The 42,199-nt window shown below is 71.6% G+C and carries 40 protein-coding genes and 1 pseudogene; 30 read left to right on the top strand and 11 right to left on the bottom strand.

The annotated features are described in order from the left end of the window. Nucleotides 1-51: 51 nt before the first annotated feature. Together JKV81_RS15170 and JKV81_RS15165 are read left to right on the top strand one after the other, a co-directional pair. Nucleotides 52-840: a M23 family metallopeptidase gene (locus tag JKV81_RS15170; protein ID WP_202076369.1), complete on the top strand. Its 789-nt coding sequence runs from the start codon at nucleotides 52-54 to the stop codon at nucleotides 838-840. A 222-nt stretch (nucleotides 841-1,062) separates the two neighbouring features. Continuing rightward, nucleotides 1,063-1,761 carry a GntR family transcriptional regulator gene (locus tag JKV81_RS15165; protein WP_129265921.1) on the top strand — a complete coding sequence of 233 codons (699 nt, stop codon included), beginning with the start codon at nucleotides 1,063-1,065 and terminating at the stop codon, nucleotides 1,759-1,761. A 171-nt stretch (nucleotides 1,762-1,932) separates the two neighbouring features. Here JKV81_RS15165 and JKV81_RS15160 read toward each other — a convergent pair whose 3' ends face one another. Beyond that, nucleotides 1,933-2,214 carry an HPr family phosphocarrier protein gene (locus JKV81_RS15160; protein WP_018520603.1) on the bottom strand — a complete coding sequence of 94 codons (282 nt, stop codon included), beginning with the start codon at nucleotides 2,212-2,214 and terminating at the stop codon, nucleotides 1,933-1,935. Nucleotides 2,215-2,450: 236 nt separating this feature from the next. Between JKV81_RS15160 and JKV81_RS15155 the strand changes: the two genes are divergently transcribed. The 4 genes from JKV81_RS15155 to JKV81_RS15140 are packed head-to-tail and all read left to right on the top strand — an operon-like array spanning nucleotide 2,451 to nucleotide 8,052. After that, entirely contained in the window at nucleotides 2,451-5,507 is a 3,057-nt protein-coding gene (locus JKV81_RS15155) for a bifunctional acetate--CoA ligase family protein/GNAT family N-acetyltransferase (RefSeq protein ID WP_202076368.1), read from the top strand. Nucleotides 5,508-5,567: 60 nt separating this feature from the next. After that, the gene (locus JKV81_RS15150) at nucleotides 5,568-6,164 is read left to right on the top strand and encodes a DUF5998 family protein (RefSeq protein ID WP_099176511.1); all 597 of its coding nucleotides are present in this window, start codon (nucleotides 5,568-5,570) and stop codon (nucleotides 6,162-6,164) included. Then, entirely contained in the window at nucleotides 6,164-7,351 is a 1,188-nt protein-coding gene (locus JKV81_RS15145) for an alkaline phosphatase family protein (RefSeq protein WP_129265926.1), read from the top strand. Before JKV81_RS15150 ends, JKV81_RS15145 begins: the two co-directional genes overlap by 1 nt. 50 nt (nucleotides 7,352-7,401) lie before the next feature. After that, nucleotides 7,402-8,052, top strand: a complete 651-nt coding sequence (locus JKV81_RS15140) for a thymidine kinase (protein ID WP_129265928.1) — start codon at nucleotides 7,402-7,404, stop codon at nucleotides 8,050-8,052. A 733-nt stretch (nucleotides 8,053-8,785) separates the two neighbouring features. On the opposite strand, the gene JKV81_RS15135 is transcribed toward JKV81_RS15140, so the two are convergent. Both JKV81_RS15135 and JKV81_RS15130 read right to left on the bottom strand, forming a co-directional pair. After that, on the bottom strand, nucleotides 8,786-9,025 hold the full coding sequence (locus tag JKV81_RS15135; RefSeq protein WP_202076367.1) for a hypothetical protein: 240 nt from the start codon (nucleotides 9,023-9,025) through the stop codon (nucleotides 8,786-8,788). 303 nt (nucleotides 9,026-9,328) lie between these two features. Continuing rightward, nucleotides 9,329-10,108 (bottom strand): VOC family protein, encoded by a 780-nt coding sequence (locus tag JKV81_RS15130; RefSeq protein ID WP_202076366.1) that lies wholly within the window; start codon nucleotides 10,106-10,108, stop codon nucleotides 9,329-9,331. Nucleotides 10,109-10,350: 242 nt separating this feature from the next. On the opposite strand from JKV81_RS15130, the gene JKV81_RS15125 reads away from it, so the two are divergent. After that, nucleotides 10,351-11,178, top strand: a complete 828-nt coding sequence (locus JKV81_RS15125; protein ID WP_129265932.1) for a sulfurtransferase — start codon at nucleotides 10,351-10,353, stop codon at nucleotides 11,176-11,178. Between the two features lie 83 nt (nucleotides 11,179-11,261). Here the strand turns inward: JKV81_RS15125 and sepH are convergent, their stop codons facing one another. Then, the gene (gene sepH / locus JKV81_RS15120) at nucleotides 11,262-12,326 is read right to left on the bottom strand and encodes a septation protein SepH (protein ID WP_099176531.1); all 1,065 of its coding nucleotides are present in this window, start codon (nucleotides 12,324-12,326) and stop codon (nucleotides 11,262-11,264) included. 498 nt (nucleotides 12,327-12,824) lie between these two features. On the opposite strand from sepH, the gene JKV81_RS15115 reads away from it, so the two are divergent. Then, nucleotides 12,825-13,886, top strand: coding sequence for a hypothetical protein (locus JKV81_RS15115; protein ID WP_129265935.1), 1,062 nt, complete (start codon nucleotides 12,825-12,827; stop codon nucleotides 13,884-13,886). A gap of 12 nt (nucleotides 13,887-13,898) precedes the next feature. On the opposite strand, the gene JKV81_RS15110 is transcribed toward JKV81_RS15115, so the two are convergent. Together JKV81_RS15110 and JKV81_RS15105 are read right to left on the bottom strand one after the other, a co-directional pair. Next, nucleotides 13,899-15,218 (bottom strand): D-arabinono-1,4-lactone oxidase, encoded by a 1,320-nt coding sequence (locus tag JKV81_RS15110; protein ID WP_129265937.1) that lies wholly within the window; start codon nucleotides 15,216-15,218, stop codon nucleotides 13,899-13,901. Further along, nucleotides 15,178-16,434, bottom strand: a complete 1,257-nt coding sequence (locus JKV81_RS15105) for an MFS transporter (protein ID WP_129265939.1) — start codon at nucleotides 16,432-16,434, stop codon at nucleotides 15,178-15,180. The genes JKV81_RS15110 and JKV81_RS15105 overlap by 41 nt, the downstream gene beginning before the upstream one ends. A 114-nt stretch (nucleotides 16,435-16,548) precedes the next feature. Between JKV81_RS15105 and JKV81_RS15100 the strand changes: the two genes are divergently transcribed. Next, nucleotides 16,549-17,673, top strand: coding sequence for a ferrochelatase (locus JKV81_RS15100; RefSeq protein ID WP_202076365.1), 1,125 nt, complete (start codon nucleotides 16,549-16,551; stop codon nucleotides 17,671-17,673). Nucleotides 17,674-17,752: 79 nt separating this feature from the next. Beyond that, a complete protein-coding gene (locus JKV81_RS15095; RefSeq protein ID WP_129265941.1) occupies nucleotides 17,753-18,553 on the top strand; it encodes an inositol monophosphatase family protein in 801 nt (266 codons plus the stop codon). Between the two features lie 101 nt (nucleotides 18,554-18,654). Here JKV81_RS15095 and JKV81_RS15090 read toward each other — a convergent pair whose 3' ends face one another. After that, nucleotides 18,655-18,828 carry a hypothetical protein gene (locus tag JKV81_RS15090; protein ID WP_164992724.1) on the bottom strand — a complete coding sequence of 58 codons (174 nt, stop codon included), beginning with the start codon at nucleotides 18,826-18,828 and terminating at the stop codon, nucleotides 18,655-18,657. A gap of 364 nt (nucleotides 18,829-19,192) precedes the next feature. On the opposite strand from JKV81_RS15090, the gene JKV81_RS15085 reads away from it, so the two are divergent. The 4 genes from JKV81_RS15085 (at nucleotide 19,193) to JKV81_RS15070 (ending at nucleotide 22,764) form a co-directional block, all read left to right on the top strand. Continuing rightward, on the top strand, nucleotides 19,193-19,846 hold the full coding sequence (locus JKV81_RS15085; RefSeq protein WP_202076364.1) for a response regulator transcription factor: 654 nt from the start codon (nucleotides 19,193-19,195) through the stop codon (nucleotides 19,844-19,846). Nucleotides 19,847-19,853: 7 nt separating this feature from the next. After that, nucleotides 19,854-21,095 carry a sensor histidine kinase gene (locus JKV81_RS15080; RefSeq protein WP_129265943.1) on the top strand — a complete coding sequence of 414 codons (1,242 nt, stop codon included), beginning with the start codon at nucleotides 19,854-19,856 and terminating at the stop codon, nucleotides 21,093-21,095. Nucleotides 21,096-21,499: 404 nt separating this feature from the next. After that, nucleotides 21,500-21,796, top strand: coding sequence for a DUF4193 domain-containing protein (locus JKV81_RS15075; protein ID WP_003965732.1), 297 nt, complete (start codon nucleotides 21,500-21,502; stop codon nucleotides 21,794-21,796). A gap of 11 nt (nucleotides 21,797-21,807) precedes the next feature. After that, nucleotides 21,808-22,764, top strand: a complete 957-nt coding sequence (locus JKV81_RS15070) for a hypothetical protein (protein ID WP_129265945.1) — start codon at nucleotides 21,808-21,810, stop codon at nucleotides 22,762-22,764. Nucleotides 22,765-22,781: 17 nt separating this feature from the next. Here JKV81_RS15070 and JKV81_RS15065 read toward each other — a convergent pair whose 3' ends face one another. Further along, entirely contained in the window at nucleotides 22,782-23,240 is a 459-nt protein-coding gene (locus JKV81_RS15065) for a DUF3093 domain-containing protein (protein WP_129265947.1), read from the bottom strand. A 58-nt stretch (nucleotides 23,241-23,298) separates the two neighbouring features. Between JKV81_RS15065 and JKV81_RS15060 the strand changes: the two genes are divergently transcribed. From JKV81_RS15060 to JKV81_RS15005, 12 genes are all read left to right on the top strand, one after another. Beyond that, nucleotides 23,299-23,883, top strand: a complete 585-nt coding sequence (locus JKV81_RS15060) for a PaaI family thioesterase (protein WP_099176540.1) — start codon at nucleotides 23,299-23,301, stop codon at nucleotides 23,881-23,883. Beyond that, a complete protein-coding gene (gene dut / locus JKV81_RS15055; protein ID WP_124275085.1) occupies nucleotides 23,883-24,410 on the top strand; it encodes a dUTP diphosphatase in 528 nt (175 codons plus the stop codon). Before JKV81_RS15060 ends, dut begins: the two co-directional genes overlap by 1 nt. A gap of 1 nt (nucleotide 24,411) precedes the next feature. Beyond that, nucleotides 24,412-25,182 carry a DUF3710 domain-containing protein gene (locus JKV81_RS15050; RefSeq protein ID WP_124275086.1) on the top strand — a complete coding sequence of 257 codons (771 nt, stop codon included), beginning with the start codon at nucleotides 24,412-24,414 and terminating at the stop codon, nucleotides 25,180-25,182. A 291-nt stretch (nucleotides 25,183-25,473) separates the two neighbouring features. Then, on the top strand, nucleotides 25,474-25,563 hold the full coding sequence (kdpF, locus tag JKV81_RS15045) for a K(+)-transporting ATPase subunit F (RefSeq protein ID WP_099176543.1): 90 nt from the start codon (nucleotides 25,474-25,476) through the stop codon (nucleotides 25,561-25,563). An 8-nt stretch (nucleotides 25,564-25,571) separates the two neighbouring features. After that, a complete protein-coding gene (kdpA, locus tag JKV81_RS15040; protein ID WP_124275087.1) occupies nucleotides 25,572-27,236 on the top strand; it encodes a potassium-transporting ATPase subunit KdpA in 1,665 nt (554 codons plus the stop codon). 44 nt (nucleotides 27,237-27,280) lie between these two features. After that, nucleotides 27,281-29,362, top strand: a complete 2,082-nt coding sequence (gene kdpB / locus JKV81_RS15035; RefSeq protein ID WP_164992725.1) for a potassium-transporting ATPase subunit KdpB — start codon at nucleotides 27,281-27,283, stop codon at nucleotides 29,360-29,362. 21 nt (nucleotides 29,363-29,383) lie between these two features. Further along, the gene (locus JKV81_RS15030; protein ID WP_129265950.1) at nucleotides 29,384-30,061 is read left to right on the top strand and encodes a potassium-transporting ATPase subunit C; all 678 of its coding nucleotides are present in this window, start codon (nucleotides 29,384-29,386) and stop codon (nucleotides 30,059-30,061) included. Between the two features lie 197 nt (nucleotides 30,062-30,258). Continuing rightward, nucleotides 30,259-30,993 (top strand): ABC transporter ATP-binding protein, encoded by a 735-nt coding sequence (locus JKV81_RS15025; protein WP_202076363.1) that lies wholly within the window; start codon nucleotides 30,259-30,261, stop codon nucleotides 30,991-30,993. A 176-nt stretch (nucleotides 30,994-31,169) separates the two neighbouring features. Further along, nucleotides 31,170-33,713 (top strand): ATP-binding protein, encoded by a 2,544-nt coding sequence (locus JKV81_RS15020; RefSeq protein WP_099176548.1) that lies wholly within the window; start codon nucleotides 31,170-31,172, stop codon nucleotides 33,711-33,713. Between the two features lie 55 nt (nucleotides 33,714-33,768). Further along, entirely contained in the window at nucleotides 33,769-34,476 is a 708-nt protein-coding gene (locus JKV81_RS15015; protein WP_202076362.1) for a response regulator, read from the top strand. Between the two features lie 81 nt (nucleotides 34,477-34,557). Beyond that, nucleotides 34,558-34,968 carry an OB-fold nucleic acid binding domain-containing protein gene (locus JKV81_RS15010; RefSeq protein WP_099176550.1) on the top strand — a complete coding sequence of 137 codons (411 nt, stop codon included), beginning with the start codon at nucleotides 34,558-34,560 and terminating at the stop codon, nucleotides 34,966-34,968. A gap of 3 nt (nucleotides 34,969-34,971) precedes the next feature. Then, a complete protein-coding gene (locus tag JKV81_RS15005; RefSeq protein ID WP_129265955.1) occupies nucleotides 34,972-35,748 on the top strand; it encodes a DUF3159 domain-containing protein in 777 nt (258 codons plus the stop codon). 77 nt (nucleotides 35,749-35,825) lie between these two features. On the opposite strand, the gene JKV81_RS15000 is transcribed toward JKV81_RS15005, so the two are convergent. Both JKV81_RS15000 and JKV81_RS14995 read right to left on the bottom strand, forming a co-directional pair. Next, the gene (locus JKV81_RS15000; protein WP_202076361.1) at nucleotides 35,826-36,509 is read right to left on the bottom strand and encodes a potassium channel family protein; all 684 of its coding nucleotides are present in this window, start codon (nucleotides 36,507-36,509) and stop codon (nucleotides 35,826-35,828) included. Next, nucleotides 36,509-37,177: a potassium channel family protein gene (locus JKV81_RS14995; RefSeq protein ID WP_014153600.1), complete on the bottom strand. Its 669-nt coding sequence runs from the start codon at nucleotides 37,175-37,177 to the stop codon at nucleotides 36,509-36,511. The genes JKV81_RS15000 and JKV81_RS14995 overlap by 1 nt, the downstream gene beginning before the upstream one ends. Nucleotides 37,178-37,522: 345 nt before the next feature. On the opposite strand from JKV81_RS14995, the gene JKV81_RS14990 reads away from it, so the two are divergent. The 4 genes from JKV81_RS14990 (at nucleotide 37,523) to JKV81_RS14975 (ending at nucleotide 41,911) form a co-directional block, all read left to right on the top strand. Then, nucleotides 37,523-39,571, top strand: a complete 2,049-nt coding sequence (locus JKV81_RS14990; RefSeq protein ID WP_129265957.1) for an APC family permease — start codon at nucleotides 37,523-37,525, stop codon at nucleotides 39,569-39,571. A 121-nt stretch (nucleotides 39,572-39,692) separates the two neighbouring features. After that, nucleotides 39,693-41,036: a class I SAM-dependent RNA methyltransferase gene (locus tag JKV81_RS14985; protein WP_202076360.1), complete on the top strand. Its 1,344-nt coding sequence runs from the start codon at nucleotides 39,693-39,695 to the stop codon at nucleotides 41,034-41,036. A 291-nt stretch (nucleotides 41,037-41,327) separates the two neighbouring features. After that, nucleotides 41,328-41,522 carry a ribbon-helix-helix protein, CopG family gene (locus JKV81_RS14980; RefSeq protein ID WP_124275146.1) on the top strand — a complete coding sequence of 65 codons (195 nt, stop codon included), beginning with the start codon at nucleotides 41,328-41,330 and terminating at the stop codon, nucleotides 41,520-41,522. Continuing rightward, nucleotides 41,519-41,911 (top strand): type II toxin-antitoxin system death-on-curing family toxin, encoded by a 393-nt coding sequence (locus JKV81_RS14975; protein WP_129265959.1) that lies wholly within the window; start codon nucleotides 41,519-41,521, stop codon nucleotides 41,909-41,911. Before JKV81_RS14980 ends, JKV81_RS14975 begins: the two co-directional genes overlap by 4 nt. 110 nt (nucleotides 41,912-42,021) lie before the next feature. On the opposite strand, the pseudogene JKV81_RS14970 reads toward JKV81_RS14975, so the two are convergent. Then, nucleotides 42,022-42,199, bottom strand: a pseudogene (locus JKV81_RS14970) (transposase); the annotation flags it as partial.

Below are 42,199 nucleotides of genomic sequence, written 5' to 3'. Positions count from 1 at the left end.
ACCCGTCAGCTAACCCGGTAGGCGAGAAGGAAGGAAAGGATCAGCCCCTCCATGGCGTTCATCCGTGCCACCGGGAAGCACCGTGCCCCGAGCCGCCTGACGCGCAAGAGCGCCAAGGTCGCCGGCGTCGCCGCCCTGGCCACCACCGGCGTACTGGGTGCCACCGCCTCCCCGGCCCTCGCCGCGGACTCCGAGGCCGTCACCGCCACCGGTCTGACCCAGACCGTCGCCCTCGACACCACCCTCGCCGCCCAGATCGAGGCCCAGGCGAAGGCCCAGAAGCACCAGGCCGACGTCGCCGCGAAGGCCGCGGCCGAAGCGAAGGCCAAGGCCAAGGCGAAGGCCGAGGCCAAGCGCAAGGCGGAGGCCCGCGCCAAGGAGGTCCGCGAGGAGAAGGCGCGCGCCGCCCGCGCCGCCGAGCGCGCCCGGCTGAACGCCTTCCACCTCCCGGTCGCCGGCTCGCACGTGACCACCGGCTACAAGTCCGGCGGCGCGCTCTGGTCCTCCGGCAGCCACTCCGGCGTGGACTTCCAGGCCGCGTCCGGCACCTCCGTCGTCGCGGTCGGCGCCGGCACGGTCGTCGAGGCCGGCTGGGGCGGCGCGTACGGCAACAACATCGTGCTCCGGATGAAGGACGGCACGTACACCCAGTACGGCCACCTCTCCTCGATCGGTGTCTCCGTCGGCCAGAGCGTCGGCTCCGGCGAGCAGATAGGCCTGTCCGGCTCGACCGGCAACTCCACCGGTCCGCACCTCCACTTCGAGGCCCGGACCACCCCCGAGTACGGCTCGGACATGGACCCCGTCGCCTACCTCCGCGCCCACGGCGTCCAGGTCTGACCCCACGCCGCACCGCGCTCTCCGACGAAGGCCCCGGCATCCGCCGGGGCCTTCGCCATGTCCCGGGAAGGGCGCCCGCCGAAGCCCCCGCGGAAGTGCTCCCTGGCCAAAAGATATCCATGGATTCCACCCCGCCATCGGAAATTCCGGCCGGTTGCAATAGAGTCACAGAACAGGCGTCGATCGGCCGCGTTTCGCGGGGATTAAGGCGGAGGTTCGGACATGCGCATTCCCGCGCATTCGGTATGCACGGCAATCCGTGACGACATCGTCTCCGGTGTCTTCGAGCGCGGCAGCCGCCTCACCGAAGAGGTGCTCGCGCGTCGCTACGGCGTCTCACGCGTCCCCGTGCGGGAGGCGCTGCGCACCCTGGAGTCCGAGGGGTTCGTCGTCACCCGCCGGCACGCCGGTGCCTGTGTCGCCGAGCCCACGGAGCAGGAGGCCGCCGACCTCCTGGAGATCCGCATGCTCCTGGAGCCCCTCGGGGCCGCCCGCGCGGCCCAGCGGCGTACCGAGGCGCACCTCAAGGTGCTCCGCGGCCTGGTCAGACTGGGCCAGGAGCGCGTGCGCAGGGGCGAGGGGGAGGATCTGCGCTCCCTGGGCGGCTGGTTCCACGAGACGCTGGCACAGGCCTCGGGCAGCCCCGCGCTGATCGCGCTGCTCACCCAGCTCCGGCACAAGATCGCCTGGATGTACGCCGTCGAGCAGCCGGTCCGCCCCGCGGACTCCTGGGCCGAGCACGGCGCCCTCGTCGACGCCGTGGCGCGCCGCGATCCGGAGCGGGCCAGGGCGCTCGCCACCCAGCACGCCGAGCGGGCCACCGCCGCCCACCGGCTGCGGCGCCCGCCGGGCCAGCCGGCCGGAGCGCCCCGGGTGAGGACTTCGCAACACCCCGTAAACATCGCGGGAGTCCGTCATTAACAATTGCGCCGTATACAAAGAGGGCCGTTATCGGACGGCTTTCTTTATGCTGCCCTGAAACGGCTTTTACGGGCTCCTGTCACTCCGTAAGGGAACAGAAAAAGCCGCGGCTCCCGGTCGGGGGTGCCGCGGCTTTTCCGCAGAAAAAATTCCGGTTCGAAGTGGCCGGAATCAGACGGTCTCCGGAAGCTCCTCGAGCCCCTCGGCGACCAGCTTCGCCAGACGGTCCAGGGCGGCCTCGGCGTTGTCCGCCTCGGACGCGAGCACGATCTCCTCGCCGCCCTGGGCGCCCAGGCCGAGCACCGCGAGCATGGACGCGGCGTTGACGGGGTTGCCGTCCGCCTTGGCGATCGTCACGGGGACGCCGGAGGCCGTGGCGGCACGGACGAAGATGGAAGCGGGGCGGGCGTGCAGGCCCTCGGCCCAACCGACGTTGACGCGGCGCTCAGCCATGGTTCTGCCCTTCACGTATCAATGGGTTGTCTAGACCAGTCTCTCATGCAGTGCGGTATCGCTGTGCCCGGCATCGCCGCCGGCCGTCCACCGCCCGCCGGCACCCTCAGCGTGCCCTTGCCGCGACCCGTCCGCGACCGGTGCCGAGGCCTCCGCGCAGGCCTCCCGTACCGGCCCCCGCCCGGGTTCGGCCCGGGTTCGGGCCGAACGAAAAGCCCGAGCCGTAGGCTTTGCCCATGGAGCCCACTCCGGAGCAGAGTCCGCATCACGCGTACCCCGACCACTGGGAGGCCGACGTGGTGCTCCGTGACGGTGGCACCGCGCGGATCAGGCCCATCACCACGGATGACGCCGAGCGGCTGGTCAGCTTCTACGAGCAGGTGTCCGACGAATCGAAGTACTACCGCTTCTTCGCCCCGTATCCGCGTCTCTCCGCCCGTGACGTCCACCGCTTCACCCATCACGACTACGTCGACCGGGTGGGACTGGCGGTGACGATCGGCGGCGAGTTCATCGCCACCGTCCGCTACGACCGGATCGACGGGCAGGGCCGGCCCGCCTCCGCCCCCGCGGACGAGGCCGAGGTCGCCTTCCTCGTGCAGGACGCCCACCAGGGCCGCGGAGTGGCCTCGGCCCTCCTCGAACACATCGCGGCGGTGGCCAGGGAGCGGGGGATCCGGCGCTTCGCCGCCGAGGTGCTGCCCGCCAACAACAAGATGATCAAGGTGTTCCGGGACGCCGGATTCACCCAGCAGCGCAGCTTCGAGGACGGCTCCGTCCACCTCACCCTCGACCTGGAGCCCACGGCCGAGTCCCTGGCCGTCCAGCGCGCCCGGGAACAGCGGGCCGAAGCGCGCTCCGTCCAGCGGCTGCTGGCCCCCGGGTCCGTCGCGGTCATCGGCGTCGGCCGGGCGCCGGGCGGCGTCGGCCGGTCGGTGCTGCGCAACCTCCTGGGCTCGGGTTTCACGGGGCGCGCGTACGCCGTGAACACGTCCTTCGACGCCGGTACGGGCACGGTCGAAGGGGTGCCCGCGCACCGCTCCGTGAGCGAGATCGGTGAGCAGGTCGACCTCGCGGTCGTCGCCGTCCCGGCCGACCGGGTGCCGGCGGTCGTCGCCGACTGCGGCGAGAGCGGGGTCCAGGGCCTCGTCGTCCTCTCCGCCGGTTACGCCGAGCGAGGCGCCGAAGGCCGGGAACGGCAGCGGGAGCTGGTCCGCCAGGCACGCTCGTACGGGATGCGGATCATCGGCCCGAACGCCTTCGGCATCATCAACACCGCCCCCGAGGTCCGCCTCAACGCCTCCCTCGCCCCCGAGTCGCCCAAGGCCGGGCGCATCGGGCTCTTCACCCAGTCCGGGGCCATCGGGATCGCCGTTCTGGCGGGCCTCCACCGCAGGAGCGCGGGGCTCTCCGCCTTCATCTCCGCCGGCAACCGGGCCGACGTCTCCGGCAACGACTTCCTGCAGTACTGGTACGAGGACCCGGGCACCGACGTCGCCCTGCTGTACCTCGAATCACTGGGCAATCCGCGCAAGTTCACCCGGCTCGCCCGCCGGACGGCCGCCGTGAAGCCGGTGGTCGTGGTGAAGGGCGCCCGGCACAGCGGGACCAACCCGCCGGGCCACGCCGTGCCCGTCAGCCGCATCCCCGACGCGACGGTCTCCGCGCTGATGCGCCAGGCGGGCGTGATCCGCGTCGACACGGTGACCGAGATGGTCGACGTCGGCGTGCTCCTCGCGGGACAGCCCCTGCCGGACGGTCCCCGGGTGGCGATCCTGGGCAACTCGGAGTCGCTCGGCCTCCTCACCTACGACGCCTGCCTGGCGGAAGGGCTGCGCCCGCGCCCGCCCCGCGACCTCACCACCGTGGCCAGCCCCCAGGACTTCCGGAACGCGCTGGCGGAGGCGCTCGCGGACCGGACGTGCGACGCCGTGATCGTGACCGCGATCCCCTGGGTGGGGGAGGACGGCGAGGCGGAGACCGGCGACGGCGAGGTCCTGGCCGCCGCGCTGCGGGAGGCGGCGGCCACCGGTCCCGCCAAGCCGGTGGCGGTGGTGCACGTGGAGATGGGCGGCCTGGCGCAGGCGCTCGCCGCCGCGACGAGCACGGCCGCCCCGCCCGCACACCGGCCGTCCGGCCCGGGGGCGCAGGCTCCCTCCGCCGCGCCCGGCACCCGGGGCGGATCCGCGCCCGGCACCCCCACGCCGTCCGCGTCCGACGGGCGGGCAGGCGCCCCGGGCGACCTCGCCCCCTCCACCACGCGAGCCCCCGGCCACCCCGCCCCCTCCACCCCGCGAGCCCCCGGCCACCCCGCGGCCTCTCCCGGCCGGGCCCCCGCCGCCGAAGGCGCGCCGAGCCCCGGCCGGGCCCCCGTCTCCGAAGCCGCGCCGAGCCCCGGCCGGCCCGCTCCCGACGCCGGGCGGATCCCCGCCTACCCCGCGGCCGAGCGCGCCGTCCGCGCGCTCGCCGAGGCGGTGAAGTACGCCCAGTGGCGGCGCCAGGCCGCCACCCCGGGCAAGGTGCCCGAATTCCTGGACGACACCATCGACGAGCACGGCACCGCCGCGCTGATCGGCAGGCTGCTCGGCCCGGACCCCGACCCGCGCGGCCGGCCGCTCACCCACGACGAGGCCTGCGAACTGCTGGCCGGCTACGGCATCGCCGTACGTCCGGCGCTCCCGGCCCCCGATCCGGAGGGCGCCGTCGCCGCCGCCGGGCAGCTCGGCTACCCGGTGGCCCTCAAGACCACCGCGCCCCACCTCCGGCACCGCGCCGACCTCGGCGGGGTCCGGCTCGACCTCGCGGGCGAGAACGCCCTGCGCCGCGCGTACGACGAACTGACCGACCTGCTCGGCACCCCCGCCGAACTCCGCCCCGTCGTCCAGGCCATGGCGCCCAGGGGCGTCGACACCGTCGTCAGGGCGTCCATCGACGCGGCCGCCGGAGCCGTCCTCTCCTTCGGCCTGGCCGGCGCGCCGTCCGAGCTGCTCGGCGACACGGCCCACCGTCTCGTGCCCGCCACCGACCGGGACGCCGCCGAGCTGATCCGCTCCATCAAGGCGGCCCCGGTGCTGTTCGGCTGGCGCGGCTCGGCGCCGGCGGACACCGCGGCGCTCGAAGAGCTCCTCCTGCGGGTGTCCCGGCTGGTCGACGACCACCCCGAGGTGGTCTCGGCCGCCCTGGAACCCGTCGTCGTCGCCACGCACGGCCTGACGGTGCTCGGAGCGAGCGTCCGGCTCGCCCCGCCGCCCGCCCGCAGCGATCTGGGTCCCCGCCGGCTCCCCAGCTACTGACCCCGGCGGACCCGCGCACAGCGTCCCCGGCAGTCACCGGCCCCCCGTAGGATGGTTCCCATGGCAAAGACCGGTACGACGACCCAGGGGCTGCGCGCGGCGATCGAGCGCAGCGGCTACTACCCGGCCCTCGTGGCCGAGGCGGTGGAGGCCGCCGTCGGCGGGGAGCCGGTCGCTTCGTACCTGGTGCACCAGGAGACCACCTTCGACTCCAACGAGGTCCGGCGCCATGTCACGGTCCTCGTCCTGACGGACACCCGCTTCATCGTCAGCCACACCGACGAGCAGGCGGCCGACACCAGCTCCCCGACCCCGTACGCCACGACGTCCACCGAGTCGGTCAAGCTCGACCGGATCTCGTCCGTCGTGGTCAGCCGGGTCGTCGCCAACCCCGAGAAGTACGTGCCGGGCACCCTGCCCCGCGAGGTCGTCCTGACGATCGGCTGGGGCGCGGTCTCCCGCATCGACCTGGAGCCCGCGGCCTGCGGCGACCCCAACTGCGAGGCCGACCACGGCTACACCGGCAGCTCCACCGCCGACGACCTGAGCCTCCGCGTCAGCGAGGCCGGGGACGGCCCGGACACCGTGCGCCAGACCCTCGCCTTCGCCCAGTCGCTCTCCGAGGCCACGGCCGTGACCGGGACGACCACCCGCTGATGGTCCAGCCCGCCTGGCAGGACCCCGTTCTGCTCGCTCCCGAAGCCGCGCCCGTGCCCGAGTACGGCACCGGTTCGCTCGCCGATCTGCTGCCGACGCTCGTCGCGGGGCAGGGCGTCCCCGGCTTCGAGGCGGCGATCCCCGAGCTCACCCCCGCCGACCGGAACTGCGTCTTCCTGATCGACGGACTCGGCTGGGAGCAGATCAAGGCCCACCCGGACGAGGCGCCCTTCCTGCACTCGCTGCTCCCCACCTCGCGCGGCGGCACCGGCCGGCCGATCACCTCGGGCTTCCCGGCGACCACGGCGACCTCGCTCGCCTCCGTCGGCACGGGCCTGCCGCCCGGCGAGCACGGGCTTCCCGGCTACACGGTGCGCAACCCGGGCACGGGCGCGCTCATGAACCAGCTCCGCTGGAAGCCGTGGACCGACCTCAAGGCCTGGCAGCCGTACCCGACGGTGTTCGCGCTCGCCGACGCCGCCGGAGTCCGCACGGCCCAGGTCTCCGCCCCCGGCTTCGAGCAGACCCCCCTCACCAAGGTCGCGCTCAGCGGCGGTTCCTTCCTCGGCCGGCTCACCGGCGAGGACCGGATGGACCTCGCGGCCGAGCGGCTCGCCGCGGGGGACAGGTCGCTCGTCTACACGTACTACAGCGAGGTCGACGGCCAGGGACACCGCTTCGGCGTCGACTCCGACGCCTGGCGGGGCCAGCTGATGTACGTCGACGGGCTCGCCCGGCGCCTCGCCGAGCAGCTGCCGCCCCGCACCGCGCTCTACATCACCGCCGACCACGGCATGATCGACATCCCCTTCGACGAACAGTCCCGCATCGACTTCGACGAGGACTGGGAGCTGGGCGCCGGCGTCGCCCTGCTGGGCGGCGAGGGCCGGGCCCGCCATGTGTACGCGGTCCCCGGCGCCCAGGCGGACGTCCTGACCGTCTGGCGCGAGGTGCTCGGCGAGCAGTTCTGGGTGGCGAGCCGTGACGAGGCGATCGCGGCGGGCTGGTTCGGCCCCCGGATCGACGAGCGGGTGTACGGCAGGATCGGGGACGTGGTGGCGGCCGCCCACGACGACGTGGTGATCACCGCCTCGGCCAAGGAGCCGCACGAGTCCGCGATGGTGGGGATGCACGGATCGCTGACCCCCGTCGAACAGCTGGTCCCGCTCCTCGAAGTACGCTCGTAGCCGACGTTCTCCCGCTCCCTCCGCACCCTTCCGAAAGGCCGCACTCTCTCATGCCCGAGCTCGTGTTCTTCTCCGGGACGATGGATTGCGGAAAGAGCACCCTGGCTCTCCAGATCGGCCACAACAGGTCGGCGCGCGGTCTGCAGGGTGTGATCTTCACCCGGGACGACCGGGCGGGGGAAGGCAAGCTGTCCTCGCGGCTGGGGCTGGTGACGGAGGCCGTCGAGGCGGACGAGGGGATGGACCTGTACGCCTACCTGGTCGCTCAGCTGACCAAGGGCGGCAGGGTGGACTACGTCATCGTGGACGAAGCACAGTTCCTGGCCCCGGACCAGATCGATCAACTGGCCCGCGTCGTGGACGACTTGGACATGGATGTCTTCGCCTTCGGCATCACGACGGACTTCCGTACGCGACTGTTCCCCGGTTCGCAGCGACTGATCGAGCTGGCCGACCGGATCGAGCAGCTCCAGGTCGAGGCCCTCTGCTGGTGCGGAGCCCGTGCCACGCACAACGCGCGGACCATAGACGGTGAGATGGTCGTCGAGGGGGCACAGGTCGTGGTCGGTGACGTGAACCGGCCGATGGGCGAGATCGGCTACGAGGTGCTCTGCCGCCGTCACCACCGGCGCCGGATGACCGCCGCGTCCGCTCGTACGGGCGCCCTGTCCCCGGACGTCCTGCCCGTGTCCTCCGCCTGACGCCCGGCGCATCTCGGCCGTGTCGTCCACCTGACGCCCGGCGCATCCCGGCCGCACGCCGGACCCGCCCCGCGCTGAGGCAGTATGGGCGCAGGAGGGCGTCGCCCTCATCGTGAAGTCCTCCCCGCCCGACGGCACTTGTGCCATGGGCCCGCGGTTGCGCTTCTGCCGGATGAGAAAGGTGCGACGGTTGGCTGAGGAGACGGCGGTCCCGGTCGCGTCGCCCTGGACGGTGCTGTCCGGCCGGTACGGACGCGCCGTCGCCCGGGCCTGCGACCTGGGTATCCCGCTGGTGGTCCTGGTGGCGGCGGGGTGCTACGACGCCGAGTACGACCTGCTCCTGGGCGGGCTGATGGCGCTGTGCCTGCTGGCCCGCCGGACGGTTCCCCAGCACGGTGATGGCGGTCGTCCTGGCGCTGGGCGTCGTCCAGTTCGTCCTGTACGAACTGCCCGACCTCCCACTGGTGTCGGCGCCGGCCTCGTACGACGTGGCCGTGCTCTTCGCCATGATGTCGGTCAGCCGCGGAACGGAAGCCGAGTTCGTCCCGGGCCAAGGTGTCCGGGGTGCGGGGCGCGACCGGGCTCTCCGGGGCGGCCGGAGAGCCGCTTCAGGATGTCGTCCTGGGTGACTTCGTGACTTCGCCGCCTTCGAAGAAGCGACACGTCTGAGGGTGAAGGCTATGCGCCGCTGCTGGACCGTGGGAACACGCCCGGGCAGATCGACGACCGGCGCCTACTCCTGACTTGCTATCAGATAAGCGGGCTGGGCGCGCAGTTCGAGCTTGCTCCTCTTCGACTGGTGGTGGGCGTCGTGGTTGCCCTGGTCCATGAGGGCGGCCCGCAGTCGTGCTTCTCGGTGGCCACCTTGATCTCGTCGTCCCCGCTCCACCAGGAAGCCGCGCAGCTTGACCCTGGCTGTCGGTGCGGCCGAGGTACTGGACGGTGCCGTCGGCGTTCCACCGGGCCAGGCCACCGGTGCGGTAGAGGCGGGAGTGGAGCGGCTCGGTGGGGGACGGATCCCTCCCGCTGGTGCGAGGGGCGAATTCCGGGCGCGTCATCCCTGGGGGAACCCGCTGCCACACGTGGCGGAGCAGCGCATGCGTGCGGGTCGCCGACAGGTCCGCCGACGGGGCAACTCCCGTTCGTGCGAACAGTTGTAGCCATCTTCTGTCGTGAACATCCCGTCAGGGCGCCGTCCGTCGACGGACGGCCGACGCGGTCACGGCGCCCGGAAATCGTTCACAGAGCTGCAACGGGCGTGACAAGAGCCGGACGGTCAGACGCCGGCCGGGCGCACGATCGTGAACACCGCACCCTCCGGGTCCGCGACCATGGCCAGCCTGCCGCTGGAGGCGGCGTCCTGCGGCGGCTGCAGCACATGCCCGCCGAGCTCCACGACGCGTGCCGCCGCCTCGTCGGTGTCGGCAACCTGGAAGTACGTCATCCAGTGCGGACCCCGGTCGCGCGGCAGGGCGTGTCCCACCCCGTGCAGGGCGGCCACCGGGCGGCCCTCGATGTGCAGCGTCTGATAGTCGAAGTCGGCCGAGACGACCGCCTCGGTCCTGAATCCGAACACCGCCTGGTAGAACTTGGCGACCGACGCGGTCTCCCGGGTCACCAGCTCGTTCCACACGGGGGTGCCGGGGGTGCCCACGAGGGCGGTGCCGAGGTGCTCGGCCGCCTGCCAGACCCCGAAGACCGCGCCGCTCGGGTCGGACGCGAGCAGCAGGCGTCCCGCGTTCCCCGCGTCGAGGGGCCCGACGGCCACGGTCCCGCCGCAGGAGCGGATCGCCTCGGCCGTGGCGTCCGCATCCTCCGTCGCGAGATAGGTCGTCCAGGCGATCGGCAGGTGCCGGCCGGGCGGCACCTGCCCGATGCCCGCGACCTCCTTGCCGTGCAGCAGCGCGCGGACGTACGGCCCCAGTTGTTCGGGCCCGGGCTGGAACTCCCAGCCGAAGAGCCGGCTGTAGAACTCCTGGGTCGCGGTCAGGCCGTGCACGATCAGACTCACCCAGCACGGCGCTCCAGGCGTGCGCCGGGTGGCAGCCTCGGTCATCTTCTTCTCTCTCCTCGCACCATCGGGGTGGCTGTACGGGGAAACGGAGTCCGCACGGTGTCCAGCGGTACGGATACGGGTGCGTACGCTCCGTGCAGATGCTCGCACCACTGAGCCTCCGAGGCACCCCGGCCGCGCCGCGTTTTCCGGCTTCCGATCGGGCCGAAGACCGTTTTGGTGTGGTACATCCAATTCGGTGCTACGTCACCGGGGGCGGCCGCCCCTGCGCGAAGATGGCACGCATGAAGCCCATCATCACCGCATCCGAATACATGAGCGAGTCGGCGGGGCCCCGTCCGCCGGTGCTCCTGGACATCCGCTGGCAGCTCGGCGGGCCGAACGGCCGCGCCGCCTACGAGACCGGGCACCTCCCCGGGGCGGTCTACGTCGACCTCGACTCCGAGCTCGCGGGCCCGGCGGGCAGCGGCGGCCGTCACCCCCTGCCGGACCCGGAGGCCTTCGGTGCCGTCATGAGGCGGGCCGGGGTCGGCCAGGACACCCCTGTGGTGGTCCACGACGGCGGTCAGGGCTGGGCGGCCGCCCGCGCGTGGTGGCTGCTGCGCTGGGCGGGGCACTCCGACGTCCGCGTACTGGACGGCGGTCTCGCCGCCTGGGACGGGCCGCTGACCACCGACATCCCGGAGCCGGCCGAGGGCGACTTCCGGCCGCGGCCGGGGGCGCTCGGCCTCCTCGACGCGGACGGCGCCGCGAAGCTGGCCCGCTCCGGCCTGCTGCTCGACGCGCGGGCCGGTGAGCGCTACCGGGGAGAGGTCGAGCCCGTCGACCGGGTCGGCGGCCACATCCCCGGAGCGGTGTCCGCCCCGACCACGGAGAACGTCGGCGAGGACGGACGCTTCCTGCCCGCCGACGTGCTCGCCTCCCGCTTCTCCGCGCTGGGCGCCGACCGCGACACCCAGGTCGGCGTCTACTGCGGGTCCGGCGTCTCGGGGGCTCACGAGGTACTGGCGCTGGAGCTCGCCGGGTACCCGGCCGCCCTGTACGCCGGGTCCTGGTCGGAGTGGTCCTCGGACGAGGCCCGCCCCGTCGCCACGGGACCGGATCCCCTCTGACGCGCACGGCCTCCGGACGGAGCGAGGGCCCGTACGCGGCTGCGTACGGGCCCTCCTCATGCCGCGGACATCCCGTCCGGACCTCAGTCCTGCTTCTTCCGGCGTGTGCCGAAGACGATCTCGTCCCAGCTCGGCACCGCCGCCCGGCGGCCCGGCCGTACGCCGTCCGCCTCGGCCTGGCGGTCGGTCGTCCCGGTCAGCCGGTCACGGTGGCCGGCCACCGCACGGGGCATCAGCACATCGGCGTAGGCGGAACCCGCCCCCGCGGACGCCGCCGCTGCCGGGGGCTCGTCGGCCTCGGGCTCCTGCTGCGCCGCCGGTTCGAGCGCGGGCGGTTCGGGCTGCGAGGGCCGCTCCGGGACCACCATGTCGCCACGGAAGCTCGGCACCGCCTCCAGGAGGCTCGTCAGCGAATCACGCTCGCTCGCGGACACGCCGCCGACGCGCTCCTCCGGCTCCGGCGCGGGCGGAGCGGGACGCTCGATCTGCCGGTCCAGCGCGCGGTCCAGCGGCCGGTCGCGCGGCAGCCGTGCGATCCGGGGCACGAACGGGAAGCTCGGCTCCGGCGCCGCGACGTCGTCGGTCTCGCCGATCAGCGAGCGCGCCTCCTCGTCCACGGCCTGGACGAGCCGCCGGGGCGGGTCGTACGTCCAGCTCGCGGAGTGCGGCTCGCCCGCGACGCGGTAGACCAGGAGGACCTCCCAGGTGCCGTCGTCCCGGCGCCAGGAGTCCCACTGGACGGTCTCCCGGTCGGCTCCGCGCAGCAGCAGCCGCTCCTGCACCGCCTCGCCGAGCTGGGGTCCGGTGTTCTCGCCGGGACGGCGCACAGGAGTCTTCCGGGCGCGCTCGGCCATGAACGCGCGCTCCGCGAGCACGGGGCCCTCGAAGCGGCGTACCCGGTCCACCGGGATGCCGGCGAACTGGGCGACCTCCTCCGCGGAGGCGCCGGCCCTTATGCGCGCCTGGATGTCGCGCGGGCGGAGATGACTCTCCACCTCGATCTCGATCTGGCCGAGCCGGGCGCGGTCATTGCGCACGGCGGCACGCAGCCGCTCATCGATCGGAAGCGTGTACTCCGTGCTGTCCGCAGCTTTGAGCACCAGTCGTGTGCCGTCGTTTGAGACGGCCACGACACGCAGTTCGGGCATGGGAACCTCCCGGGTGGTGCCTGCCGACGTCACGTGCGTCGCTGCTTCCGCTAGTCGAGTGTGACCTGCCCGGGTTCAGCCTGCCACAACCTTGCCAAGTTACCCGGCGTGTCGGGCCTTGGCCCTGGAACGCCACGATGGCACGGTTACCTGTTTGCGACGCGGAGCGACCGGATGGTCACTCCATGCAGCAGGCGCCCGTGCGATGCCGCGGCGCCGCCGGTTCGGGAGCCGCCCTTCGGCCCCCTCCCGTAGGTTCCGGATACCCGTGTGGGAGTCCGGCCCCAGGGCTCGCCACAGTACTCCATTCGGGCCACCTGGGTGGACCGGCACGCCGCCGAAGTTCTCACCGGGTACGGGAGTTGGGTTACCCCGTTGTCTGCGGTATGCCCTCAATGGGTGTGCTGCTTCACAAAATCTCCAGAATCGGAACTATCTGATTCGCTCATATGTCCTTTCCTGGTGCAAGGTGGGGTAGTTGTCGAGCAGGGGCTGATCATGGTTCAGAAGCCGCAGAGTGATGCGGAACGGAAGGAAAGGCGCATAGATCTGAGCCTCCCGCAGGTCGCCGGCAGTGCCGTCGCGGCGGTCGCGGCGGCGGTGATGGCCTCACAGCTCGGTGTGTACGGGACCATCGCCGGCGCGGGCGTGATGAGCGTGGTGGCCACCTGCGGTGGCTCGGTCTTCCAGCACTTCTTCCGTCGCACCGGGGAGCAGATCCGGGAAGTCACGGTCCAGGTGAAGCATCCTGCGGGCCGTCAGGTGACGGTGCGCACCAGGGAGCCGGCCACCCCTCCGGCGCACCCGGAGGACGACGCGACCCGGGTGCTGCGCACCGTGGACGCGGACGCCACCCGGGTCCTTCGTACGGATGACCCCGACGCGACGCGTGCGGTGCGCGCGGTGGACCCCGAGGCGACACGTGCCCTGCGCGCGGCGGACCCCGGCGCCGACCGTACGACGGTGCTGCGGCAGGTCCGGCCGGGCGGGACGGGCGCCGTCGGGGCGGTCACGGACGACTCGTACTCCGACGCCCGTACGCACGGCACCCGCGTCCGGGGCTGGAAGCGTTCGGCCCTCGCGGCCACCGGGGTCTTCGTCCTGTCGATGGCCGGTATCACCGTGTACGAGATGGCCTCCGGCCATGACCTGGGGGGCAACGGCGGGACGACCATCGGTTCCGTCGTGAGCGGGGAACGCCACGGCGGGACGACCTCACCCTCGCCCTCGTCCTCGGACGGAACGGACCAGGAGGACGACGGCGGCCAGGGCGACCGGGGCGACGACGGGAACGTGCCCGGCAGCGGGAGCAGCACCTCACCCGGAACCGGCACGGAGGACGGCGGGAGCACGCGGCCCGACCCCTCGGGCGGGGACGGCACGGGCACCGGTCCCACGCCCATGCCGTCGGCGTCCGGCGGGACCACGAATCCTGAGGCCACCGACCCGGCCGCGCCGGATGACGGCGCCACCACCCCGGCCGCACCGGACCCGACCGGCGCCGACGAGGCCCCGGCCCCGCAGGGCGGAGCCGCGGCCGGCACGGACACGGACCGCTGAACCGCCCCGGGCTCAGTCCCCGAGCACGCGGCGCAGGTAGTCGTTGGCGAACAGCCGGTCCGGGTCGAGCCGGTCGCGCACGGCGGTGAACTCGCCGAAGCGGGGGTAGCTCCCGGACAGGTAGCCGGCGTCACGGGTGTGGATCTTGCCCCAGTGCGGTCGGCCGTCGTAGCCCGTCATGATCCGCTCGACGGCCGTGAAGTACGCCTGGTACGGCGTGCCCCGGTACAGATGCACCGCGATGTAGGCGCTTTCCCGGCCCGAGGCCGTGGAGAGCGCTATGTCGTCCGCGGGCGCCGTGCGGACCTCCACCGGGAAGCTGATCCGCAGCGGCGAACGCTCCACCATCGCCTTGAGCTCACGCAGGGCGTCGACCGCCGCCTCGCGCGGTACGGCGTACTCCATCTCGACGAAGCGCACCCGCCGCGGGCTGGTGAACACCTTGTACGGGATGTCGGTGTACGTACGGGCCGACAGGGCGCGGCTGGAGATCCTGGCGAGCGAGGGGATGGCGGCGGGGACCGCGCGGCCCACCGAACAGGCGACCTGGAAGATCCCGTTGGAGAGGAGCTCGTCCTCGATCCAGCCGCTCACCCGCCCGGGAGGGGCGGCCGGGCCGGCGCTCCTGTTGTTGCGCTTGGTGTTGCAGTTGCCGGTGTGCGGGAACCAGTAGAACTCGAAGTGCTCGTTCTCGGTGACCAGCTGATCGAAGTCGGCGGTGACCCGGTCGAAGGTCATCGGCTCCTCGCGGGCCGTCAGCAGGAAGACGGGCTCGATCGCGAACGTGACCGCGGTGACCACACCGAGCGCCCCCAGTCCGATCCGCGCCGCCGCGAAGACGTCGGGGTGCTCGTCGGCCGAGCAGCTCAGGACCGTGCCGTCCGCCGTGACCAGCTCCAGCGCGCGGATCTGCGCGGAGACCGACGCCGAGTCGCGGCCGGTGCCGTGGGTGCCCGTGGAGGTGGCCCCGGCGACCGTCTGCTCCATGATGTCGCCCATGTTGGTCAGGGAGAGCCCCTCGCGGGCGAGCGCGGCGTTCAGGCGCTTCAGCGGGGTGCCGGCCTCGACCGTCACGGTCATCGCCTCGCGGTCGATGGCGCGGATGCCGGTGAGCAGGTCCGGGCGTATGAGGACCCCGTCGGTGGCCGCAGCCGCGGTGAACGAGTGCCCGGTGCCGACCGGCTTGACCTTCAGACCGTCCTCGGAGGCCATGCGGAGCACCTCGGCGAGCTCGTCGACGGAGGCGGGGAACTCCACGCGGGCGGGCCGGGCGGTGACGTTGCCCGCCCAGTTACGCCACGTGTTCGTCGTCCGTGCGTAGGTGTCGGTCATCTTCCCCGCGCCCTCCCGTAGCAACTTCCGCGGTCACCGGCTCCGCGAGCCGGCGGTACCCCAGGAACGCCACCGCGGCCGCGAGCGCTCCCGCCACGACGGGCACCGCGTACCCCGCCCCCGCCCCGGAGGCGTCGACCACCCAGCCTGCGGCGGAGGAGCCGAGCGCCACTCCGACCGCGAGCCCGGTGCTGGTCCAGGTCATGCCCTCGGTCAGCTGTGTGCGCGGTACGTGCTGTTCGACGAGGGCCATGGTGGTGACCATCGTCGGTGCGATGGCGAGGCCCGCGACAAAGAGCGCCACGGCCAGGAACGGCAGGCTCCCGGCCAGTTGGAGGGGGATCATACTCACGGCCATGGCGCACACCCCCACCAGCCACCGGGTGGACGGCTTCCCCCGCAGGTGCACCAGGCCGAAGACGGCTCCGGCGAGGCAGGACCCCAGGGCGTAGACCGCGAGCACGAGGCTGGCTGCCGCCTTGTGCCCGCGCTCCTCGGCGAAGGCCACGGTCACCACGTCGACCGCGCCGAAGATCGCCCCGGTGGCGACGAAGGCCGTCACCAGCACCTGGAGTCCCGGGGAGCGCAGGGCGGAGCCGCCCGTGTGGTGCTCCTTCGGGTGCGGTGCCGGCTCGGTGGCCCGCTGGGACGTCAGCCAGAAGACACCGGTCACCAGGAACACCCCGGCGACCAGGGGCCCGGCCTCCGGGAACCAGGCGGTGGACAGACCGATGGAGACGATGGGCCCGAAGATGAAGCACACCTCGTCGACGATCGACTCCCAGGAGTACGCGGTGTGCAACTGGCGCCCGGAGCCCCGGTAGATCGCCGCCCACCGGGCCCGGACCATCGACCCCATGCTGGGCACGCAGCCCGCGCCGGCCGCGAAGACGAACAGGGTCCAGTCCGGCAGCCGCTGCTGGGCGCAGACCAGGAGCCCCGCGACCGCCGCCGCGGCGACCAGGGTGACCGGGCGCAGCACGCGCCGCTGTCCGTACCGGTCGACCATCCGGGAGACCTGCGGACCCATCACGGCCGCCGCCATGGCGAGCGTCGCGGAGAGCGCACCCGCGAGCCCGTAGCGGCCGGTCATCTGGGAGACCATCGTCACCACGCCGATGCCCATCATGGCCAGCGGCATCCGGCCGAAGAATCCCGCCGCAGAGAACCCCAGGGTTCCGGGGGCGGCGAAGATGGCGCGGTAGGGGCTGGGCAAGGAGGGCTCCGGGACGCGTGACAGGTGTATGGATGGCCGATACAGCTTACGGGCGCCGCTGACCCGCCGGTGGCGGTTGCCGCACTGTCGGAGGCGGGTGGCAGGATCGGGGGCATGTCCGATCTGCGTGGTCCCGCTCCCTACGACGCCCTGCTGCTGCTCTCCTTCGGTGGTCCCGAAGGCCCTGACGACGTGGTCCCGTTCCTGGCGAACGTGACGCGCGGCCGGGGCATCCCCGAGGAGCGGCTCAAGGAAGTCGGCAAGCACTACTTCCTCTTCGGCGGCGTGAGCCCGATCAACGCCCAGAACAGGGCGCTGCTGGACGCACTGCGCAAGGACTTCGCGGACCACGGCCTCGAACTCCCGGTGTACTGGGGCAACCGCAACTGGGCCCCGTACCTCACCGACACCCTCCGCGAGATGATCACGGACGGCCACCGGCGGATCGCCGTGCTGGCCACCAGCGCCTACGCCTCGTACTCCGGCTGCCGTCAGTACCGCGAGAATCTCGCCGAGTCGCTGTCCGCGCTGGAGGCGGAGGGGCTCCCGGTGCCCCGGGTGGACAAGCTCCGGCACTACTTCAACCACCCCGGTTTCGTACGGCCCATGGTGGACGGCGTGCTGGCGTCGCTGGCCGACCTCCCCGAGGACGTCAGGGCGGGGGCGCACCTGGCGTTCACCACGCACTCCATCCCGACCGCGGCGGCGGACACCTCCGGGCCGGTGGAGACCCACGGCGACGGCGGCTCCTACGTGGCCGAGCACCTGGACGTCGCCCGGCTGATCACCGAGGCCGTCCGCGAGGAGACCGGCGTCGACCACCCGTGGCAGCTCGTCTACCAGTCCCGCAGCGGCGCCCCGCACATCCCGTGGCTGGAGCCCGACATCTGCGACCACCTGGAGTCGCTCCACGCCGACGGCGTCCCCGCGGTCGTGATGGCCCCCATCGGCTTCGTCTCGGACCACATGGAGGTCCTGTACGACCTCGACACGGAGGCCACCGCGAAGGCCGCCGAGCTCGGACTGCCCGTGCGCCGCTCGGCGACGGTCGGCGCGGACCCGCGGTTCGCCGCCGCCGTGCGCGACCTCCTCCTGGAGCGCGCCGCAGTCGAGCAGGAACGCCCGGTCACGCCCTGCGCCCTGGGATCGCTGGGTCCCTCCCACGACCTCTGTCCGGTCGGCTGCTGCCCGGCCAGGGCGCTCAAGCCGGCCGCCGCGGGCGCCGACAGCCCGTTCTAGCCGCCGCCCGCCCGCTTCTCAGCCCCGCGCCGGGGGCCACGCCAGGTGCCCCGGCCCCGCGAACCACCCCTGGAGCGTTGTGACCGACCCCCTCCTGTCCGAACTGCTCGACCTCGCCCTGGAGGCCGCCCGCAGGGCCGGCGCGCTCCTGCGGGACGGCCGCCCCGCCGACCTCGGGGTGGCCGCGACGAAGTCCAGCCCGATCGACGTCGTCACGGAGATGGACATCCGGGCGGAGAAGCTGATCACCGGCTACCTCTCCGAGCACCGCCCCGCCGACGGCTTCCTCGGCGAGGAGGGCGCCAGCGCCGAGGGCAGCAGCGGCATCCGCTGGGTCATCGACCCGCTCGACGGCACGGTGAACTACCTCTACGGCCTCCCGACCTGGTCCGTCTCCATCGCCGCCGAGCGCGACGGCGAACGGGTCGTCGGCGTGGTCGAGGCCCCGATGCGGCGCGAGACGTTCCACGCGGTGCTCGGCCGCGGGGCGTACGGGAACGGCGAGGCGCTGCACTGCCGCCCCACCGCCCCCCTCGACCAGTCCCTGGTGGCGACCGGCTTCAACTACGTCACCGAGGTCCGCACGCACCAGGCCGCCGTGGCCCAGCAGCTGATCCCACGGCTGCGGGACATCAGGCGCGGCGGATCGGCCGCCATCGAGCTCTGCGACGTGGCGGCGGGCCGGCTCGACGGCTACTACGAGCGCGGACTGCACCCCTGGGACGTCGCGGCCGGCGATCTGATCGCCCGGGAGGCGGGAGCCCTCACCGGGGGGCGCCCCGGCCGGCCCGCGGACGGCGACCTCACGGTCGCGGCGACCCCCGGCGTCTTCGAGCCGCTCCAGGCGCTCCTCGAGGAACTGGGAGCCTGGCACGACTGACGTCTGACCTCCTGAGGCCGTCCAGCCGCCCGGGAGGGCCACCGGAACGCGGAGAGGGCCCCAGGAGACCGTGATGGCTCCCGGGGCCCTCTCGTGGCGGCTCAGACGCTTGTGGCGCCGATTTCCACGCCGTGCTCGGCGGCGAGGCGGTGCAGGTCGTCCAGCTCTCCCTGCTCGACATCCGCGAGGAAGTCGTCGCCCGTCTCGCGAGCCCTCGTGAGGTCGGACTCGGTGGTCTTGATTCGTTGCAGCAGACCTGCGGTGAAAGCGTCCATGAAGCGCCCCCTCGTCGTGGGTCGGTGGCACGGGGGTGTGCCCGGTGGTCCTCCGGTCCGTGGGCCGGAGTGCGGGTGATCACGCAGTCCCTCTGGATGCAGGACGGGCTGTGGTACGCCACATGCAGGGCGTGATCGCGGGTGTGAGAGCGTCCTCCCCGCCGCCGCCCGGCGAGAAACCTCAACTGGCCCGGAAATCCGATCAATTCCCTGAAGCAGCGGACCGGGCCGCGTCGTCTTACCGCCGGTTTATGCGCGTTACGGGCAGGATGGACGCGCACAGTCGGTGCCGCTGACGTGCGGCGAGCGGCCGGAACGAGGGCCGCTCGCGGGTTTTTCGGAAGATCTAGGGAAGGACTGCGCCGTGCGCGTACTCGTCGTCGAGGACGAGCAACTGCTCGCCGATGCGGTGGCCACCGGGCTGCGCCGGGAGGCCATGGCCGTCGACGTCGTCTACGACGGGGCGGCCGCCCTGGAACGCGTCGGGGTGAACGACTACGACGTCGTCGTGCTGGACCGGGACCTCCCGGTGGTGCACGGCGACGACGTCTGCCGCAAGATCGTCGAGCTCGGCATGCCCACCCGGGTCCTCATGCTCACCGCCTCCGGTGACGTCAGCGACCGGGTGGAGGGCCTGGAGCTCGGCGCGGACGACTACCTGCCCAAGCCCTTCGCCTTCAGCGAGCTGACGGCGCGGGTGCGCGCCCTGGGGCGCCGCACCACGGTCGCGCTGCCGCCCGTGCTGGAGCGGGCCGGCATCAAGCTGGACCCCAACCGCCGCGAGGTGTTCCGGGACGATGACGAGATCCAGCTCGCCCCGAAGGAGTTCGCGGTCCTGGAGGTCCTGATGCGCAGCGAGGGCGCCGTCGTCTCGGCCGAGCAGCTGCTGGAGAAGGCGTGGGACGAGAACACCGACCCGTTCACCAACGTGGTGCGGGTGACGGTCATGACCCTCCGGCGCAAGCTCGGCGAGCCACCCGTCATCGTCACCGTCCCCGGCTCCGGATACCGGATCTGAGGGCGTGGTGGCAGCTTCCCCGGCGCCCATGAAGGCGCCCCCCAAGCCGACCTGGGAACCCAAGGCCCAGGAGTCCCCGTACCCCTGGCTGCGGCCGACCATCCGGATACGGCTCACGCTGCTGTACGGCGGCATGTTCCTGATCGCGGGCATCCTCCTGCTCTCGATCATCTACATGCTCGCGGCACAGGCGCTGCACGATGCGGGCGGGCCGGCCTTCCAGGTCTCCGGTACGAACGTCCAGATCTCCAGCGACACCTGTCCGCAGCTCGGCTCGGCGCAGAACAACGGCCAGCTCAACGAGGCGATCAAGAACTGCACCGCGGCCCAGCGCCAGCACGCCCTCGACTCCCTGCTGAACAGGGCCCTGCTGGCCCTCGTCGGCCTCAGCATCATCGCCTTCGCCTTCGGTTACGCCATGGCGGGCCGCGTCCTGTCGCCCCTGGGCCGGATCACCCGTACCGCCCGCCGGGTGGCCGGGACGGACCTGTCCCGGCGGATCGAGCTGGACGGCCCGGACGACGAGCTGAAGGAGCTCGCGGACACCTTCGACGAGATGCTGGACCGCCTGGAGCGCGCCTTCACCGCCCAGCAGCGCTTCGTGGGGAACGCCTCGCACGAGCTGCGTACGCCCCTCGCGATCAACCGCACGCTCCTGGAGGTCCATCTCTCCGATCCGGAGGCATCGCCGGAGCTCCATCAGCTGGGCAAGACGCTCCTGGCCACGAACGAGCGCAGCGAGCAGCTGGTCGAGGGACTGCTGCTGCTCGCCCGCAGCGACAACCAGATCATCGAGCGCAAGCCCGTGGACCTGGGCGAGGTCGCCGACCGCGCCATCGACCAGACCCGGGGCGAAGCGGCGGCGAAGGGGGTCGAGATCCGCGGGGAGCGGGCCCAGGCCGTCGTGCAGGGCAACGGCGTGCTCCTGGAGAGGATCGCGCTGAACCTCGTGCAGAACGGCGTGCGCTACAACGTGCCGGAGGACGGCTGGGTGGAGGTCACCACCGAGCTCCAGCACGGACAGGCACTCCTGACCGTCTCGAACACCGGTCCCGTGGTGCCCGCCTACGAGATCGACAACCTCTTCGAGCCGTTCCGACGGCTGCGCACCGAGCGGACGGGCAGCGACAAGGGCGTCGGGCTCGGCCTGTCGATCGCGCGGTCCGTCGCGAGGGCGCACGGAGGCCGTATCATCGCGGAGCCCCGCGAAGGCGGTGGTCTCGTGATGCGCGTCACCCTTCCGGTCTGAGAAGCTTCACGGTGTGAAGCCGCATTGGATCGCTCTGTTCGCTTTGGGCGGAATTTTCGAACCCTGTTTCCGTTCTGTCCCTGTGTGATCGATCACAGGAGCGATTTCCGGTCCCTCTACTCTCCGTGATCACAACTCTGCCCGAAAGCCTGGAAACGTCCGGGTTTCCGGGGGGCGATATCACGGGAAGTACACGGGGTGGCGCCCGTGAACTGCAGCAATCGGACCGTGTACGGTCCCCATCGCCACCCAAGCTGATCGCTCGCGAGAGATCCGGTTGGGTGTCGATTGAGTAACAGACCTTGATGTGAGGCAAAATCTCCGCCTCAGGTCGGGCACAAGTCCGGCCTCTCACGCGTTACGTGCGCTGAGACACCGCAGACACCCATGAGGGGGAGAGCGACATGGCAACGGATTACGACACCCCACGCAAGACCGACGACGACGTGGACCAGGACAGCCTCGAAGAGCTCAAGGCTCGTCGGAGCGACAAGACGGCATCCGCCGTCGACGTGGACGAGTTCGACGCGGCAGAGGGACTTGAGCTGCCCGGCGCAGACCTGTCCAACGAAGAGCTGGCCGTGCGGGTTCTGCCCAAGCAGGCCGATGAGTTCACCTGCATGAGCTGCTTCCTCGTGCACCACCGGAGCCAGCTGGCGCGGGAGAAGAACGGCCAGCCGATCTGCCGCGACTGCGACTGAGGCCGACGGCCGTGGCAGGCGACACACCGTTCCGGAAGCGGCGCTTGCGGCGCACGAAGTCGTCGGAGGCACATCAGGGCGGCGCAGGCCCGGCAGAGGGCGAGAGCCCCACTGCCGAGCACCAGGCCGCCCTGCCTGCCTCTCCCGGCACACCTGACGACGAGCGGGGCCGTCCGGCCTCGCTCGAAGCGGTAAGGGCGGCTGATCCGTCAGCCGGGGCCGGGCAGGACGGCCCGGCCGAGTCCGCGAAGGGCTCCGGCCGCCTGTACACACTGAAACGAGGCGTACGCAGAAGCCGGGAGAGCGCAACGGCGGCGGTCGGCATGGTCGCCGACCGCATCATCGACATCGCTCCCCGTGTCCCGGTACGGGATCTCGCCACCCTGCGCAGGCAGTTCCCGGGGATCGGCCCGGAGGAGCTTGCCGACAAGCTCGTCGCGGGCGCCTGCAACGCCACCGCGACCGTGGGGGCCGGCATCGGGGCGGCGGCGATGATGCCCGTACCCCCCGCCATGCTCGCCGAGCTGGCGGCGGAGATCACCGGAGTGGCCACCGTCGAGATGAAGCTCGTCGCCGAACTCCACGAGGTCTACGGCCTGCGCCCGCCGGGCAATCTCGCCCAGCGCAGCACCGCGTATCTGACGTCCTGGACCGAGGAGCGCGGCATCGACGTCTCACGCCCCACCACGCTCAACGCGGCGCTGGGCGGGCAGATGAAGCGCGAGCTGCGTCAGCAGATCATGAAGCGCACCGTGCGCGACCTGCCGAATCTCATCCCGTTCATGATCGGCGCCGCCGTCGGCGCGCTCATGAACAGGCGCGACACCAGGAAGCTCGCCGACCGGGTCAGGAACGACCTGCGGCGCCAGCAGGTCCCCTGGGACCGCCTTCCGGAGCTTCCCCCGCTCGAACAGCCCGCGCAGCCCGCCGAGGAGCTGCCGAAGGGCCTGGACGACCGCGGCCGCTGACCCCCGAGGCCGCCGTCCTACGGAGTCGGTACGGGCGCGAGAGCCGCCACCAGAGCCTGCGGCTCCCGGGTCGACAGATAGACGTACGGCGTCGGATCGGCCGGATCCGTGACCTTCACCCGCACCGCCGTCGGGATGTAGCTGCGCAGCAGCATGAACGCGCGGGGATCCGCCTTGTACGAGCGCCAGGCGCGCGCCTCCTCCGCGTCCAGCACCTCGGCGTCACCGAGCGCCTCCAGAGGGATCCGGGCATCGCCCGCGACCAGGGCGCCCGCCACGACCCGGATGCGCGCGGAGCCGTACGAGCTCACGCCCACGCACGCCGCGGCCGTACCGGCGACCAGGCCGCCGAGCATCGGCAGTGCGCCGAGCGGCAGGAACATCAGCGCGCAGGCGACGCCGATCCCGAAGGCGATGAGCCACCACGTACGGGGTGCGGTGAGACGTTCCTCGAAGGGAGGTGCGGAAGGCTGCATGAAAGCAAGCTTGGCACGGCGCGACCCGTGACAGGCAGCGCGGGTAAGGTCTGCGGCTGTGAGTGGAACATCTGCACGTCTGACACCCCCCGCCGACGCGGTGAAGCCCGTCCGCCATCCCGACGCTCCCGCGCCCGGTGAGCTTCTCGGTTCCCACTACGAACACTGTTTCGGCTGTGGTGGCGGACAGCCGCACGGACTGCATCTCCAGGCGACGGCCGGCGAGGGCGTCAGCGTCACCGCCGAATTCACAGTGAAGCCCGCCCACCAGGGCGCTCCGGGGCTGGCGCACGGCGGCGTCCTGGCCACGGCGATGGACGAGACGCTCGGCGCGCTGAGCTGGATGCTGCGGGTCATCGCGGTGACCGGACGGCTGGAGACCGACTACGTCCTCCCGGTGCCGGTGGACACGGTCCTCTTCCTGGAGGCCGAGGTCACCGCCGTGCACGGCCGGAAGATCTACTGCCGCGCGACGGGCCGGACCGGTGGCCCCGAGGGGCCCGTCGCGGTCCGTGCGGAAGCCCTCTTCATCGAGGTCAAGGTGGAGCACTTCATCGACAACGGACGGCCGGAGGAGATCCAGGCCGCGATGTCCGACCCGAACCAGATCAGGCGTGCCCGCGCCTTCGAGGTGAACCCCTGATGCGCCACCCCGTCGACGTACTCATCCGCAGGATCGACCCGGACGTGCCGATTCCCGGCTACGGACATCCGGGCGACGCCGGCGCGGATCTGGTCACCACCGAGGCCGCCGAACTCGCCCCGGGTGAGCGTGCGGTCCTCCCCACCGGGGTGTCGATCGCGCTCCCCGACGGCTACGCGGCCTTCGTGCACCCCCGTTCCGGCCTCGCGGCCCGCTGCGGACTGGCCCTCGTGAACGCCCCGGGGACGGTCGATGCCGGGTACCGTGGAGAGATCAAGGTCATCGTGGTCAATCTCGACCCACGCGAGACCGTGAAGTTCGAACGGTTCGACCGGATTGCCCAACTGGTCGTCCAGCAGGTCGAGAAGGTGCGCTTCCACGAGGTGACGGAACTCCCCGGCTCGGCGCGGGCCGAGGGGGGCTTCGGATCCACCGGCGGTCACGCCGCAGTGGACGGTGTCACGGGCGGTAACAGCCAGGGTGGGAACAGCTACGCTTCGGTCGTATCCGACCGGGAAGGACATTGACGTGTTCGGACGTCGCAAGAACAGTGGTTCCGCCAAAGACACGGCGGACGAAGCGCGCGAGGCCGAGCAGGTCGCCGACGAGCTCGACGACAACGGGGCCGAGAGCGGTTCGCGCCGCACGAATCTTCCGCCGGCGCCCCGCCCGGACGGGCCGTGGGACATCTCCGAGGTCTCCCAGCCCGGCGAGGGCCGTGTCGACCTGGGCGGCATCTTCGTCCCCGGGGTCGAGGGCATGGAGCTCCGGGTGGAGGTCGCCGGTGACGCGATCGTCGCCGCCACCGTCGTGCTGCGTGACAGCGCGGTCCAGCTGCAGGCCTTCGCCGCTCCCAAGAGGGAGGGCATCTGGGGCGAGGTCCGCGAGGAGATCGCCTCCGGCATCACCCAGCAGGGCGGGATCATCGACGAGGTCGAGGGCCCGCTGGGATGGGAGCTGCGCGCGCAGGTCCCCGTACAGCTTCCGGACGGGAAGAACGGCGTACAACTGGTGCGCTTCGTCGGTGTCGACGGCCCGCGCTGGTTCCTGCGCGGCGTGATCTCCGGCCAGGGCGCGGTCCAGCCGGACGCCGCCGGGCTGCTGGAGACGATCTTCCGGGACACCGTCGTCGTGCGCGGCGAGGGCCCGATGGCCCCGCGTGACCCGATCGTCCTCAAGCTCCCCAACGACGCCCAGATGGTGCCCGAGGGCGTGCAGCAGGAGGACCAGGAGAGCTCGAAGTTCTCCGGCGGCATGGGACAGCTCCAGCGCGGCCCGGAGATCACCGAGGTGCGCTGACCCCACTCGTACGAGGCCGGTGGGCCGCCCCCTGCGCGGGGTGCGGCCCACCGGCTTCTGCGTGGGCCCGTCAGGGGCGCGTATCGGGGGCGTACGGGCGGCGTCAAAGGGCGGCCCCGGGGCGTAGGGAAGCCGTCAACGCGGGCGGCGGGGGCCGGGAGCGGGGGTTTGCTCAGGGGGTCCCCGAAACCGACTCACCCAGGAGCACACGATGGCCGACCTGGCCTTCGTCCTCACCACGATCGCGGTGTTCGCGCTGGTGGCCCTCGTCGCCCGGGGGGTGACCAAGCTGTGACCGCCGAGAACATCGCCGGCCTCGTCGTGGCCGTCGCCCTGCTGGGCTACCTCGTCCTCGCCCTCCTCCGCCCGGAGAGGTTCTGAGCGCCGACATGAGCCCCGTCCTCGCCGGTGCCCTCCAGATGCTCGCGCTCGTCGCGGCACTGGCACTGGCCCACCGTCCGCTCGGCGACCACATGGCCCGGGTCTACTCATCGACGCGGCACCTGCGGATCGAGAAGTGGATCTACCGGGCCATCGGCGCCGACCCCGCCACCGAGATGCGGTGGCCCGCCTATCTGCGCGGCGTCCTCGCGTTCTCCGCGGTCGGCGTCCTCTTCCTCTACCTCCTCCAGCGGCTCCAGGGCTCGCTGCCCGGTTCGCTCGGCTTCGCCTCGATCGACCCCGACCAGGCGTTCAACACGGCGGCCTCCTTCGTCGCCAACACCAACTGGCAGTCCTACTACGGCGAGCAGGCCATGGGCCACGTCGTGCAGACCGGCGGCCTCGCGGTGCAGAACTTCGTCTCCGCGGCAGTCGGCATGGCCGTCGCCGTGGCGCTCGTACGGGGCTTCGCCCGGTCCCGCACGGGCGAGCTGGGCAACTTCTGGTCCGACCTGGTGCGCGGCACCGTGCGCGTCCTGCTGCCCATATCCGTCGTGGGCGCGCTCGTCCTGGTCGCCACCGGTGTCATCCAGAACTTCTCCGGCATCCACGAGGTCGGACAGTTCGGCGGCGGCACCCAGCAGTGGAACGGCGGCGCGGTCGCCTCCCAGGAGGCCGTCAAGGTGCTGGGCACCAACGGCGGCGGCTACTTCAACGCCAACTCCGCCCACCCGTTCGAGAATCCCGACGGGCTGTCGAACCTCTTCGAGGTCTTCCTGATCCTGCTCATCCCCTCCGCGATGACCAGGACGTTCGGTCGGATGGTGGGCTCCCTGAAGCAGGGGTACGCGATCCTCGCGACGATGGCCACGATCTGGCTGGGCTTCACCGCCCTGATGATGTGGACCGAATTCAGTCACCACGGGCCCGCCTTCGACCTGGCGGGCGGGGCGACGGAGGGCAAGGAGACCCGCTTCGGCATCGCCGGCTCGTCGATCTTCGCGGTGGCCACCACCCTGACGTCCACGGGCGCGGTGAACTCCTTCCACTCCTCGTACACGGGCCTCGGCGGCGGCATCACCCTGCTCGGCATGCAGCTCGGCGAGATCGCCCCCGGCGGGGTCGGCTCCGGCCTCTACGGCATGCTGATCATGGCGGTCGTCGCCGTGTTCCTCGCGGGGCTGATGGTGGGCCGTACGCCCGAGTACCTGGGCAAGAAGATCGGCACCCGGGAGATCAAGCTCGCGGCCTGCTACATCCTGATCACCCCGGCCCTGGTGCTCGGCTTCACCGCCGCGGCGATGGCCCTGCCCACCCCGGGCGACTCCATGACCAACACCGGGGCGCACGGCTTCTCCGAGATCCTCTACGCCTACACCTCGGGCGCGAACAACAACGGCTCCGCCTTCGCCGGCCTGAACGCGGACACCCAGTGGTTCAACACCACCCTCGGCATCGTGATGCTGCTGGGCCGGTTCCTGCCGATGGTGTTCGTCCTCGCACTGGCGGGATCGCTGGCCCGGCAGAGCCCCGTCCCCGCGACCGCCGGGACCCTCGGCACGCAGAAGCCGCTCTTCAGCGGGCTGCTGCTCGCCACCGTCATGATCGTCACCGGTCTGACCTACTTCCCGGCCCTCGCCCTGGGGCCGCTGGCCGAAGGGCTGGCGTCATGAACGCCCCGCCGAGGTCCGTGCAGTCCCCGAAGCGAGAGGACCCGATGTCCGCCGTCACCCACACACCCCGCCGCTCCCAGGACGCGCCCACCGGCCGCCCCGCCGGCGGTCTGTTCGATCCCGCACAGCTGGTCAGGTCCCTCCCCGACGCGCTGCGCAAGCTCGATCCCCGGATCATGGTCAAGTCCCCGGTGATGTTCGTGGTGCTGGTCGGGTCCGTGCTCACCACGGTCCTGGCCGCTCTGGACCCGACGGACGGGTTCGGCTGGGCGATCACCGCCTGGCTGTGGCTGACCACCCTCTTCGCCAACCTCGCCGAGGCGGTGGCCGAGGGGCGCGGCAAGGCCCAGGCGGACACCCTGCGCAAGGCGCGGACCGGCACCGTCGCCCGCCGCGTCGTCGGCCCGGACGAGGAACGCGTGCCCGGCACCGAACTGCGCGTCGGTGACCTGGTGGTCTGCGAGGCCGGTGACCTCGTCCCGGGCGACGGTGACGTCGTCGAGGGCGTGGCGAGCGTCGACGAATCGGCGATCACCGGGGAATCCGCGCCGGTGATCCGGGAATCGGGCGGCGACCGCAGCGCCGTCACCGGTGGCACGAAGGTGCTCTCGGACCGGATCGTCGTCAGGATCACCACGAGGCCGGGCGAGACGTTCATCGACCGGATGATCGGCCTGGTGGAGGGGGCCGCCCGGCAGAAGACGCCCAACGAGATCGCGCTCAACATCCTGCTGGCGTCCCTCACCGTCGTCTTCCTGCTCGCGGTCGTGACCCTCCAGCCGTTCGCGGCCTACGCGGGCCGGCAGCAGTCGATGACCGTACTGACCGCCCTGCTGGTCTGCCTCATTCCGACGACGATCGGCGCCCTGCTCTCCGCGATCGGCATCGCCGGCATGGACCGGCTGGTGCAGCGCAACGTGCTCGCCATGTCGGGCCGGGCCGTCGAGGCGGCGGGGGACGTCTCCACGCTGCTGCTCGACAAGACGGGCACCATCACCGTGGGCAGCCGGCAGGCCGCCGAGTTCCTGCCCGTCAAGGGCGTCACCGAGGCCGAGCTGGCCGCCGCCGCCCGGCTCTCGTCGCTGGCCGACGAGACGCCCGAGGGCCGCTCGGTCGTGGCGCTGGCCGAGGAGCTCCACGGTCCGCGCGTACGCGACGAGGGAGAGCTCTCCGGCGCCACATGGGTGGAGTTCACCGCGCAGACCCGGATGTCCGGTGTGGACCTCCCCGGCCGACGGGTGCGCAAGGGCGCCGCGGGGTCCGTCCTCGCCTGGGTCACCGGGCAGGGCGGCGCCGTTCCCGCCGACGCAGGCGTGCTGACCGGTCTGATCGCCGAGGCGGGCGGCACACCCCTGCTGGTGGCCGTCCAGGACGGCACGGGCGCCCGGGTCCTCGGGGTGATCCACCTCAAGGACGTCGTCAAGCCCGGGATGCGCGAGCGGTTCGCGGAGCTGCGGCGCATGGGCATCCGTACGGTCATGATCACCGGGGACAACCCGCTGACCGCGAAGGCCATCGCCGACGAGGCGGGGGTCGACGACTTCCTCGCCGAGGCGACGCCCGAGGACAAGATGGCACTCATCAGGCGGGAGCAGGCCGGCGGCAGGCTCGTCGCCATGACCGGGGACGGCACCAACGACGCCCCCGCCCTCGCCCAGGCGGACGTCGGGGTCGCCATGAACACCGGCACCTCGGCCGCCAAGGAGGCCGGGAACATGGTGGACCTGGACTCCGACCCCACCAAGCTCATCGAGATCGTCGCCATCGGCAAACAGCTGCTGATCACCCGGGGCGCCCTCACCACGTTCTCGATCGCCAACGACGTCGCGAAGTACTTCGCGATCATCCCCGCGATGTTCGCCGTCGTGTATCCGGGCCTGGACAAGCTCAACATCATGGACCTGTCCTCGCCCCGGACCGCGATCCTCTCGGCGGTGATCTTCAACGCGCTGATCATCGTCGCGCTGGTCCCGCTCGCGCTGCGAGGGGTGCGCTACCGGCCGGCCGGCGCCGACCGGATGCTCCGGCGCAACCTCACCGTCTACGGGGTCGGCGGACTCGTCGCCCCGTTCATCGGGATCAAGCTCATCGACCTGGTCCTCTCCCTCGTCCCCGGACTGCGCTGAAACCGGAGCGTGCACACACCCATGAACACTTCCGCGGGCACCACCGCCCGCCTCCTCGGAGCGGGGCTCCGCGCCCTGCTCGTCCTCACCGCCCTGTGCGGCGTGCTCTACCCGCTCGCCGTCACCGGCGTCGCCCAGGCGGTCCTCCCCGGCAAGGCCAACGGTTCCGAGGTCACCGTCGACGGCGAGGTCGTCGGCTCACGCCTCATCGGCCAGCGCTACGACCTCCCGGCTAAGGAGGGCCAGGAGACCCCGGAGCCGGACCTCACCCGGTTCCAGCCGCGGCCCTCGAACGGCCTCGGCACCAACAGCGTCAACACCCGATACGCCCTGATCCTCTCCGGAGCGACCAACCGGGCCGGGGACGACGAGGAGCTGATCCGCCGGGTCACCGACGCCAAGGCGGCCGTCGTCGCGGACAACTCCGTACCCGGTCACCCGGTGGACCCCGCCGACGTGCCGCCCGACGCCGTCACCTCCTCCGGCTCCGGCCTCGACCCCGACATCTCACCGGCGTACGCCGCACTCCAGGTCCGCCGCGTCGCCGAGCGCAACGGACTGCCGGTCCAGGAGGTCGCGGAGCTGGTCCGGGACCACACCGAAGGCCGGATCCTCGGCTTCGTGGGGGAGCCCCGGGTCAACGTCCTGGCCCTCAACACCGCGCTGAGGGAGCTGGTGGAGGAGGACGCGGCACCCTGATCCCTCCCGGGCCGGCACCCTGGTCCCTCCCGGGCCGGTGCCCGCCGCGACCGGCGGGTACCGGCCCGGATCCTCCGCCCCTGGGGGCATTGCCCCACCGGCCCCGGCATGCACATACTGGCCGCGGCCGAGGAGCGGTACGCGCGGCAGCGCACGTACGGAGCGGTACGCGCGGCGCGTACGCACGGGGGAGAGCGATGACACAGCACACCGGTGGGCAGAGCGGCACGGCCCTGGCCGACAGCCCCCTCGACGGGCCCATGATCCGGGTCGAGGACCTGCACCGCTCGTACGGCACCGGGGCGGCGGCCGTGCACGCCCTGCGCGGGGTGTCCTTCGAGGTCCCGCGCGGCGAGCTCGTCGCGCTCAAGGGCCGCTCCGGCTCCGGCAAGACCACCCTGCTCAACCTCGTCGGCGGGCTCGACGCACCGGACAGCGGCCGGATCACCGTCGGCGGCACCGAGCTCTCCGGACTCGGTGAGGACGGGCTGCTGGAGCTGCGCAGGGACCGGATCGGCTTCATCTTCCAGTCCTTCGGCCTCATCCCGATCCTGACCGCGGCGGAGAACGTCGGCGTACCCATGCGCCTGCGCAGGACCGACCCGCACGAGCGCGAGGAGCGGGTGGCGCTGCTGCTCGCCCTGGTCGGCCTCGGTGACCACGCCCAGCAGCGCCCTGGGGAGCTCTCCGGCGGCCAGCAGCAGCGCGTCGCCATCGCCCGCGCCCTCGCCAACCGGCCCGCCCTCCTGATCGCCGACGAGCCCACCGGGCAGCTCGACGCGGAGACGGGGCTCGCGGTCATGCAGCTGCTGCGCGCCGTCGTACGCAGCGAGGGCGTCACCGTGCTGGTCGCCACCCACGACCCCCAGCTGCTCGGTTTCGCCGACCGGGTGCTGGAACTCAGCGACGGGCACATCGTCGAACACGGCTGAGCGGAACACGGCTGAGCGGGCGCGGGCCACCTGAACCGCCCTGGCCACCCGCGTCAGAATCCCGTCAATACGGACCCCGCGGACACCACCCAGGGCCGTTCCCCGCACCTCGCCGGGGTAGCTTCGACCAGGACCGCCGCATCGGCGACGGCCGCCCGGAAGAAGACAATGGGGCCATGGCACGCGGCAAGCTACGGATCTACCTGGGTGCGGCACCCGGCGTCGGCAAGACCTACGCGATGCTGTCCGAGGCCCACCGACGGGTGGAGCGGGGCACGGACTGCGTCGTCGCGTTCGTCGAGCACCACGACCGGCCGCGCACCGAGGCGTTCCTGCACGGCCTGGAGCAGATACGCCGTCGCGACATCGAGTACCGCTCGCGCGTCTTCGCCGAGATGGACGTCGACGCCGTCCTGGAGAGGGCGCCGGCCGTCGCACTCGTCGACGAGCTCGCCCACACCAATGTGCCCGGCTCCCGCAACGCCAAGCGCTGGCAGGACGTCGAGGAACTCCTCAAGGCCGGCATCGACGTGGTCTCCACGGTCAACATCCAGCACCTGGAGTCCCTCGGCGACGTCGTGGAGTCGATCACCGGGGTGCGCCAGCAGGAGACCATCCCCGACGAGGTCGCCCGGCGCGCCGACCAGATCGAGCTTGTCGACATGTCGCCCCAGGCGCTGCGCAGGCGCATGGCCCACGGCAACATCTACCAGTCCGACAAGGTCGACGCGGCCCTCTCCAACTACTTCCGCCCCGGCAACCTGACCGCCCTGCGCGAGCTGGCCCTCCTCTGGGTCGCCGACCGGGTCGACGAGTACCTCCAGCAGTACCGCGGCGAGCACGACATCAGCGCCCCCTGGCAGGCCCGCGAACGCATCGTCGTCGGACTGACCGGCGGACCCGAGGGCCGTACGCTCATCCGCCGGGCGTCCCGGATGGCCGCCAAGGGGTCCGGCAGCGAGATCCTCGCGGTGTACATCGCCCGCAGCGACGGGCTGACCTCCGCCTCGCCCAAGGAGCTCGCCGTCCAGCGCACCCTCGTGGAGGACCTCGGGGGCACCTTCCACCACGTCATCGGCGACGACATACCCTCCGCGCTCCTGGCGTTCGCCCGGGGCGTCAACGCCACCCAGATCGTCCTCGGCTCCAGCCGCCGCAAGACCTGGCAGTACATCTACGGCCCCGGGGTGGGCGCCACCGTCGCCCGGGAGTCCGGCCCCGACCTGGACGTGCACATCGTCACGCACGAAGAGGTCGCCAAGGGGCGCGGGCTGCCCATCGCGCGCGGGGCCCGGCTCAGCCGCACCCGGATCATCTCGGGGTGGCTGGCCGGCGTCGGCGGACCGGCGCTCCTCACCCTGCTCCTGCACGGCATGGAGAACGGGCCGGGGCTCGCCAACGACGTCCTGCTCTTCCTCTTCCTGACCGTCACCGCCGCACTCCTCGGAGGGCTGGCCCCCGCGCTGGCCTCCGCGGCGGCGGGCTCCTTCTTCCTGAACTACTGGTTCACGCCGCCCACCCACACCCTGACCGTCCAGGACCCCGAGAACTTCGTCGCCATCGTGATCTTCTTCGCGGTCGCGGTGGCGGTCGCCTCCGTGGTCGACCTGGCGGCCCGGCGCACCCATCAGGCGGCCCGGCTGCGCGCCGAGTCGGAGATCCTCTCCACCCTCGCCGGCAGCGTCCTGCGGGGCGAGACCGCCCTGGACGCCCTGCTGGGCCGGGTCCGCGAGACCTTCGGCATGGAGTCCGTCGCCCTCCTGGAGCGCCAGAGCGACGTCGAGCCCTGGACCTGCGCCGGATCCGTCGGCCCGGCCCCGGTGGCCCGGCCCGACGACGCGGACGTGGACATGCCCGTCGGCGACCACATGGCGCTGGCCCTCTCCGGCCGGGTGCTCCCCGCCGAGGACCGCCGGGTCCTCGGCGCCTTCGCCGCGCAGGCCGCCGTGGTGCTCGACCGGCAGCGCCTGGTGGGGGAGGCGGAGGCGGCCCGGCGGCTGGCCGAGGGCAACCGGATCAGGACCGCGCTGCTCGCCGCCGTCAGCCATGACCTGCGTACCCCTCTGGCCGCCATCAAGGCCGCGGTGAGCTCCCTGCGCTCCGACGACGTGTCCTGGTCCGACGCCGACGAGGCGGAGCTCCTCGCGGCCATCGAGGACGGCGCCGACCGCCTGGACCACCTGGTCGGCAATCTGCTCGACATGTCACGCCTGCAGACCGGGACCGTCACCCCGCTGATCCGCGAGATCGACCTCGACGAGGTCGTCCCGATGGCCCTCGGCGGCGTACCGGAGGGCAGTGTCGACCTGGACATCCCCGAGACGCTGCCCATGGTCGCCGTGGACCCGGGGCTGCTGGAGCGCGCCGTCGCCAACATCGTCGAGAACGCCGTCAAGTACAGCCCCGGCCGGGAGCGCGTCACCGTCGCCGCCAGCGCCCTGGGCGAACGCGTCGAGCTACGCGTGGCCGACCGCGGCCGGGGAGTCCCCGACGAGGGCAAGGAACGCATATTCGAGCCGTTCCAGCGGTACGGTGACGCGCCGCGCGGCGCCGGGGTCGGGCTCGGACTCGCCGTCGCCCGCGGCTTCGTGGAGTCCATGGGCGGCACGCTGGACGCCGAGGACACCCCCGGCGGCGGCCTCACCATGGTCCTCCGGCTCACCGCCGCCCCGGGACAGGTACGGGCCGGCCCCGTGCCGCCCGCACAGGTGACCCCATGAGATCCCCGAGGCGCACAGCCGCCCCGTACACGTACTCCGGAAAGGCAGGCCCGCGATGACCCGGGTGCTCGTGGTCGACGACGAGCCGCAGATCGTGCGCGCCCTCGTGATCAACCTGAAGGCGCGCAGATACGAGGTGGACGCGGCACCCGACGGGGCGACCGCCCTGCAGCTCGCGGCGGCACGCCATCCCGACGTCGTCGTCCTCGACCTCGGACTGCCGGACATGGACGGCGTCGAGGTGATCCGAGGACTGCGGGGCTGGACCCGGGTGCCGATCCTGGTGCTCTCCGCCCGCCACACCTCCGACGAGAAGGTCGAGGCCCTGGACGCCGGAGCCGACGACTACGTCACCAAGCCGTTCGGCATGGACGAACTCCTGGCCCGGCTGCGCGCCGCCGTACGCCGGGCGGAACCGGTCGGCCAGGACGCCGGCGACGACCTGGTGACCGTCGAGACCGAGGGGTTCACCGTCGACCTGGCGGCGAAGAAGGTGCACCGCGAGGGCCGTGACGTACGGCTCACGCCCACCGAGTGGCACCTCCTGGAGGTCCTCGTGCGCAACGCGGGGCGGCTCGTCAGCCAGAAGCAGCTGCTCCAGGAGGTCTGGGGCCCCTCGTACGGCACCGAGACCAACTATCTGCGGGTCTACATGGCCCAGCTGCGCCGCAAGCTGGAGGCGGATCCCTCGCACCCCAGGCACTTCGTGACCGAGCCCGGCATGGGCTACCGCTTCGAGCGGGGGCATCCCCTTCCCGAGTGATCGCGGACCTCCGTTGGTCACTCGTTCGGGTGGCGTCCGTCCGGGCCCGCCCCTACCACAGGAGACCGGTACCCTTCGGGTATGAGCGCTGTTTCCCGATCCGAGAAGTCAGGCAGGACGCCGTCCGGCCGCTTCCGCCGCATGCTCGACCGGCTGTCCAGCTCCCAGGAGGACCTCGAGTCCGAGGAGCTGCAGGAGGACACGCAGGCGTCGGGCTGCACGCGCATCTCGGAGTGCTCGGACCGCCAGATCGTCAAGGTCACTGGTACCTTGCGGACCGTCACCCTGCGGCCGCGCGCCGGAGTGCCCGCCCTGGAGGCGGAGCTCTTCGACGGCACCGCGCCGCTCGACGTGGTCTGGCTGGGCCGGCGTTCCATCGTCGGCATCGAGCCGGGCCGCAAGCTCATCGCGTCGGGCCGCGTAGCCATGAGTCACGGGCGCCGGGTGCTGTTCAACCCCAAATACGAACTCCGACCGCTCGGCAAGGAGTAGCCGGTGACGTCTCTCGACAAGCCGACGTCCGAAACGGACCAGCCCCACCGCACCGACCAGCAGGACGCCGACGCGAAGGCGGTCACGGAAGCCGCGCTCTTCGAGGCCTTCGGCGGCGTGCGCGGCATGGTGGAGACAGTCCTGCCCGGGCTGCTCTTCGTCACGATCTTCACCATCAACAAGGACCTGACGGCCTCGGCGTTCGCCGCGCTGGCCGTCTCCGTGGTCCTCGTCGTCGTACGGCTCCTCCGCAAGGACACCGTCAAGCACGCCTTCAGCGGCGTCTTCGGCGTGGCCTTCGGTGTGCTCTTCGCGAAGATGACGGGCAACGCCAAGGACTTCTACCTGCCGGGCATGATCTACACGCTCGGACTGGCCCTCGCGTACCTCGTCACGACCCTCGCAGGTCTGCCGCTGATCGGCCTCATCCTGGGCCCGGTCTTCAAGGAGAACCTCTCCTGGCGCACCAGGAACCCCGGCCGGAAGAAGGCGTACGCCAAGGCCAGCTACGCCTGGGGACTGATCCTGCTCGCCAAGTGCGCGATCCTCTTCCCGCTGTACTGGTGGGCCGACACCGCCCAGCTCGGCTGGGTGCTGGTCGCGCTCAAGATCCCGCCTTTCCTGCTCGCGGTGTATCTGACCTGGGTCTTCCTCGCCAAGGCGCCGCCGCCCATCGACGTGTTCGCCGAGATGGAGGCGGAGGAGGAGGCCGAGAAGGCCCGCAAGGCGGAGGCCGAGCAGAGCGCGCGGGCCGCGGAGGCCCGCCCCTACGACCTCTGAGCCGCACACTGCGGCAGCATGCGTGAGGGGCCCCGGACCGTGCCACGGTCCGGGGCCCCTCACGTGCGTACGGCTGCTCAGTCCTCGGCCGCGGCCGGCTCCCGGCGGACCGACAGCAGGTCCTCCAGCTGCTCCTCGCGCGCCTGGGCGGCCACGAACAGCAGCTCGTCACCGGCTTCCAGGGTCTCCTCGGGGCTGGGCGTCAGCACCCGCGTGCCCCGGATGATCGTGACGAGCGAGGTGTCCTCGGGCCAGTCCACGTCGCTGACCCGGATACCGGCCAGGGCGGACTCCGGGGGCAGCGTCAGCTCGACCAGGTTGGCGTCGCCGTGGCTGAAGCGCAGCAGCCGGACCAGATCACCGACGCTCACCGCCTCCTCGACCAGCGCCGACATCAGACGCGGGGTGGAGACCGCGACGTCGACACCCCAGGACTCGTTGAACAGCCACTCGTTCTTCGGGTTGTTCACCCGGGCCACGACCCTCGGCACGCCGTACTCGGTCTTCGCGAGCAGCGAGACGACCAGGTTGACCTTGTCGTCACCCGTCGAGGCGATCACGACGTTGCACCGCTGGAGCGCCGCCTCGTCGAGCGACGTGATCTCACAGGCGTCCGCGAGGAGCCACTCGGCCATCGGGACGCGCTCCACCGAGATGGCGGTCGGCGCCTTGTCGATCAACAGCACCTCGTGCCCGTTCTCCAGGAGCTCGGCCGCGATGGAACGGCCCACCGCACCGGCCCCGGCAATCGCGACGCGCATCAGTGACCGCCCTCCTCGGGACCTTCGGCAAAGGCCTCCTCGACCTTCGCGATCTCGTCCGTACGCATCATCACGTGGACCAGGTCGCCCTCCTGCAGAACCGTCTGCGACGTGGGCAGTATGGCCTCACCCAACCGGGTGAGGAAGGCCACGCGGACGCCCGTCTCCTCCTGCAGTGTGCTGATCTTGTGCCCGATCCAGGACGGCGTGGTGTGCACCTCGGCGAGCTGCACACCGCCGCTCGGGTCGCGCCACAGCGGCTCCGCGCCCGAAGGCAGCAGCCGCCGCAGCATCTGGTCCGCCGTCCAGCGGACGGTCGCGACGGTGGGGATGCCCAGCCGCTGGTAGACCTCCGCACGCCGCGGGTCGTAGATGCGCGCCGCGACGTTCTCGATGCCGAACATCTCGCGGGCCACCCGGGCGGCGATGATGTTGGAGTTGTCGCCGCTGCTGACCGCCGCGAACGCGCCGGCCTCCTCGATCCCCGCCTCACGCAAGGTGTCCTGGTCGAAACCGACCCCGCTGACACGACGGCCGCCGAAGCCGGAACCGAGACGACGGAACGCCGTGGGGTCCTGGTCGATCACGGCGACCGTGTGCCCCTGCTGCTCCAGGGTCTGCGCGAGAGCGGCTCCGACGCGCCCGCAGCCCATGATGACGATGTGCACCTCGCGCCTACCTCGCCGTCCTGGTCGTCCGGATGACCTGCGAAAACACCCTGCTCACACTTCTCTCTCAGCTTGCGGGGCAGACAATGGGGCAACCGCCTCCGGCGTCGCCCGTGGATGAGCTTATGCGGCGACGTCCGTGCCGCCTCAACCGAGTGTGCGTACGCCGCGGGCCGATGAGCAAAAGCGGGACCGGCCGGAGCTCCGGGGAGCCGCTGAACCGCAAGGATTTCGTTAAGGATTCCATGGACTTTTGCGGTGAGGGCGGGTAATTATGAAGGTTTTCGGGGTTCCGAGGGGGTGGTGCCTCGGCGGCGTGTCCCGGCAGCGCTTACGATCCTCACCGTGTCCAAACTGACCGACGTGCCCAAACGGATCCTGATCGGCCGGGCGCTGCGCAGCGACAAGCTGGGGGAGACGCTCCTCCCCAAGCGCATCGCCCTCCCCGTCTTCGCATCCGACCCCCTGTCCTCCGTTGCGTACGCACCCGGGGAAGTCCTCCTCGTGCTGTCCATCGCGGGCGTGTCGGCGTACCACTTCAGCCCCTGGATCGCGGTCGCGGTCGTGGTCCTGATGTTCACCGTCGTCGCCTCGTACCGGCAGAACGTGCGTGCCTACCCGAGCGGGGGCGGGGACTACGAGGTCGCCACCACCAACCTCGGGCCCAAGGCCGGCCTGACCGTGGCCAGCGCCCTGCTCGTCGACTACGTCCTCACCGTGGCCGTGTCGATCTCCTCGGGCGTCGAGAACCTCGGCTCCGCGATCCCCTTCGTCGTCGAGCACAAGACGGCCTGCGCCGTCGGCGCCATCGTGCTGCTGACGCTGATGAACCTGCGCGGCGTCAAGGAGTCGGGCAAGCTCTTCGCCATCCCGACCTACCTGTTCGTGGCCGGCGTCTTCGCGATGATCCTCTGGGGGGCGTTCCGGGGGCTCGCCCTCGGGGACACCATGCACGCGCCCACCTCGGACTACGAGATCAAGCCCGAGCACCAGGGGCTGGCGGGCTTCGCGCTCGTCTTCCTGCTGCTGCGCGCCTTCTCCTCCGGCTGTGCGGCCCTCACGGGTGTCGAGGCGATCAGCAACGGGGTCCCCGCCTTCCGCAAGCCGAAGAGCAAGAACGCGGCGACCACTCTCGCGGCGATGGGCCTGCTCGCCGTCACGATGTTCTGCGGCATCATCGGCCTCGCCATGGCCACCGACGTGAAGATGGCGGAGAACCCGGCGAAGGACCTGATCCACAACGGCTCCCCGGTCGGCGCGGGCTTCACCCAGGACCCGGTCATCTCCCAGGTCGCCGCGGCGGTCTTCGGCGACGGGACGTTCTTCTTCGTCCTGCTGGCGGCGGCCACCGCCCTGGTGCTCTTCCTGGCCGCGAACACCGCGTACAACGGCTTCCCGCTGCTCGGCTCGATCCTCGCCCAGGACCGGTACCTGCCGCGCCAGCTCCACACCCGCGGCGACCGGCTGGCCTTCTCCAACGGCATCGTGCTGCTCGCCGGCGCCGCGATCCTGCTGGTCTGGATCTACGGAGCGGACTCGACCCGGCTCATCCAGCTCTACATCGTCGGCGTCTTCGTCTCCTTCACGCTCAGCCAGACCGGCATGGTGCGGCACTGGAACCGGCATCTGCGTACGGAGAAGAACCCGGCGGTGCGCCGGCACATGATCCGCTCCCGGGCCATCAACGCCTTCGGCGCGTTCTTCACCGGCCTGGTCCTGGTCGTCGTCCTGGCCACCAAGTTCAGCCACGGTGCCTGGGTCGCCCTGCTCGGCATGGTGATCTTCTTCGGCACGATGACCGCGATCCGTAAGCACTACGACCGGGTGGCCGAGGAGATCGCGGCGTCCGACGGCCCCTCCGACGACACCATGAGGCCCTCGCGGGTCCACTCGATCGTCCTGGTCTCCAAGCTGCACCGGCCCACGCTGCGCGCACTCGCGTACGCCAAGCTGGTGCGCTCGGACCAGCTGGAGGCCCTGTCCATCAGCGTCGACCCGGACGAGACCAAGGCCCTCAGGACGGACTGGGAGCGGCGGGGCATCGACATCCCGCTGAAGATCCTCGACTCGCCGTACCGCGAGGTGACCCGGCCGGTCATCGACTACGTCAAGGGCCTGCGCAAGGACCGGCCGCGCGATGTGATCAGCGTCTACATCCCGGAGTACGTCGTCGGCCACTGGTACGAGCACCTGCTGCACAACCAGAGCGCGCTGCGGCTCAAGGGCCGGCTCCTCTTCACCCCGGGGGTGATGGTGACCTCCGTGCCGTACCAGCTGGAGTCCTCCGAGGCCGCGAAGGTGCGGGCCAGGAGGCGGGCGAACTGGCACGCGCCGGGAACGGTGCGCCGCGGGCCCGTGGAGCGGCGGAACAAGGACGCGGGCCGCAGGGGCTGACTCGGGGCTCCTCCTGTGGTAAGTGTCCGGCTTCCGCCCACGTAGACTGGTGGGCTGGCAGCCACCCGGCCGCAACCCTTCTCTCTTTCCCTCTTTTCCTGATCTCTGGAGCCACCCCCTCATGCAGAACGAATCCACGTTGTCGCAGACCGGGGAGTCTCTGATCGGCCGGGAGTACGAGGTCGAGGTCGGACCCGTCGCCCACGGCGGCCACTGCATCGCCCGTACGTCCGAGGGCCAGGTGCTGTTCGTGCGCCACACCCTCCCCGGCGAGAAGGTCGTCGCCCGGGTCACCGAGGGCGAGAGCGACTCACGCTTCCTGCGCGCCGACGCGGTCACCGTCATCGAGGCGTCCAAGGACCGGGTCCCGGCCCCCTGCCCGTACGCCGGCCCCGGCAAGTGCGGCGGCTGCGACTGGCAGCACGCGAAGCCGGGCGCCCAGCGCCGCCTCAAGGGCGAAGTGATCGCCGAGCAGCTCCACCGCCTCGCGGGCCTCACGCCCGAGGAGGCCGGCTGGGACGGCACGGTCATGCCGGCCGAGGGCGACAAGCTCCCGCCGGGCCAGGTCCCGGCCTGGCGCACCCGCGTCCAGTACGCCGTCGACGAGGACGGCCGGGTCGGGCTGCGGAAGCACCGCTCGCACGACATCGAGATCATCGACGAGTGCCTGATCGCCGCCCCCGGCGTCTCCGAGCTCGGCATCGAGAAGCAGGACTGGCCGCAGATGGCCGCGGTGGAGGCCATCTCCGCCACCGGCTCCCACGACCGCCAGGTCATCCTGACCCCGCGCGAGGGCGGCCGGCTCCCGCTCGTCGAGCTGGACAAGCCCGTCTCCGTACTGCGCGTGGAGGAGAAGGACGGCGGCGTCCACCGCGTCCACGGCCGCGCCTTCGTCCGCGAGCGCGCCGACGACCGTACGTACCGCGTCGGCTCGGGCGGCTTCTGGCAGGTCCACCCGCAGGCCGCCGACACGCTGGTCCGCGCGGTCATGCAGGGGCTGCTGCCCCGCAAGAACGACACGGCGCTGGACCTCTACTGCGGCGTGGGCCTGTTCGCCGGCGCCATCGGCCAGCGCATCGGTGAGAAGGGCGCGGTGCTGGGCATCGAGTCCGGCAAGCGCGCGGTCGAGGACGCCCGGCACAACCTGAAGGACCTGGACCGTGTCCGCATCGAGCACGGCAAGGTCGACCAGGTCCTGCCGCGCACGGGCATCACCGAGTGCGACCTGATCGTCCTGGACCCGCCGCGCGCGGGCGCCGGCAAGGCGACGGTCAAACACCTCTCGGGCCTGGGCGCCCGCAAGATCGCGTACGTGGCCTGCGACCCGGCGGCTCTCGCGCGGGACCTCGCGTACTTCAAGGAGGGCGGCTACAAGGTGAGGACGCTGCGGGCGTTCGACCTGTTCCCGATGACGTCGCATGTGGAGTGTGTTGCGATCCTCGAACCTGCGGGCAAGAGCTCCTGACCTGCGCTTTTGATGTCCGGGTGGGTTGCCCGACCTGTTTCCCTCCGTGCAGCGGTTCGAGCGGACAGATCGATCTCTGAGAGCTCCCTGACCTGCGAATTCGTGAGCGACGCGCTTGCAACGGGGAGGCCTCAAGTGGCTCTCGCGGGATTTTTGACGCTCGGATGACGCTCGTGATGGAAGTCTTTGGGCCTCCGCGGTAGCGATGCGCACGGCTGCTTGGTCCCACGCTCCGCTGAGCCGAGCGTGGCCCGACCGCGCCACTTGATACCGGCCTGGTATCACCTCTGTATGGCGATGACACTTCGACTCCCCGAGGACCTTGACGCGAAGCTCACCGAGCGGGCACGTCGGGAGGGCCGCAGTAAGCAGGAACTTGCCATCGAGGCCATCCGTAACGCCCAGGACCGGGCCGAGCTGAAGGTCGATGACGTCCTCGCCGAGCTGGTGGACAGCGATGCGGAGATCCTGGACTACCTGAAGTGACGGACCTGCGCCACATCCAGATCGACGAGATTCTGGCCATCGCCGGCACGGTCAACGGCACCGAGCACAGCGTGCGTGACATGGGTCTCCTGGTGTCGGCGATCGAGCGGCCCCGGACGAATGTGTTCGGGGCCGAGCTGTATCCCACGCTGCACGAGAAGGCTGCGGCACTGCTGCACTCCGTCGCCCGCAACCACGCGCTGATCGACGGCGACAAGCGCACCGCCTGGCTCGCCATGCGTGTCTTCCTGCGGTTCAACGGCGTCAGCGTGAGTACTGTCCCGCCGCCCGTTTCCGTGGCCGGCCCGTTCGTCGAGCAAGTCGCGCAGGACAACGTCGATGTACCGGCGATCGCCAAGCGCCTTGCGACCTGGTTCCCCGTTTCCTGACGTTCGACGAGGCAAGAGCGCCTCATGTGGAGTACGTGGCGATTCTGGAGTTTGCTGCAAAGGGGATCTGACCTGCGGTTTTCGTGGGTTGCTCGGGTCCAGCCGGGCGTGCCCCAGACACCGGGTCCTGCCCGGATCAGGAACCTGTGGTGGGCCGTGACTTCGATATCCCGAAGCACGGCGGTAGCGCCCGCCAGGCGCAGCCGCCGACCAGCACGTAGATGATCGCTGCGAACAGCGTCTCATCGGGCGTGTCCTGCGTCCCGCCGCCCTGCGGCCGCACCTTCG

This window comes from Streptomyces silvae, assembly GCF_016745505.1.
GTDB classification, from domain to species: Bacteria; Actinomycetota; Actinomycetes; order Streptomycetales; family Streptomycetaceae; genus Streptomyces; species Streptomyces silvae.
Note: the sequence above shows the minus strand (reverse complement) of the source record. Positions and strands in the feature narration are given on the sequence as shown.

Excerpts from the sequence above, each read along its gene's own strand:
- kdpB (WP_164992725.1), top strand. The coding sequence starts at position 27,281 with ATGTCCGCCGTCACCCACACACCCCGCCGCTCCCAGGACGCGCCCACC.
- JKV81_RS15150 (WP_099176511.1), top strand. The coding sequence starts at position 5,568 with ATGGCAAAGACCGGTACGACGACCCAGGGGCTGCGCGCGGCGATCGAG.
- JKV81_RS15065 (WP_129265947.1), bottom strand. The coding sequence starts at position 23,240 with ATGCAGCCTTCCGCACCTCCCTTCGAGGAACGTCTCACCGCACCCCGT.
- JKV81_RS15115 (WP_129265935.1), top strand. The coding sequence starts at position 12,825 with ATGGTTCAGAAGCCGCAGAGTGATGCGGAACGGAAGGAAAGGCGCATA.
- kdpA (WP_124275087.1), top strand. The coding sequence starts at position 25,572 with ATGAGCCCCGTCCTCGCCGGTGCCCTCCAGATGCTCGCGCTCGTCGCG.
- JKV81_RS15015 (WP_202076362.1), top strand. The coding sequence starts at position 33,769 with ATGACCCGGGTGCTCGTGGTCGACGACGAGCCGCAGATCGTGCGCGCC.
- JKV81_RS15130 (WP_202076366.1), bottom strand. The coding sequence starts at position 10,108 with ATGACCGAGGCTGCCACCCGGCGCACGCCTGGAGCGCCGTGCTGGGTG.
- JKV81_RS15100 (WP_202076365.1), top strand. The coding sequence starts at position 16,549 with ATGTCCGATCTGCGTGGTCCCGCTCCCTACGACGCCCTGCTGCTGCTC.
- JKV81_RS15025 (WP_202076363.1), top strand. The coding sequence starts at position 30,259 with ATGACACAGCACACCGGTGGGCAGAGCGGCACGGCCCTGGCCGACAGC.
- JKV81_RS15165 (WP_129265921.1), top strand. The coding sequence starts at position 1,063 with ATGCGCATTCCCGCGCATTCGGTATGCACGGCAATCCGTGACGACATC.
- JKV81_RS15160 (WP_018520603.1), bottom strand. The coding sequence starts at position 2,214 with ATGGCTGAGCGCCGCGTCAACGTCGGTTGGGCCGAGGGCCTGCACGCC.
- JKV81_RS15155 (WP_202076368.1), top strand. The coding sequence starts at position 2,451 with ATGGAGCCCACTCCGGAGCAGAGTCCGCATCACGCGTACCCCGACCAC.
- JKV81_RS15170 (WP_202076369.1), top strand. The coding sequence starts at position 52 with ATGGCGTTCATCCGTGCCACCGGGAAGCACCGTGCCCCGAGCCGCCTG.
- JKV81_RS15000 (WP_202076361.1), bottom strand. The coding sequence starts at position 36,509 with ATGCGCGTCGCGATTGCCGGGGCCGGTGCGGTGGGCCGTTCCATCGCG.
- JKV81_RS15145 (WP_129265926.1), top strand. The coding sequence starts at position 6,164 with ATGGTCCAGCCCGCCTGGCAGGACCCCGTTCTGCTCGCTCCCGAAGCC.
- sepH (WP_099176531.1), bottom strand. The coding sequence starts at position 12,326 with ATGCCCGAACTGCGTGTCGTGGCCGTCTCAAACGACGGCACACGACTG.
- JKV81_RS15125 (WP_129265932.1), top strand. The coding sequence starts at position 10,351 with ATGAAGCCCATCATCACCGCATCCGAATACATGAGCGAGTCGGCGGGG.
- JKV81_RS14985 (WP_202076360.1), top strand. The coding sequence starts at position 39,693 with ATGCAGAACGAATCCACGTTGTCGCAGACCGGGGAGTCTCTGATCGGC.
- JKV81_RS15140 (WP_129265928.1), top strand. The coding sequence starts at position 7,402 with ATGCCCGAGCTCGTGTTCTTCTCCGGGACGATGGATTGCGGAAAGAGC.
- JKV81_RS15090 (WP_164992724.1), bottom strand. The coding sequence starts at position 18,828 with ATGGACGCTTTCACCGCAGGTCTGCTGCAACGAATCAAGACCACCGAG.
- JKV81_RS15010 (WP_099176550.1), top strand. The coding sequence starts at position 34,558 with ATGAGCGCTGTTTCCCGATCCGAGAAGTCAGGCAGGACGCCGTCCGGC.
- JKV81_RS15110 (WP_129265937.1), bottom strand. The coding sequence starts at position 15,218 with ATGACCGACACCTACGCACGGACGACGAACACGTGGCGTAACTGGGCG.
- JKV81_RS15020 (WP_099176548.1), top strand. The coding sequence starts at position 31,170 with ATGGCACGCGGCAAGCTACGGATCTACCTGGGTGCGGCACCCGGCGTC.
- dut (WP_124275085.1), top strand. The coding sequence starts at position 23,883 with ATGCGCCACCCCGTCGACGTACTCATCCGCAGGATCGACCCGGACGTG.
- JKV81_RS15030 (WP_129265950.1), top strand. The coding sequence starts at position 29,384 with ATGAACACTTCCGCGGGCACCACCGCCCGCCTCCTCGGAGCGGGGCTC.
- JKV81_RS14980 (WP_124275146.1), top strand. The coding sequence starts at position 41,328 with ATGGCGATGACACTTCGACTCCCCGAGGACCTTGACGCGAAGCTCACC.
- JKV81_RS15075 (WP_003965732.1), top strand. The coding sequence starts at position 21,500 with ATGGCAACGGATTACGACACCCCACGCAAGACCGACGACGACGTGGAC.